Annotated in this window: 51 protein-coding genes, 1 tRNA gene and 1 riboswitch (1 of these 53 cut by a window edge); of the genes, 11 read left to right on the top strand and 41 right to left on the bottom strand. The window is 45.8% G+C overall.

What is annotated here, in order from left to right:
* Positions 1-367, top strand: the 3' end of a protein-coding gene (purH, locus tag HMPREF2909_RS04925; RefSeq protein WP_071415434.1) for a bifunctional phosphoribosylaminoimidazolecarboxamide formyltransferase/IMP cyclohydrolase. It extends 1,229 nt beyond the left edge of the window; 367 of the gene's 1,596 nt are visible here — the last part of the coding sequence; its start codon lies off the left edge, out of view; it ends in the stop codon at positions 365-367.
* 21 nt (positions 368-388) lie between these two features.
* Positions 389-658, top strand: coding sequence for a hypothetical protein (locus tag HMPREF2909_RS04920; protein ID WP_071415433.1), 270 nt, complete (start codon positions 389-391; stop codon positions 656-658).
* Between the two features lie 58 nt (positions 659-716).
* Here HMPREF2909_RS04920 and HMPREF2909_RS04915 read toward each other — a convergent pair whose 3' ends face one another.
* A complete protein-coding gene (locus HMPREF2909_RS04915) occupies positions 717-1,682 on the bottom strand; it encodes an MIP/aquaporin family protein (protein ID WP_084797261.1) in 966 nt (321 codons plus the stop codon).
* Between the two features lie 100 nt (positions 1,683-1,782).
* Here HMPREF2909_RS04915 and HMPREF2909_RS04910 point away from each other — a divergent pair, with 100 nt between their 5' ends.
* The 7 genes from HMPREF2909_RS04910 to HMPREF2909_RS04880 all read left to right on the top strand — a co-directional run bounded on the left by HMPREF2909_RS04910 (position 1,783) and on the right by HMPREF2909_RS04880 (position 11,735).
* Positions 1,783-2,556: a pseudouridine synthase gene (locus tag HMPREF2909_RS04910; protein WP_021618397.1), complete on the top strand. Its 774-nt coding sequence runs from the start codon at positions 1,783-1,785 to the stop codon at positions 2,554-2,556.
* The gene (gene der, locus HMPREF2909_RS04905; protein ID WP_071415432.1) at positions 2,553-4,736 is read left to right on the top strand and encodes a bifunctional cytidylate kinase/GTPase Der; all 2,184 of its coding nucleotides are present in this window, start codon (positions 2,553-2,555) and stop codon (positions 4,734-4,736) included. The genes HMPREF2909_RS04910 and der overlap by 4 nt, the downstream gene beginning before the upstream one ends.
* Before the next feature lie 828 nt (positions 4,737-5,564).
* Complete coding sequence (locus HMPREF2909_RS04900) at positions 5,565-7,511, top strand: helix-turn-helix transcriptional regulator (RefSeq protein WP_071415431.1); 1,947 nt, start codon at positions 5,565-5,567, stop codon at positions 7,509-7,511.
* A gap of 149 nt (positions 7,512-7,660) precedes the next feature.
* Positions 7,661-8,068 (top strand): hypothetical protein, encoded by a 408-nt coding sequence (locus HMPREF2909_RS04895; protein ID WP_071415430.1) that lies wholly within the window; start codon positions 7,661-7,663, stop codon positions 8,066-8,068.
* Positions 8,069-8,084: 16 nt separating this feature from the next.
* The gene (locus HMPREF2909_RS04890) at positions 8,085-10,610 is read left to right on the top strand and encodes a DEAD/DEAH box helicase (protein ID WP_071415429.1); all 2,526 of its coding nucleotides are present in this window, start codon (positions 8,085-8,087) and stop codon (positions 10,608-10,610) included.
* A 71-nt stretch (positions 10,611-10,681) separates the two neighbouring features.
* Complete coding sequence (locus HMPREF2909_RS04885) at positions 10,682-11,029, top strand: RNA polymerase-binding protein RbpA (RefSeq protein ID WP_021618402.1); 348 nt, start codon at positions 10,682-10,684, stop codon at positions 11,027-11,029.
* The gene (locus tag HMPREF2909_RS04880; protein ID WP_071415428.1) at positions 11,022-11,735 is read left to right on the top strand and encodes an HAD hydrolase-like protein; all 714 of its coding nucleotides are present in this window, start codon (positions 11,022-11,024) and stop codon (positions 11,733-11,735) included. Before HMPREF2909_RS04885 ends, HMPREF2909_RS04880 begins: the two co-directional genes overlap by 8 nt.
* A gap of 122 nt (positions 11,736-11,857) precedes the next feature.
* On the opposite strand, the gene HMPREF2909_RS04875 is transcribed toward HMPREF2909_RS04880, so the two are convergent.
* The 22 genes from HMPREF2909_RS04875 to HMPREF2909_RS04770 form a co-directional block, all read right to left on the bottom strand.
* Positions 11,858-12,514, bottom strand: a complete 657-nt coding sequence (locus tag HMPREF2909_RS04875) for a MerR family transcriptional regulator (RefSeq protein WP_071415427.1) — start codon at positions 12,512-12,514, stop codon at positions 11,858-11,860.
* A 65-nt stretch (positions 12,515-12,579) separates the two neighbouring features.
* A complete protein-coding gene (locus tag HMPREF2909_RS04870) occupies positions 12,580-13,017 on the bottom strand; it encodes an FHA domain-containing protein (protein WP_021618405.1) in 438 nt (145 codons plus the stop codon).
* A 5-nt stretch (positions 13,018-13,022) separates the two neighbouring features.
* Positions 13,023-13,856 (bottom strand): DUF881 domain-containing protein, encoded by an 834-nt coding sequence (locus HMPREF2909_RS04865; protein ID WP_071415426.1) that lies wholly within the window; start codon positions 13,854-13,856, stop codon positions 13,023-13,025.
* 11 nt (positions 13,857-13,867) lie between these two features.
* On the bottom strand, positions 13,868-14,200 hold the full coding sequence (locus tag HMPREF2909_RS04860) for a small basic family protein (RefSeq protein WP_021618407.1): 333 nt from the start codon (positions 14,198-14,200) through the stop codon (positions 13,868-13,870).
* 2 nt (positions 14,201-14,202) lie between these two features.
* On the bottom strand, positions 14,203-15,171 hold the full coding sequence (locus HMPREF2909_RS04855) for a DUF881 domain-containing protein (RefSeq protein ID WP_071415425.1): 969 nt from the start codon (positions 15,169-15,171) through the stop codon (positions 14,203-14,205).
* Positions 15,161-15,769: a CDP-alcohol phosphatidyltransferase family protein gene (locus HMPREF2909_RS04850; protein WP_021618409.1), complete on the bottom strand. Its 609-nt coding sequence runs from the start codon at positions 15,767-15,769 to the stop codon at positions 15,161-15,163. The genes HMPREF2909_RS04855 and HMPREF2909_RS04850 overlap by 11 nt, the downstream gene beginning before the upstream one ends.
* A 42-nt stretch (positions 15,770-15,811) precedes the next feature.
* Positions 15,812-16,663, bottom strand: coding sequence for an ATP phosphoribosyltransferase (gene hisG, locus HMPREF2909_RS04845; RefSeq protein WP_022856450.1), 852 nt, complete (start codon positions 16,661-16,663; stop codon positions 15,812-15,814).
* A 27-nt stretch (positions 16,664-16,690) separates the two neighbouring features.
* Positions 16,691-16,954, bottom strand: a complete 264-nt coding sequence (locus HMPREF2909_RS04840) for a phosphoribosyl-ATP diphosphatase (RefSeq protein WP_021618411.1) — start codon at positions 16,952-16,954, stop codon at positions 16,691-16,693.
* A complete protein-coding gene (gene rpe, locus HMPREF2909_RS04835; protein ID WP_021618412.1) occupies positions 16,951-17,616 on the bottom strand; it encodes a ribulose-phosphate 3-epimerase in 666 nt (221 codons plus the stop codon). Before rpe ends, HMPREF2909_RS04840 begins: the two co-directional genes overlap by 4 nt.
* 40 nt (positions 17,617-17,656) lie before the next feature.
* Positions 17,657-18,796: a prolipoprotein diacylglyceryl transferase gene (gene lgt, locus HMPREF2909_RS04830; protein ID WP_071415424.1), complete on the bottom strand. Its 1,140-nt coding sequence runs from the start codon at positions 18,794-18,796 to the stop codon at positions 17,657-17,659.
* 40 nt (positions 18,797-18,836) lie between these two features.
* Positions 18,837-19,199 carry a phosphoribosyl-AMP cyclohydrolase gene (gene hisI / locus HMPREF2909_RS04825; protein ID WP_049227203.1) on the bottom strand — a complete coding sequence of 121 codons (363 nt, stop codon included), beginning with the start codon at positions 19,197-19,199 and terminating at the stop codon, positions 18,837-18,839.
* Positions 19,196-19,978 (bottom strand): imidazole glycerol phosphate synthase subunit HisF, encoded by a 783-nt coding sequence (gene hisF / locus HMPREF2909_RS04820; protein ID WP_071415423.1) that lies wholly within the window; start codon positions 19,976-19,978, stop codon positions 19,196-19,198. The genes hisI and hisF overlap by 4 nt, the downstream gene beginning before the upstream one ends.
* Before the next feature lie 27 nt (positions 19,979-20,005).
* Positions 20,006-21,199, bottom strand: a complete 1,194-nt coding sequence (gene rlmN, locus HMPREF2909_RS04815; protein WP_021618416.1) for a dual-specificity RNA methyltransferase RlmN — start codon at positions 21,197-21,199, stop codon at positions 20,006-20,008.
* 17 nt (positions 21,200-21,216) lie between these two features.
* The gene (locus tag HMPREF2909_RS04810; RefSeq protein ID WP_049187084.1) at positions 21,217-22,176 is read right to left on the bottom strand and encodes a phosphatidate cytidylyltransferase; all 960 of its coding nucleotides are present in this window, start codon (positions 22,174-22,176) and stop codon (positions 21,217-21,219) included.
* Positions 22,177-22,749: 573 nt separating this feature from the next.
* On the bottom strand, positions 22,750-23,304 hold the full coding sequence (gene frr / locus HMPREF2909_RS04805) for a ribosome recycling factor (protein ID WP_021618418.1): 555 nt from the start codon (positions 23,302-23,304) through the stop codon (positions 22,750-22,752).
* Positions 23,305-23,361: 57 nt separating this feature from the next.
* Positions 23,362-24,078, bottom strand: coding sequence for a UMP kinase (gene pyrH, locus HMPREF2909_RS04800; protein ID WP_022856448.1), 717 nt, complete (start codon positions 24,076-24,078; stop codon positions 23,362-23,364).
* 551 nt (positions 24,079-24,629) lie between these two features.
* Complete coding sequence (tsf, locus tag HMPREF2909_RS04795) at positions 24,630-25,484, bottom strand: translation elongation factor Ts (RefSeq protein WP_049187081.1); 855 nt, start codon at positions 25,482-25,484, stop codon at positions 24,630-24,632.
* Between the two features lie 33 nt (positions 25,485-25,517).
* On the bottom strand, positions 25,518-26,336 hold the full coding sequence (rpsB, locus tag HMPREF2909_RS04790) for a 30S ribosomal protein S2 (RefSeq protein ID WP_049187079.1): 819 nt from the start codon (positions 26,334-26,336) through the stop codon (positions 25,518-25,520).
* A gap of 254 nt (positions 26,337-26,590) precedes the next feature.
* The gene (gene def, locus HMPREF2909_RS04785; protein ID WP_021618423.1) at positions 26,591-27,076 is read right to left on the bottom strand and encodes a peptide deformylase; all 486 of its coding nucleotides are present in this window, start codon (positions 27,074-27,076) and stop codon (positions 26,591-26,593) included.
* 3 nt (positions 27,077-27,079) lie between these two features.
* On the bottom strand, positions 27,080-29,125 hold the full coding sequence (locus tag HMPREF2909_RS04780; protein ID WP_071415422.1) for an AMP-dependent synthetase/ligase: 2,046 nt from the start codon (positions 29,123-29,125) through the stop codon (positions 27,080-27,082).
* A gap of 177 nt (positions 29,126-29,302) precedes the next feature.
* A complete protein-coding gene (locus tag HMPREF2909_RS04775; RefSeq protein ID WP_071415421.1) occupies positions 29,303-29,776 on the bottom strand; it encodes a hypothetical protein in 474 nt (157 codons plus the stop codon).
* A gap of 188 nt (positions 29,777-29,964) precedes the next feature.
* The gene (locus HMPREF2909_RS04770) at positions 29,965-31,089 is read right to left on the bottom strand and encodes a GuaB3 family IMP dehydrogenase-related protein (protein ID WP_071415420.1); all 1,125 of its coding nucleotides are present in this window, start codon (positions 31,087-31,089) and stop codon (positions 29,965-29,967) included.
* A 130-nt stretch (positions 31,090-31,219) separates the two neighbouring features.
* On the opposite strand from HMPREF2909_RS04770, the gene HMPREF2909_RS04765 reads away from it, so the two are divergent.
* Entirely contained in the window at positions 31,220-32,683 is a 1,464-nt protein-coding gene (locus tag HMPREF2909_RS04765) for a substrate-binding domain-containing protein (RefSeq protein WP_071415419.1), read from the top strand.
* Here the strand turns inward: HMPREF2909_RS04765 and HMPREF2909_RS04760 are convergent.
* From HMPREF2909_RS04760 to hisS, 18 genes are all read right to left on the bottom strand, one after another.
* Complete coding sequence (locus tag HMPREF2909_RS04760; protein ID WP_071415985.1) at positions 32,658-33,065, bottom strand: M23 family metallopeptidase; 408 nt, start codon at positions 33,063-33,065, stop codon at positions 32,658-32,660. The two genes, HMPREF2909_RS04765 and HMPREF2909_RS04760, sit on opposite strands and share 26 nt — an antisense overlap.
* A 721-nt stretch (positions 33,066-33,786) precedes the next feature.
* Positions 33,787-33,859: transfer RNA gene (locus HMPREF2909_RS04755), tRNA-Asn, on the bottom strand.
* Positions 33,860-34,007: 148 nt separating this feature from the next.
* Positions 34,008-34,655 carry a nitroreductase gene (locus HMPREF2909_RS04750; protein ID WP_071415418.1) on the bottom strand — a complete coding sequence of 216 codons (648 nt, stop codon included), beginning with the start codon at positions 34,653-34,655 and terminating at the stop codon, positions 34,008-34,010.
* Between the two features lie 10 nt (positions 34,656-34,665).
* Positions 34,666-35,949 (bottom strand): ATP-dependent Clp protease ATP-binding subunit ClpX, encoded by a 1,284-nt coding sequence (gene clpX / locus HMPREF2909_RS04745; RefSeq protein WP_049187069.1) that lies wholly within the window; start codon positions 35,947-35,949, stop codon positions 34,666-34,668.
* Positions 35,950-36,049: 100 nt separating this feature from the next.
* Positions 36,050-36,697 carry an ATP-dependent Clp protease proteolytic subunit gene (locus tag HMPREF2909_RS04740; RefSeq protein ID WP_071415417.1) on the bottom strand — a complete coding sequence of 216 codons (648 nt, stop codon included), beginning with the start codon at positions 36,695-36,697 and terminating at the stop codon, positions 36,050-36,052.
* A 12-nt stretch (positions 36,698-36,709) separates the two neighbouring features.
* Positions 36,710-37,312, bottom strand: a complete 603-nt coding sequence (locus HMPREF2909_RS04735) for an ATP-dependent Clp protease proteolytic subunit (RefSeq protein ID WP_021618433.1) — start codon at positions 37,310-37,312, stop codon at positions 36,710-36,712.
* Between the two features lie 25 nt (positions 37,313-37,337).
* Positions 37,338-38,639, bottom strand: coding sequence for a chloride channel protein (locus HMPREF2909_RS04730; protein ID WP_071415416.1), 1,302 nt, complete (start codon positions 38,637-38,639; stop codon positions 37,338-37,340).
* A 94-nt stretch (positions 38,640-38,733) separates the two neighbouring features.
* Positions 38,734-39,408 carry a TenA family protein gene (locus HMPREF2909_RS04725; protein ID WP_071415415.1) on the bottom strand — a complete coding sequence of 225 codons (675 nt, stop codon included), beginning with the start codon at positions 39,406-39,408 and terminating at the stop codon, positions 38,734-38,736.
* Positions 39,397-39,483, bottom strand: a riboswitch (TPP riboswitch). It overlaps the preceding gene by 12 nt.
* Positions 39,484-39,545: 62 nt before the next feature.
* The gene (tig, locus tag HMPREF2909_RS04720) at positions 39,546-40,910 is read right to left on the bottom strand and encodes a trigger factor (protein ID WP_071415414.1); all 1,365 of its coding nucleotides are present in this window, start codon (positions 40,908-40,910) and stop codon (positions 39,546-39,548) included.
* 64 nt (positions 40,911-40,974) lie between these two features.
* Positions 40,975-42,276 carry an HRDC domain-containing protein gene (locus HMPREF2909_RS04715; protein ID WP_373604536.1) on the bottom strand — a complete coding sequence of 434 codons (1,302 nt, stop codon included), beginning with the start codon at positions 42,274-42,276 and terminating at the stop codon, positions 40,975-40,977.
* Positions 42,277-42,321: 45 nt separating this feature from the next.
* Positions 42,322-43,194, bottom strand: coding sequence for a pyruvate formate-lyase-activating protein (gene pflA / locus HMPREF2909_RS04710; protein WP_071415413.1), 873 nt, complete (start codon positions 43,192-43,194; stop codon positions 42,322-42,324).
* 110 nt (positions 43,195-43,304) lie between these two features.
* Entirely contained in the window at positions 43,305-45,662 is a 2,358-nt protein-coding gene (pflB, locus tag HMPREF2909_RS04705) for a formate C-acetyltransferase (RefSeq protein WP_071415412.1), read from the bottom strand.
* 170 nt (positions 45,663-45,832) lie between these two features.
* Positions 45,833-47,584 (bottom strand): NAD+ synthase, encoded by a 1,752-nt coding sequence (locus HMPREF2909_RS04700; RefSeq protein ID WP_071415411.1) that lies wholly within the window; start codon positions 47,582-47,584, stop codon positions 45,833-45,835.
* A 244-nt stretch (positions 47,585-47,828) separates the two neighbouring features.
* Positions 47,829-49,319 carry a replication-associated recombination protein A gene (locus HMPREF2909_RS04695; RefSeq protein WP_084797260.1) on the bottom strand — a complete coding sequence of 497 codons (1,491 nt, stop codon included), beginning with the start codon at positions 49,317-49,319 and terminating at the stop codon, positions 47,829-47,831.
* 1 nt (position 49,320) lies between these two features.
* Positions 49,321-51,939, bottom strand: coding sequence for a DEAD/DEAH box helicase (locus HMPREF2909_RS04690; protein ID WP_071415410.1), 2,619 nt, complete (start codon positions 51,937-51,939; stop codon positions 49,321-49,323).
* A 178-nt stretch (positions 51,940-52,117) separates the two neighbouring features.
* Complete coding sequence (locus HMPREF2909_RS04685; protein WP_071415409.1) at positions 52,118-52,396, bottom strand: hypothetical protein; 279 nt, start codon at positions 52,394-52,396, stop codon at positions 52,118-52,120.
* A 150-nt stretch (positions 52,397-52,546) separates the two neighbouring features.
* Positions 52,547-54,343, bottom strand: a complete 1,797-nt coding sequence (gene aspS, locus HMPREF2909_RS04680) for an aspartate--tRNA ligase (RefSeq protein ID WP_071415408.1) — start codon at positions 54,341-54,343, stop codon at positions 52,547-52,549.
* Between the two features lie 223 nt (positions 54,344-54,566).
* Positions 54,567-55,970 (bottom strand): histidine--tRNA ligase, encoded by a 1,404-nt coding sequence (hisS, locus tag HMPREF2909_RS04675; protein WP_071415407.1) that lies wholly within the window; start codon positions 55,968-55,970, stop codon positions 54,567-54,569.
* Between the two features lie 69 nt (positions 55,971-56,039).
* Between hisS and HMPREF2909_RS04670 the strand changes: the two genes are divergently transcribed.
* The gene (locus tag HMPREF2909_RS04670; protein ID WP_071415406.1) at positions 56,040-57,413 is read left to right on the top strand and encodes a DUF349 domain-containing protein; all 1,374 of its coding nucleotides are present in this window, start codon (positions 56,040-56,042) and stop codon (positions 57,411-57,413) included.
* The last annotated feature ends 258 nt before the right edge of the window (positions 57,414-57,671 follow it).

Raw genomic sequence — 57,671 nt, 5'->3', positions numbered from 1 at the left:
GCAAACCCTTGCTGATTTGCAGTTCGCATGGCGTGCTGTACGTTCGGTAAAGTCAAACGCTATTTTGATTGCGCATGACGGTGCAACTGTAGGTATTGGTATGGGTCAGGTGAACCGTGTAGATTCTTCTCGCTTGGCTGTTGACCGTGCTAATACTTTGGCTGACGGTGCAAACCGTACTCAAGGTGCTGTTGCCGCTTCCGATGCATTCTTCCCATTTGCTGATGGTATGAAGATTCTCACCGATGCTGGCGTTAAAGCAGTTGTTCATCCTGGTGGTTCTATTCGTGATGAGGAAGTATTCCAGGCTGCACAAGAAGCCGGCATTACCATGTACGTTACTGGCACTCGTCACTTCTTCCACTAAAAAGCACACAGGAGATTGCCCATGAAACGCACACCGAATCATATTGAACCGTTATGGCCAAGTGCTATAACCCTGAGCGTTATTGTGCTCGCAGTGATCTTCGCATGGTTCGATCATGTTGACTGGGCAACCTACCTGTTTGCAGCTTTTGCATTTCTCATGGGACTGTGGCGTGTTCTTGCCCGTGACAAAGCCCCATGGAAAATACGTTCCGTAGCTTTCGATGCTTTTATTAGTTTCGGTTTATCCATAGGATTAGTAGGAACGTATATAAGCATTATGGCTCTCTAATATAATTGTGCCCTATCGCTTGAAAGCGATAGGGCACAATTATATTAGAGAAAGATTGTTATTCTTTCTCAGCGTTTGGCTCTTCAGTTTCAACAATGACCTCAGGTAAGGATTCTTCTGCATCCTCATCTGTTGCCTCATCATCACCGTCATCAGCAGCTGCAACAGCTTCCTGTTCTAAACGTAAAGCAGCAACAGCAGCCTCAGTTTCAGCGCGCTGAGCCTGAACAGAATCACGAATAATCAAACCAAAAGCAACCACAGCAGCAGCAACCAAAGGAACAATCCAAAATACCCATAACTGCTGTAATGGGTTCGTAGTCAAACCATCAAAAGAACCTACCACAGCAATACCTGTAGAACGAGCAGGATTTAATCCCACACCGTCGACCAAATACAAAGCCATAGCACTCACGCCATAAGCAGCAGCAAGAGCAAAAGCATGATTCTTGTATGCAGAACCGTTAGGGCGAACAGTGGTGTAGAAGGCAGTAATCACAACAATCGTAAACACAAGTTCCATAACAACGGCTGCGGTAATATCAAAGCTCAAGCCTGAGCTGGAACCGAGCAAAGTAGCAGACGTAGAGTTCGTGCCGAAACCATTAACAACAATGCTCATCCACATCTTACGAGGTGCATTCTGAGACACAGGAGTGAGCAGATGCCATACACCTGCAGCTGCTAAAGCACCCAAAACTTGAGCGACGATATAGAGCAGACCTTGCAGCCATGTAACAACACCAGTCAACATACCAGCAAAACTCACAGCTGGATTAAAATGACCGCCACTTGCACGACCGAAGGTTAAGCCTGCGGCAGCATAAGCTAAACCAGTACCCACGCCAACCATAATCAGGCTCGAATTGGAATTAATCATAGTTCCCCAAGAGCTGATTACATAAATAGCAAAAGCAATAACAGCAGTTCCCACGAATTCTGCTGCTACACGAACTAAAAGATTATTGCTCAAGCGGTGAGATGGTTTCTCCGTTTGAGTTGTATACACTAAATTATCTGTCATAAAAAACCTCACTTGTAGTGAACGTAGCTATCCTATCAACCCCTCCACCTATAATATATATGTTTGTTATTAAAATCTTCTAGGCCACGTTGGGAGAACGATGCCACATCCATATTCCCGTGCTAAAAAAGCACACGAAGAATCCGAATCCGGAATCCGTCTTCAAAAAGTATTAGCTCAAGCAGGTTTTGGCTCTCGCCGTAAATGCGAAATTATGATTACTGACGGTCGCGTTGAAGTTGACGGTCAGCTCATTACCGAGTTAGGTACGCGCGTAGATCCAAAAAAGCAAGAGATTCGTGTTGACGGTTCCCGCATTCGTTTATCAAATAAGCACATTACCTTAGCTCTGAACAAGCCTAAGAAAGTGCTTTCTGCTATGGAAGATAAGAAAGGTCGCTGGACCTTACGCGATATTATTGGCGATGGCTATGAGCGCGTCTTCCATATGGGACGTTTGGATTATGATTCCGAAGGCCTTATTCTTATGACAGATGACGGTGAGCTTGCTCAGCATGTTATGCATCCAAAATATGAAATTCCTAAAACCTATATTGTTACGGTAGAAGGTCATATTGGTGGAAATATTGCTCGTCGTTTAGTACGTACCGGCGTTCAGTTAGATGATGGTTGGATTAAGTTCGACCAGTGCACAGTTCTCGATCAAACACGTGAGTATTCTATGTTGCGTGTTGTTCTGCACTCTGGACGTAACCGTATTGTGCGCCGAATTTTCGGTTCTATTGGTTTCCCCGTTGTACGTTTGGTGCGCACACAGATTGGACCAATCAAACTGGGCGAAATCAAAGCAGGTTCATACCGTATTTTGTCTAAAACTGAAGTAGATTCTCTCGCAAAGGCGGTTGGTCTATGATTACTGTAGCTATTGATGGTCCATCAGGCGTGGGAAAGTCCAGCACATCTCGTGCTGTGGCTAAGCATTTTGGATACGCTTATTTAGATACTGGTGCCATGTATCGTGCTGCCGCATGGTGGTGCCTCAGCCAGGGGGAGAGTCTTGATTTTGATTCTGCAAGCCCTGAGCAGGAGAAGCGTTTAACTGAATTAGTAGCACGCTTCTTTACTGAAGATCATTTTGATATTTCACTCGATCCCGACGTGCCCGGCGTTACCAGTGATGGTCAAGATATTAGTGACGAAATTCGCTCAACACAGGTTGCTTCACATGTATCAGCAATTTCCTCGATTATCCCTATCCGTCACGTACTGATTGCTGCTCAACGCGCCTACATTGCGGGGGAAGAAAATCCTCAAGGTTTCTCGAATGGTGCAGGCATTGTTGTTGAAGGACGAGACATTACAACCGTTGTAGCTCCTGATGCTGATGTGCGTGTGCTTCTGACCGCACGCGAAGATGTTCGCCAGGCACGCCGTAATGCTCAAAATGCTCAGAAAGCACAGAATACAACGCATTCATCTGATCTCGCTTTCGATAATGTCGCTTCTGATAATGTTGCTGCTCGTGATGCTAAGGATGCACAAGTAACATCATTCCAAGAAGCTGCAGAAGGCGTTACTTTAGTTGATAACTCAGATATGAGTTTTGACCAAACCGTGCAAGTTCTTGTTGATATGGTTGATGCTGCTATAGATGAGCAGTTGTTTAGCAACTATGTTGATCAGATGAATGAGTACGAACTTGAAGAAGGCGATGAAGCATACCTGTCTGACGATGCTTTTATCGACGCTTCTCAAGACGATGAGGAAGACGACACGGTTGGCGTTTTAGCTATTGTAGGTCGCCCAAATGTGGGTAAATCTACTTTAGTCAACCGTATTTTAGGTCGTCGAGCCGCCATTGTAGAAGACACCCCTGGCGTTACACGTGACCGCGTTACCTATGAAGCAGAATGGGCAGGAACTCGCTTCCAACTCGTGGATACAGGCGGTTGGGAAGCAGATGTAGAAGGTATTGATTCTGCTATTGCATCTCAAGCCCAAATTGCTGTGCAATTAGCAGATGCAGTAGTTCTTGTTGTTGATGGTGCTGTAGGTTTAACTGCTAGCGATGAACGTATTGTGTCTATGTTGCGCGCTTCTGGTAAGCCAGTTACTGTAGCCGCTAATAAGCTTGATACGCAGATATCTGAATATCAGGCTGCTGAGTTCTGGAACCTTGGACTTGGAGAGCCGTATCCTATTTCGGCTATGCATGGTCGCGGCGTGGGTGATTTGCTCGATGTTGCTCTCGCTAAGTTGGCTCAAGCAGAGAAAACCTCTGGTCTGCTAACTCCATCCCATTTGCGACGCATTGCTTTGGTAGGTCGTCCAAATGTAGGTAAGTCGTCCTTACTTAACCAACTGTCTGGCGAAAACCGCGCTGTTGTTTCTGATATTGCCGGAACTACGCGCGATCCTGTCGATGAAGTTGTGAATGTTGGTGGACAAGATTGGCTGTTCATCGATACTGCAGGCATTAAGCGCCGTCTGCACAAACAATCGGGAGCAGATTACTATTCCAGCTTGCGTACGCAAGCTGCCATTGAGCGTTCCGAACTGGCTCTGGTTCTTTTTGATGTATCTGAACCAATTTCTGATCAAGACCTGAAAGTTATGAGCCAGGCAGTAGATGCAGGACGCGCTATTGTGCTCGTGTTCAATAAGTGGGACAAGTTGGATGATTTTGGTCGTCAACGCATCGAGCGCTTATGGAAGACTGAGTTTAATCGTGTGACCTGGGCTCAGCGTGTGAATTTGTCTGCTTTAACCGGTTGGCATACGAACCGTTTGAAATTGGCGATGGATACAGCTCTCGAAAACTGGGATAAGCGCGTATCTACTGGACGTTTGAACTCTTTCCTTGGCCAGGTTCAGGCAGCTCATCCGCATCCTTTGCGAGGTGGTAAGCAGCCACGTATTTTGTTCGCTACACAGGCATCCAACCGTCCGCCACGCTTCGTGATTTTCACTACTGGCTTCTTAGATCACAGCTATCGCCGCTTTATTGAGCATTCCTTACGTGACGAATTTGGTTTCGAAGGAACACCAATACAGATTTCTGTGAATGTGCGTGAAAAGAAAAAGCGCAAGTAGGTGTGGATGAGTGAGCTGTCTCCCTTTTTGTACTGATAAATAAAGTTCAAGCGGCAGGAGGCAGTTCACTCAGACTTCTTTTGTTGCTGGTTTCCGTGCATGTTTTGCAGACTGTGATTGGCGGATTAGTGTGCGGTCTAGTGTGCGGGCGTGCGTTTCTGCTGTATCGTTCATAGCTGAGCGCAGCAGTGAATGGTAAAGCTTTTACCAGTACTGATTTGAGTGGTGAAACTGCTTTAACGAGTAGTGCTATGGATAGTTATGAAAGATAAAACACACGAATCAGAATATACCGTTCTACATAATTCGTGGCGGAACTACCTTTCAGCGTTTGACGAGCACTTTGGTATAAGGATTTCTCGGATTACGCGTGTAACAAAATTCAACGCCTTACCAAGACCTAGTGTACAAAATCTAACAAGATTACTGTGCGAACAAATCAGCCTGCGTCTGTTGTCTTTTCCCGCTCGAATCCGAACGGACAATCGATATCACAACTCAACGTCTACAACTTTCATGCTTGCAATATAGCGTTAACATTCATAAGAAGTCAGTCATCATACACATCTCAAGTTGCGATACCTAAAGATAAAAATAGTTTCGGTATATACGCGCGGCATACTCCATACGCACACGCAGGAAAACCGCTATAATCAAGTATTTTCAGCAGTATCGCTGTTTCATTACTGAACGAAAATACCTAAAAAATCAGCTGAACTAAGCGCGAATTTTTCGCAATTCGCCAAAATGTCCAGTAAAGGTGCATTTTCAAGAAAAGTACTCTATAATAGACGGAGTTATAAACAACTTAAATTAACGCGAGGGCTGATGGCTGAAGGATCTTCTCACGGTAGGCGACGATTTTCTGATAAGTGGGGCAAGCACGAACTTGACGTATTAGCAGTTTTATCTTCTGCATTCCCGCAATGGCTAACTTCCCGTCAAATAGCGCAACGTGTGAAAGCGTATGCTGATTCGTACGGTGAATTAGCTGATCAAGCAGCGAAGGCAGCTTTTGCCAAGCAATTCCAACGTGACCGCGCAAAGCTGACCGCAATGGGCATTGCTATCGAATCTCGTCAACCTGAATATTCCTCCAAGTCAGAGGGACAGGATTTTGCATTCTACCGTCTGCAGTTGGGTGACGAACCTCGAACTCGCATGCACTTTGAAGCTGAAGAGCTACCTATTTTAGCTGCAGCAAATTATTTGGCACGTTCTTTGGCTATGTCTGCAAAGTCGGACGAAAAAAAGGCTGAAGATAGGCGTAATCACAAGGCTTCGCGTACTCAGCCTCATGTTGCGCAAACTCCAACCCCTGGTTTAGGTTTAGACTCGATAGCTCCTGGTTTAGGCACACAAACTATTCCTGAAAATCTCATGCGCGTTGTAGATTCTCGCCGTTTTACAGCTACCGTTATGGTGGACGGAGAGAATATTAACGTTGCGTATACAGATTCTGATGATTTGGCTTCGTACGTCTTAGAACATCCTGGTGCAACTATCGTCAGCCCTCAGGAAGCAGTTGATGCTTTCGTTCGTCGTTTGAATGCGGCAGTAGCGTTTGAAGAGATAACCGTTCCTGCTGAGTCTGAGAACTTGATTGCTGTCAGCGAGTTGCGCAAGAAGCTTGAAGAACAGAACGAGGATGAGGATGGCGATTCTAAGTCGGAACGTAAGGGGTCTTCCTTCCAAACAGGTTCGGAAGTAGACCGCCGTTTGCGTCTTATGTTGTTCTTATCTGCTCATTTAGGCGAAGAATATTTGCTCAGCGAATTGGCTGAACGTTTTATTGCTGTTCCGCATACTCCAGAAGAGGAGAAGAAGAACGTTCAGATTATCCGCAAAGATATTGGCACTTTAACTACCGTTTCGGATGATGGTGAGTTAGCAGGAAGTCAGTTCTTTGATATTGACTGGTCTTTGCTGGAGTCAGAAGGTATTGTTGCCGCTACTAATTCCTTAGGATTAGAACGTTTGGCAGGCGTTTCTGCTCAGTATATGAGCTTGCTGACAGCATCGGTTAGCTATTTAGCTCATTCACCGCTGATGTCGGAAAGCTACCGTAAGAGTGCTGAGGTTTTGTTTGAGCGTTTGCAAGAAGAAAACGATAACGCTGCACAGAACTCTACTGCTTGGTTGAGTTTGACCGGTTATGAACTTGAACCAGCTAGCTATCAGGTAGTACATGATGCAATTGAGCGTGGAAAACTGCTCGATATGGATTACACTGATGGAGCCGGACGCACACGCCATAAGCTTGTTGCACCTGCACAGATTTACGTTGATGAGGGCGTGTATTACGCAGCTGTATGGACTGGCGTAAGCGACGAAGATCGTAAAGAACCAAGCACTCGTTCATATGATGCTGATTCACCACGCCACACACCAATTCGTAACGAAGCTTCCGCTCAATGGCAAACATTACGTTTAGCTCGTATTGGTCGCGTGGAAAGTGTGGAGCCAAGCCATGACATTGATATTCCTGATGTTCCATTAGCAGAACTGAGGGAGTGGAGTTTCGAAAATGGTACTCCAGCAGTCTTTGTGACCGCGCAGAAGAATTTGCCATTTATTTTGAATCTTCCAGACGCTAAGGTTGAGGATTCCGGTGAAGGACAGAAAGTGCACCTGACTGTTTCCTCCGACTCATGGTTTGTTGCTTTCTGCATTGCCCACGCACGCCACATTACTGCGGTGGGTCCTGCAACCTTGCAGTCCATGTGCATTGCTCGTGCGGAGCATGAGCTTAGCATGAATACGCAAGCTGAGTGAGTTGGTAGGATTTGTGTTGATTGGGTTGCTTAGTGAGTTGTAGCGTCTGTTCAATGGCTGACTTGCGATAGTGGCTTTCCAGTTGCTACTTATACTGTCTGTCTGGTTGAGAATTATTTGCGCTTTAGTGAAGAATAAGGAGAATTAATATGGTTCCGTTCTGGGTATGGATTCTACTGTGGATTTTCCTTTTCGCTAACTTTGCGTATGGAGTGTATTACGTTGTACGCCACGGGTTGGATGCACTTGCGAAAGTTGGTAGCACTGCCGACGAAGTGGGGCAGATTATGGGGCGCATGAGTCCACAGGAGCGCGATGCTGCTCTGGACGACTCTGTGCCATTCTTCACTAGGCCGCTGACTGATGCGGCGGATAGGTATGCCAGGACGCGCGAAGCAGTAGAGAAGAAGCATATAGCACGTTCATTACGTCATGAAAAAGCTTTTAACCGCTGGACGAGCTACTCTCAGAAAGATCTCGAACAGATGAGCGAGCAGTTGGAGCAAGCAGCGCAGATTAGCGATGAACGTGCTCGACTTAATACTAATCTAGACTAATACAGATTAAGGGTCTATGTCCGAAGAACAACTAAGTCCTGCACAGCGTTATGCTGCTTTCCAGGCATCCCAAAAACAGCGTAAAAGCCTAACAGGGCTTTTTTCTCAGTCTTTAAGTTTCGATATCGATGATTTTCAACGTGATGCATGCCAAGCACTCGAAAATAATCAGAATGTTTTAGTAGCAGCGCCTACAGGAGCGGGCAAAACTGTTGTAGCAGACTTCGCTATTTTCTTGGCGCAGCAACGTAATGTGAAGGCATTCTATACGACGCCAATTAAAGCTTTAAGTAATCAGAAGTTCCATGAGCTGGCTGCCGCATATGGTGAAGATAGGGTAGGGCTGCTCACCGGCGATGTCTCTATTAATTCCGAAGCAGATATTGTCGTTATGACTACTGAAGTGTTGCGCAATATGCTCTATGAAAAATCAAGCACACTCAACGCTTTAAGATACGTGGTTCTTGATGAAATTCATTACCTTGCTGACCGTATGCGCGGCCAAGTATGGGAAGAAGTTATTATTCATTTACCAGATACTGTTAAAATTATTGGCTTATCTGCAACAGTGTCGAATATTGAGGATTTTACTGCGTGGATTCGCTCTGTGCGAGGAGATACTGCGCTGATTATGTCAGAAACACGACCTGTTCCGCTGTTACAGCATGTTCTGCTTCAAGAATCTGCACGTAAAGAACCGCAGGTTTTTGACCTGTATCAAAGCCCTCAATCCACTAAAATTAACCGTTCGCTTGTTCAAGCTTTAGCGAATTTAGATGATCAAGCACGTCGTGAAGCAGCAAGTCGAAACCGTAAATCTTTCGGACTGGACAATCATGGCAGAAAACGTTCGCGCGCTCTTCCGGCACCTATACGCCATTACACGCCGAAAAGGTGGGCGGTTGTAGACGAACTTGACTTTCTTGGTATGCTACCGGGAATTTATTTTATTTTCTCTCGAACAGGCTGTGATAAAGCTGTTCAGCAGTGCTTGCAAGCAGGTTTAGAGCTGACAACGCCGCAAGAAGTTCATCGTATCCGCTCGGTTGTTAACGAGATGATTGATGGTCAACTGAGCGCTGATGAGAAGAAAGCTCTGCATTTCCATCACTTCTTAGCAGCTCTAGAGTTGGGATTTGCGGCACATCACGCGGGCATGATTACACTTTTCCGTCATATCGTTGAAGCTCTTTTTGAGCAAGGTCTTATTAAAGTTGTTTTCGCTACAGAAACTTTGGCTTTAGGTATTAATATGCCAGCACGTAGCGTTATTGTAGAAAAACTCGTGAAATTTAATGGGGTAGGACATGTGAATCTGACTCCTGGCGAGTTCACGCAGCTTACTGGACGTGCAGGTCGTCGTGGTATTGATATTATTGGGCATGCTGTAGTCGTAGATCACCAAGATTTTGTGCCGGCAGCTGCAGCTAATTTAGCTTCGAAGCGTGTATATCCTTTACACTCAAGTTTTACGCCTACTTTTAACATGGCTGTAAACCTTTTGCATACGCATACTTTAGAACAGTCACGAGCTACTTTAGATCATTCTTTCGCTCAATGGGAAGCAAATGCTTCTGCAGACAGTTTGGTCGCCACCTTAGAAGAAACACGCAGCATCGTGGGCTCGTATAGTGAAGCAATGCACTGCGATATGGGCGATTTCGAAGACTTTATGCGTATTCGTATGAAAATTTCCGATATCGAAAAGCATGACCGTCGTATTCTTAAATCTACGGTTTTCCGCTCTGAATCGCAGCGCAAAAAGGCTTTTGCCCAGTTAGATAAGAAACTTGCTGTTCTGAAAAATAAGGAAAAAACCCATTCGTGCAAAAATTGTCCTGATTTTTCTGATCATGTGCGTTGGGGTCATCGCTGGGCTCGTCAAACACGAGAATTGGAGCATTTAGAAAACCGAGTAGCTTCTCGTACGCAATCCGTATCTCGTCATTTTGACCGTATTTGTTCAGTACTAACTCACTTGGATTATCTTCGCGAAGGTTCTAGGGGAGAGCTAGAACTCACACAACGCGGAGATTTACTGCGTCACGTGTATAGCGAAAATGATTTATTACTCGCTCAGTGCATTGACGAGGGAATTTTTAACAATCTCGATGCCCAAGAATGTGCTGCACTGATGGCAGCTTTTGTCTATGAATCTCGATATGGATCAACTCGTGAACCTTCACATTATCCAGGTGGAGCGAGGGGAGTGCTAGCTACTACAGTTAACCGCATTAAAGTCATAGATAAGGAATTGCAGTTCATGTGTGAATCCTTTGATTTGGATACGAACGCAGATATTGATTTTGGTCTTGTAGAAGTCATGTTTGATTGGGTTAGTGAGAAGCCTCTTACTGATGTCTTACGCAACGCACCAGATTTAACAGCAGGAGATTTCGTGCGTAGCTGTAATCGTACATGTGATGTACTCACACAGTTAGCTCATATCGGCATCATTCTCGGCAACGATGATCTCTCGCGAGTAGCTAATGAAGCTTATGATGTGATTAATCACGGTATTGTAGCATTAAATCCGATTTAACAGCTACAGGAATAATACTTCAGTCTGCTGTGTTTTGTACGGTAGATAGGGAATAACTAAGGAGAAAATGTATGGCAGAGCGTAGCCTTCGTGGTATGAGCATTGGTGCAAAATCTCTCGAATCTGACGATAACGTCGAGTTCGCAGACCGCACCGATGTGAGTTATGTATGTCCACACGGACATAAAACAATTTTGCCTTTATCTTCTGAAGCAGAACCACCATTAGAGTGGGAATGCCGTTGCGGTCAAACCGCAAAGCTGGAAAATGCAGAAGACGAAGAGCCAAATGAAATTACCAAGCCAACACGAACTCACTGGGATATGTTACTAGAAAGGCGTACACCAGAAGAGCTCAAGACTTTACTTGAAAAGCGTTTACAAATGAAGCGTGAAGGATGGTTCCCAGATTATGAGTAATCGACGCATTGTTTTACTTGACCTTGACGGTACAACAGTTGAATCCCATCCAGGTATTTTGGCATCTGTGCGCTTGACTTTCGAGCATTTCAATAAGCCGCTACCTACAGATGACGAGTTAAATACTTTTATTGGCCCGCCATTGCTTGATTCCTTTAGCACACACGGCTTTGAAGACAATGCTCAGGAAGCTGTTGATTTCTTCCGTGAGTCTTATACCAAGCCATATTTCGACGACCCTCAAAGCCCTGGGCAGCTTATTCCTGGACTGTATTTGAGCCGCATGTATTTCGGATACTTAGGTCAGCTCCAAAAATTGCGCGAGATGGGCTATATGCTCGTGGTATGTACAGCAAAACCTCAGCGTGAAGCAATTTTGCTGTGTGAACATATTGGTTTGGAATATCTCGTAACAGGAATATTTGGAGCTACAGGCGGCTCAGATACCAGCCGTTTACACAAGAATGAAATTATCCGCTACGTATTCGAGAAAATCCATTACAGCGACGATGACGGCGACCGTGCAGTTATGGTTGGCGATCGTTGGACAGATATTGATGGCGCTCACGAAAACGGTATTCCAGCTATCGGCGCTGGATGGGGTTATGCGGCTGAAGGTGAGTTCGAAGAACATAACTGTGATGTTGTTGCTCCAACAGTAGATGATCTTGTTGAGGCTGTAGAAAAAGCTTTCAATAATAATTAAGATTATCCCGATAATGTACGTTATGTCAGATTTGATATGATGTGATTACTGAATACGTTTAGATAAACAAAACCGCTGATCCTTCTCTCAAGAGTTTCAGCGGTTTTGTTTATAAAAATTACTTAACCAACTTGTGCTTGATGTAATGCACGCTGCTGTAATTCCAATTTGCGACGCATACGATGCTGCGCTAACTCATCAATAGTTTGTACTGAATTATTGCGTACTCGTGGCGCAGCATTCTCTGGCTGAGAAGATTCTTCATTGCGTAACGCTTCAGTAATTTCGGTATACAAAACACCCACGGAAATGCCAAATACAGCATGACCCGCACGCAATAATTCAAGCATTTCAGCTTCGCTTGTGCATTCAAAAATATGCATACCATCAGACACAATAATGGCTGTTTCAAGCTTATCCATGCTGCTGGTACTCAAATAGCTCAAAGCTGTGGTCACATTATTGAGGTTCACACCCGTATCGAGCAATTTCTTCGCTACAGCTAAAATAATAATATCTTTAAAAGAATATAGCCTACGTGAACCAGAGCCTGTCGATGGGGTAATGCTCGGTTCCACAATATGTTTGCGTGCCCAATAATCGAGCTGGCGATAGGTGATACCGGCAACTTTAGAGGCTACTACTCCCCTGTACCCCACCTCTTCACGATTACCATCAAGAGTAAAAAGTGTACCCTGAATGGCATTATAATTACTCAAATCCTGACGTTCAGATAACCGCACATGCAAACTTAACTGTGGACGTTCTGTTTCTTCCATAACCCCAACTTTCACATTTTTTCTAGTACATATTGTAGAGCGAGAAATGTGTTGATTGTGTTGACTTACTGCACAACAGCTGGAGACTTTGTGAAGAAAGCAAAGCGGAAACGCCCGATAATAATCTCATCTCCGCTGTTCAGGCGTGCAGAATCAACGCGTTCACGGTTCACATAAGTACCGTTTAAGCTTCCTGCATCTTCAACAGTAAAAACACTTCCTGAGCGCTTAAAAATCGTATGCTCACGCGATACAGTGTTATCGTCGAGCACAATATCGCTGGCCGCATCACGTCCTGCAGTAATAACGTCTGCATCCAAAAGATAACGTGCTCCATCTGCTCCGCGTGTTGCAATCAGTAAAGCGGATGTATCAGAAAGCTGAGCAATCGTGTTCATATCTTCCTGCGTTAATGGGCGCTCCCCCGTAGCTGTAACAGGAACTGTTATAGCTGGTAAACCAATACTTGTTGTCTCTCCGGCTGTCGGAATTGAAATAACCATAACTCTTATTCTACTGTTTGGGCGTACTTATATTCAAAACTGTTAGCCAGCGCAGTAATATTTACCTCGTTAGCTTGCTTGACCACAACTCTCGCTCCGTAATTCACGCGCAGTGATGAATCTATTCCACCATTAATATCCACAGCATTTTGGAGGTTGGAGGGGTCTCCTATTGCTTTAATCGTGTACGGCGCACTCAGATATTGGCCGTCACTCATTAATCCTGATTCGGTATCAACAATATATGTGGAGGTGACCACACGAACATTGCCAATTTGAATAACCTCTGCTCCGGCATTGCGTAGTTCTTCAATCAACGTATATAAAGCTGCGGCAGAAATTTTTTTCTTAGTTCCCTGCGTTACTGTAATAGTAATACCTTCACCTCGAGCTGCTACACGTCCACTCAAAATATCGTTGGCATCTTTATTTTCCTGCACAACGCGTTCAATTTCTTTTTGTTTATCTGCTGCTGATTGAATGGACTGCAACTGCTGACTGAGCTGAGAACGTTGACTTTCAAGTCGCGAGATTTGATTATCTGTTTCACTTAAAAGAGTAACAAGTTCTGACTCGCTCAGTGATGTATACGACGTATCGGTAATGCGTTGCTGAACCATAAATGCAAAACCTACCGATGCTCCCAAACATAGCAAAATAAGGGAACTAATAGCCCCTCGCGCATGACGATTCGTACGGATAGCATGAGCAAACTCGCTCCATGAGGAAATTACACGGGTATTGCTTCCTCGAGGTGAACGTTTTTCAACTGCGGGAAAAACGCCTGTCTGAATTTCGTCTGCTTCAGGCTTTGAGTCGCGCTGAGTATCTCCTACCATATCTACCCTGCCTAGGATCTAAAGATAAAGCGTCGAATAGCCGACACATTCGAGAAGATACGAATACCAAGAACCACAATAACTGCAGTAGTTAACTGCGAGCTTACTCCTAGCAACGTTCCAATATAAACCAACAGCACTGCAGTACCAACGTTAGAAATAAAGGAAATAACAAAAACTCGGTCAGAAAAATTACGTTCAAAGAAAGAGCGTGCAGCTCCAAGTAATGCGTCTAAAGCAGCTACGACCATAATTGGCAAATATGGTTGAAGCCATACAGGAACATCTGTTCGAACAAAAATGCCAGCAACAACGCCAACAATAATACCCAATACTGCTGCCATAGTTACTCCTTTCGTGCTCGTTCAATACTCACAGCATTTGCCGCAGGAAGGTCGAGAACTTTGCTGTGAGTAACTGTCATAGAAACTCCAATCGGGGTGAACAGTATAGAAGCTATACGTGAGGAATCCACAGCATTCTGCATAATCTGTGCATTACCAATAGCGCGAATTGCGTAAGGGCTTTGCACTGCCGTAATACCCACCAGTATAGTGCCTCCAGCTGAACGTACAGCAGTTTGAGGTCCTATACGCACATCATTAATACTGATAGCTTCAGCACCTGCTTGCCAGAGCAAAGATAAAATATATTGCAATTGCGCATCGCTTACTAATGCGTTTGACTGACCATCTGTAACACGTCCTTTGGTCGCTGAATCATCCGTGCTCGGATTAGTCAGCGTCATCGTTATACCCGAACCTCGCGCTGCTGACTGTGCGGTAAGAATATAGGAATCACGTATTTTACTGATAGTATTAGCTTCGTTTTTCGTTTGTCGCGTAAGATTGAGCAGTTCTTTTTGCTGTTTTTTAACAGTATTTTCGAGGTCTTGTGCATTTTTTGTAGTAGCAACAAGTTGCGCTGCTAATTGTGCACGCACTTTTTCTCGAGATTGACCCCGTAAGATCCGTACTGCTTGAGAGCTGCCAAAACCTACAACCACGCACAGAATAAAAGAAATAATATGCGTAATAATGCGCTGTGTACGCGATATTGTATGCGCTGTTAAAGTAGCGTCCTCAAAAAGAGGATCGAGCGGATGGCGCATTAAGTCCTCTAATAATTGAGAGGACTTGGGAGTTCTGCGCGACTGCGAACGCGCTGACTGTGAGTTTTGTGATGAGCGCGTTTCGATGCGTCTTTTACTGAGTTTTCCGGCATCACTGGAAAAAGTAACACGTGAACGCTGCTGCGCTTCTTCGCTTAACTGCGGCGGAATAACACTAGGAACGGGTGAAGGCTTATTCTCCATCACGTTTCTCCTCGTGAGCCTGGCGAATAAGCCTCATCCCCTGCTTAATATAAATAACACCAGCAACCCAGTAAAGTGCTACTCCCCAGATCGCAAGAGCTACTCCAAAATTCTCTAATGCGTTAAAAATCCAAGATTGCCCCATACCTGAGATCATTAGAACAGGAATATCCGTCATAATCATTGCTGTGGCTGTTTTTCCCACAAAATGCACAGGAAGCGGACCGTAATCATACTGTGCCAGAACAATAATCTGCACACCCAAAATAAAATCGCGTAATCCCACCACAATAATGAACCACCATGGCAGGAAACCTGCAAATCCCAAAGCTAAGATAGAGCTGACAATAAGAAGACGGTCGGCAATCGGGTCAAGAATCTGACCGAGCTTCGTAATCTGATTTAATCGTCGTGCTAAAAATCCATCTATGCCATCGGTTAAAGCGGATATAGCCAAAACGATTAAGCCGATAAAAAGATGACCTTGAGTAATCTGAATCGCAATCAACGGAATAGTCAAAAGACGAATGAGGCTCACAAAATTTGGCCATGTAATAATCCTATTACTTGGCTTTAATAGTAAAGTCTCATCTGTCATTGTATCCGTATCGTGTGTTTTCTCTGCAGCCAATCCGATCCTCTACATGCGTGAAGCTTGAATTCCTGTAATAATAATAGCGCGAGCACCTACTTCATAGAGCTGATCCATCAGTATATTCACTTCGGAACGTGGAACCATAGCGCGCACAGCTACCCACTGTGAATCATGCAGAGGAGACACTGTAGGCGATTCAAATCCAGGCGTAATCGCTACTGCTGTCCCCACTTTCGATACAGGAATATCGTAATCCATGAGCACGTAATTATGTGCAGTTAAAACGCCCTTGAGGCGGCGCTGGAAAACAACAAGTTCAGGATTATTTTCAGCAATGCGTGGAGAGCGCACCACAATGGCTTCCGACGTCACTATTGGATCACCAAAAATACGCAAACCTGCATTGCGTAAAGTAGTTCCCGTAGACACAACATCGGCAATTGCATCTGCCACACCAAGCTGAACTGAGGATTCTACTGCCCCATCAAGATGGACAATACGTGCCTTCAAGCCGAGGTTTTCCATATAATCGGCAACAACTTTGTCGAAGGAGGTGGCAATGCGTTTACCATCCAAATCCTCGACAGTCATAATATTGCTCTCATTTGGAGCTGCAAAACGGAAAGTTGAGTCTCCAAAGCCCAAAGGCATCTGCTCAATCGCATCTGTTTCGGAATTCAGCAGCATATCGCGACCAGTAATACCTAAATCAATAATGCCGCTTCCAACATAAACTGCGATGTCGAGAGGACGCAAGTAAAAAAGTTGAATACCGTTATTAGGGTCTTCTACTACCAGTTGGCGTGCATTAGTACGCAGACGGTAGCCTGCTTCTTTAAGCAAATCCCACGCTGGTTCAGACAGCATACCCTTATTCGGTACAGCAATTTTTAACATGCGTCTTCCCTATCTTTTGTTCACAATTTAGAGGTACTTGTAGAGGTCCTCTAAAGAAATACCTTTTTTAATCATCATGACTTGCACATGATAAATGAGCTGACTCATTTCTTCAGCAGTGCGTGCAGCACCTTCATATTCGGCTGCTGTCCAGGTCTCGCCTGCTTCTTCCAAGATTTTCTTGCCAATAAAATGAGTGCCTTTATTCAGCTCGTCCACGGTTAAAGAGCCTTCAGTGCCTTCAGCCGCTTTTGCGCTTAATTCAGTAAAGAGTTCTTCAAATGTTTTCATGCGCGGAATGCTTCCTCTGCTTTTTGACGGATCGCTGCAATAGCTTCAGCCGGATTATCTGCACCGTAGACTGCCGAACCTGCAACCAGCACGTCTGCGCCTGCTTCTGCTACGATAGCTGCTGTAGATGGGCTTACACCACCATCTACCTGAATCTTGGTGCTTAAACCGCGGCGTGTAATTTCGTCTCGTAAACGGCGAACCTTATTCATCTGATTGTCTAAGAATTTCTGACCGCCGAAACCAGGTTCCACCGTCATAATCAAAATCATGTCGAATTCTTCGAGAATATCGAAAATTGGCTCTACCGGTTCTGCTGGACGAACTGCGAAGCATGCCTTAGCTCCCATATCATGAAGCTGTCGAGCCAAACGTACAGGAGCATGAGCGGCACCCATATGGAAGGTTACAGAATCTGCGCCAGCCTTAGCAAATTCTGGTGCCCAACGATCAGGATCTTCAATCATCAAATGAGCATCTACAGGAATAGGGCTTACTTCACAAATACGCTTAACGATTGGCTCACCCAAAGTCAAGTTAGGAACAAAATGGTGATCCATAACATCGACGTGAACTAAATCAGCGGTAGCGATTGCGTTAAGTTCGCTCTCGAGGTTGACGAAATCAGCAGATAAAATACTTGGTGCAATTTGAATAGTCATAGTTCCTCATTTTATGGTGAAAGACAGACGGAGATGTCTTTCAGTTTTGCGTTTTCTTAGATTCTGAAGATTCTTCGGATTCTTGGGATTCGCTGCTATGTTTTGCATTTTTATGATTGCTAGCAACCAAAGCCTTAGCTTGTTCATACAAAGATTTCTCGGCTTCAGCATGAATCTTTTTCTGATCGAGATCTTCAGCTTGCTTTTGCTTGAGTTCACGCTTTTCTTCCAGAGATTCCTCGTCAAGCTGAGCGCGCAACTGGCGGCTCGTTAAATCTCCAGAAGCTACTTTATTTTCTAACTCAGTAACGTGAGCTAGGCGAGTCTGAAGATTGCTCGTTTGAGGATTACACTTTTGAATCACAACAAATGCGATAACGCCAGTAATGAAAGTCAATAAAGCAACCCACACGTTCAATCGTAATCCGAGGAATTCATGGGAGCGATCAATGCGAAGCATTTCAATCCACGTGCGTCCTGCTGTGTACCACATAACGTACAGAGCAAACTGAGTGCCAGCTTTAAAGCGTGCAGTAATCTTAGATCCAAGCCATAAGAGCAAGCCGGCACCTAAGAAATTCCATAACATCTCATACAAGAAGGTTGGATGGTAAAGATTGTCGTACAGGCTCGGGCAAGACGTGCCATCATAGCAAGCTTGAGCTGAACCTATAGCCGATGCGTGGGAATTGAGCTTCAACCCCCATGGTAGCGTGGTTGGTGCACCGTATAGTTCTTGATTGAACCAGTTTCCTAAACGTCCTATACCCTGGGCAATCAGCAGACCTGGGGCGACTGCATCCATTAATAATGCCATAGAGTATTTCTTGTAACGGCACCATGCCCATACAGCAAGAGATCCGAGCACAACTGCTCCCCAAATGCCTAGACCACCATTCCAAATGCGCAGAATATCGCCTAGATTGCCACTTTTACCAAAATACAGCTCAGGGGTGGTAAAAACATGATATAAACGTGCGCCAATAATTCCCGATGGAACAGTTACGAGGGTAACGTCAATAATCTGGTCGAAAGATCCTCCCAACTTTTTCCAACGCACAGTAGTCAGCCACACTGCTACGCATAGACCAATGAGAATAGCCAAAGCATAGAAGCGAATGGTCACCGGACCAATATTAAAACTGGATATTGATGGTGAAGGAATGAATGCTAAGTTCATGAAAGTGTCCTCACAATACTGTGTTCTTCTAATGTCGAGACTACTCAGCTGTACCTACATAAGCTTCTAACTGACCACCAGTGTCGAAACACGAGTATTCTCCTGTGTGACAAGCAGCTCCTACTTGGTCTACTTGAATGAGAAGAGCATCACCGTCACAGTCAATCTCGATCTTTTTCACGTACTGCGCATGACCAGAAGTATCGCCCTTACGCCAGTATTCCTGCCGTGAGCGAGACCAGAACGTAACTCTGCCTTGCGTCAAGGTACGATGTAATGCCTCGTCATTCATATACCCCACCATCAGCACACGACCAGAATCATACTGCTGAATAACTGTAGCAACTAAGCCTTTGTCATCGTGTTTGAGGCGCTGTGCGATTTCTTCTACACTTAACGTCATAACCGTACCTCATGTCCGTTATTGCGCAATTCCTCTTTTACTTGTGCAATAGTTAACTGTCCGAAGTGGAAAACAGATGCCGCGAGCACAGCATCTGCTCCTGCTTCAATAGCTGGAGGGAAATCTTCTACTCGTCCTGCGCCACCGCTGGCAATGATCGGTACCGACACCACAGACCGAACATCGCGAATCATTTCAATATCGAAGCCATCTTGAGTGCCATCTGCGTCCATAGAATTGAGCAGAATCTCGCCGGCTCCTAATTCAGCCGCTTTTTGTGCCCATTCTACGGCATCAATACCTGTTCGATGTTTTCCTCCCATTGTGGTTACTTCATACCCAGATTGTGTGTGCCTAGAGCCGTCAGGGTTATTTTCACGACGAGCATCAATAGACAGAACTAAAACCTGAGCGCCAAAACGATCTGCTACCTGACTAATTAAATCAGAATCATTAATAGCAGCAGTATTCACTCCTACTTTATCGGCTCCGCAACGCAAAAGCTTATCTACATCTTCTACTGTGCGCACGCCACCGCCAACAGTCAACGGTATAAACAGTTCTTCAGCTGTACGGCGTACCATATCGCACGTTGTTTCGCGTCCTTTACTTGACGCAGTAACGTCGAGAAAGGTCAGTTCATCAGCACCCTGTCGATAATATTCACGTGCTAATTCAACAGGGTCTCCGGCATCGCGCAGGTTCTGAAAATTCACACCCTTAACCACGCGACCTGCATCCACGTCTAAGCACGGAATAACGCGCACTGCAATAGACATACTTCTCCTTGAGCTATTCAAGCACGTTTAAGAACGGCTTACTAAATTATTCGCTAATTCTTTAGCTGCTAACTGACCGCAGGCTCCATCAATATCGCTTCCTCGAGTATCGCGTAAAGTAGCAGAAATACCCGCGCTGCGAAGAATTTCTATGAAGCGTTGCTCATCTTCTGGCTTAGAAGCCGTCCACTTGGATCCTTCAATAGGATTAAGAGGGATAGGATTAACATGCACCCAATCGTCACCATAATGATTCAAACGCTTAGCTAATAGCTTGGCATGTTCAGCTTGATCGTTAATACCGCGCATTAACGCATACTCAATACTGACGCGACGTTTTGAGCTCAGATAGTAATCATGCGCTGCATCCAAAACCTGGGTAGTATTAAAACGCTTATTCATAGGTACGAGTTCGTTGCGTAATTCATCGCTTGGCGCGTGTAAAGAAACAGCTAAGCGTACAGGAATATGCTCATTAATAAGCTTACGTATACCCGGAACAACACCAACGGTAGACAGCGTTATATTACGTGCAGAAATACCTAAACCTTCAGGAGGTAAAGCACTAATTTGACGAATAGCCGTCATCATTGCCTTATAGTTACCTAAAGCTTCGCCCATGCCCATAAAAACAATATTGCTTAAACGTGTTGAACCGCCTGGCAACCGGCCGTGCGCACATTGGTATGCAGCAATGCGCACTTGCTCCACGATTTCTCCAGCGGACATATTGCGCGTCAGCCCCAATCGCCCCGTCGCGCAAAATGGACAATCCATACCACACCCCACTTGGCTGGAAATACACAGCGTAGTGCGCGTCGGATACTTCATCAACACCGATTCAATGCGCGAATCGTCGAAAAGACGCCACAAAGTTTTAATCGTCTCGCCATTATCGGCTTCTTGTTCAGCCACCGGTTCAATCAGTGTAGGGAAAAATGCTTCTTTCGCAACGTCAGCAAAGCGAGCAGGGAAATCAGAATAATTATGAACGTCTGTATCTCCATGCGCAAAATAATGCTGGGCCAACTGTTTCACGCGAAAAGCGGGCATGCCTAATTGAGCCGCTACCTCTTTGCGCTGTTCATCAGTCATATCCACTAAATGTAAGGGAGCCTTACCACGTCGGGAATGATTTTTTGCTAAAACATCACGAAAAGCACCCTGAGTGCCGCCCTCAGTAATGCCACTTCCTAAATCGTGTTCGCGCTGAATTGCCATACTATCCTTCACACGTCCTACAAGCCAAAAGCCATTACTAGCATACAAATAACTGGTGCGCACATCAAAATCGAGTCTGCACGATCTAAAACGCCACCGTGTCCAGCCAAGATATGTCCCATATCTTTCAGTCCCATATCTCGCTTGAGCATAGAAGCACATAAATCACCAAAAAGGCCTACAATTGCGACGCACACACCCAAAATAACCAATGCAGGAAGATGCATCACAAAATCAGATCTGGAATAGGTAAAGAAACCTATAGCTAAGGATCCAACGACGGCAAACAGAATAGAACCAAGCAAGCCTTCTACGCTCTTCTTAGGCGAAATTCGAGGAGATAACTTATGCGTGCCAAAAGCTGCGCCGAAAATAAGCCCACCAATATCACCCAGTGAAGGCAAGAAAATAATCATAAATTCAAAAGCTACAGGATGGTCTCTTGTCAGCGGCAGAACAATAAAGCTGGCAAGAACCGTAACATAGAAAACGGCAAGCAAAGACGCTCCTACATGCGTCATAGTTTTCGGTTCACGCGCAGATACTTGCGAATGAGGGTGCACTCGTTTTTTAGCCACCGCTTTGTCTACTCCCTGATGATTGCTACGCACAATCGTTGAGATAAGAGCCACAACAGCAGCTGTAAGTAAACAACCGATTGCAGCCACAACGGTATGAGAAACCCCGGGAAGATAGAATGTGGCGAGCATAGTGGCTGTGCTCATAATCCACAATGCCACAATAGGAATGCGTATGCCAATGACTGCAAAGTCAACACGCAACTCCCACAGAGCAATAGCAACGAAAACAATAACCAGAGCTAAGAAAATCTGTTTTTCAAAAACCAAACTTCCCACAACCATGGCAACGAGCAGAGCACCTGTTGCCACAGCCTGCACCATATTACGCCCCGTGCGTTTATTTATAGCATCAAGCGCGTTTTCTTGTGGTTGATTCGTTGGTGAAGTATGTGTCATCGTGTTCTCCTCGTCAATACTGCTTGCCTCAGTTCATCTGCTTGATTCCAGCATAACTAAGGCAAGAGCACTGAGACCTCCGCATTTTCAGGATAAACGTATAAGTCCTAACGTATGAAATCCTACTGATACTTCTGCAATATATCGCAACAGTAATATTCTCGCTTAACCTACTGAAATTCTATCTCGGTACGAGCTTTAGCATGATGCCCATATTCGTGACGAGCGCCAGAACAAGCTCACACATGAGAGCTACTGTATAGAGTCATACTCATTTAATCGCAGCTCACCCCTCCGCACCTGAGACAAGAGCCTTACCACACAAGTTAGATTCAGCATCAACTTACTCATTCAAGCTCAATATCGCTTCGTAGCACAAGTCTGCGTCATTCGTTTCATCTGGGTAGTCCTGAGCAATACTATTCATCGTAATTTAACCCAAAAAATCCAGCAATCCGTACCTGAAACAGACGATGCTCGTTATCTTTTAGTCTTTTCTAGTCTTCCAAGTACGAATTGCCATTTAAGCATGAACTTATATAAGCCAAGCATGCATCCGACAGATAGAATTTCTTAGACGGACAGAATTTCTTTTTCCTTGCTTGCTAACATGGTATCGATTTCATCAGTAATCTTCTTTGTAGCGTCTTCCAAATCCTTAAGCAAACGCTTACCTTCGTCTTCTCCGAAATCGCCATCTTTAATAGCAGCGTCAATATTTTCTTTTGTCTTACGACGAATATTGCGCACAGCAATCTTGCCGTCTTCTGCCTTCGTACGAGCAATCTTTACGTATTCCTTGCGACGCTCTTCAGTCAGCTCTGGCATGGTTACGTGAATAACATTGCCGTCACGACGAGGGTTAACTCCCAAATCAGAATCGCGAATAGCCTTCTCCACAACATTAGCTTGGGAAGCGTCGAATGGAGTTACAGCCAAGGTGCGTGCGTCAGGAACACCGATGGTAGCTAGAGCTTTCAACGGTGTTGGAGCACCATAATAATCAACCATAATTGGGTTCAAAAATGCTGGGTTTGCACGACCAGTACGAATACCAGCAAAATTCTCTTGAGTAGATTCAACGGTCTTTTTCATCTGTTCACGAGCTTGATCAACGATTGTTGCCATCTTATCCTCTTTCTTTGGGTATATAGAATTCTTGATTTCTCAGAATACCTGTATTCTTTATTCTTCGTTCGATACTATCGTACCGATATTTTCACCAGTTAATGCAGCAGTGACGTTTCCTGGTGTTTCCAAACCAAATACGCGAATATGCATATTGTTATCGCGAGCCATAGATAATGCAGAAGCGTCCATAACAGCTAAATTATCAACTAAAGCTCGGTTAAAACTCACATGACGAAGCAAAGTTGCTGATGGGTCTTTACGAGGATCAGCAGTATACACACCATCTACCCCATTCTTTCCCATAAGAACTTCTTCGCAACCAATTTCAAGAGCGCGCTGAATAGAAACAGTATCTGTGGAGAAGTATGGCATACCCGCACCTGAACCGAAAATAACCACACGTCCCTTTTCCATATGACGAATAGCTTTAAGCGGAATGTAAGGCTCTGCTACCTGCCCCATAGTAATAGCAGTTTGCACCCGTGTTGGCTGTCCCTCCTGCTCGAGGAAGTCTTGCAAAGCCAAGCAGTTCATAACTGTTCCAAGCATACCCATGTAGTCAGCACGGCTACGTTCCAAACCTGCTTGACTGAGTTCTGCACCACGGAAGAAATTACCGCCGCCAACAACAATTCCTACTTGCACACCTTTATTTACTGCAGTGTGGATTTCCTGAGCAATACGGCTAATAATCTGTGTGTCAATTCCCACAGAACCTCCGCCAAAAGCTTCACCGGAAAGCTTCAGTAAAACGCGACGCTGTGCACTCACTATGACGTTCCTTTCGTCAGCATACAAAATTGTTTTAAGTCTACCTTTTCGCCCCTACAAGGGTGTTGCGTGCACTATAGAGAAAAAGCTACGAAAGCGCTCGTGTATAGAGGGGTGTCAGGGCTCGTGTGATTGGTAGGTCTTACCGACGTGTGTCTTGATATGGCGGTACTGACACAGCTGGTTACACTAACTGTTTTCCGCGCGTGCTATGGAGGCGAAGATGAGCGCGTTTTCTGTTGCAACTTACACAGCAGACGTTAGCTGTACATGGTAAAGCTTTTACCAGCACTGGTTTAGAGGCTCTGATAGCTGTAACGAGTAAAGCTATTGATAGCTATGTACGATACAGCACTCGGATAAAAAACACTCGATCAATTCGTTGCGAGCTTACATATGACCTGCCACGTTAGGCATTTTATGATCAACACGTGCGGGTATCAACAACTTAAACCCCGAGACTCAGCATAAAAAACAACAAAGAGGGCAGACACCCGAAAGTGTCTGCCCCCAAAGTGCTTCATGTTGAGTGTTGAGTAAAGTTTTAACGCTTACTCAGCGTCTTCACCCTTACCAACTTCTACGCGAGCAAAGGCAACAGCCTGGCCACCAACCTGCTTGAACAGGTCACCGATGGTCTTGGATGGATCCTTCACATATGCCTGCTCGAGCAGAACAACTTCCTTGTAGAAAGCGTTCATGCGACCTTCAACAATCTTTGGAACGATTGCTTCTGGCTTGCCTTCTGCCAAAGACTTTTCGGTAGCTACGCGTTTTTCGGATTCCACAACATCAGCTGGAACATCTTCGCGGGTAAGCCACTGTGGAGCCATAGCAGAAATCTGCAAAGCAACTTCGTGAGCAACTTCAGCACCAGCTTCATCAGTTGCCACCATAGCAACGATAGATGGTGGAAGTTCCACAGACTTGCGGTGAGCATAAACTTCTACGTGTGGACCGCTTACGGATGCAACCTGACCGAGCTTTACGTGCTCGTGGAAGAGTGCACCTGCTTCGTCAATGGTGTCCTTCACAGTGCCAGCATCGGTGGATGCTGCCAAAACTGCTTCTTCATTGCGAGCATCTGCTGCCTGAGCAGCTGCTACAACGGTATCACCGAGCTCTACGAAAGCATCAGTCTTTGCTACGAAGTCAGTCTCAGAGTTAAGCTCAACCGCGTAACCAGTCTGACCTTCTGCTGTGTTAGCTACGGAAGAAGCAATAAGACCTTCCTGAGCCTTACGACCTTCACGTGCACCAGCAGCCTTAATACCGCTTGCACGGATGATTTCCTTTGCGCGTGCAATGTCGCCTTCAGCTTCAGTCAAAGCCTTCTTAACGTCCATCATGCCTGCGCCTGTAGCGTCACGCACTTCCTTAATAAGAGCAGCAGTAATCTGTGCCATTTTTATCTCCTCAAAACCTGAAAAATTTCTTTTTTACTCAGCCTGAGCTGCTTCAGCTTCTGCTTGAGCTGGAGCAGCTTCGTTAGCTGCATCAGACTTCAAGAGTTCAGTTTCCCACTCAGCAAGTGGCTGCTGTGCAGCTGCTGCATTAGCACCCTTGCCACCACGAGCAAGAAGACCTTCTGCTACTGCGTCTGCCATCAAAGCTGTGAGAAGTTCGATAGCGCGGATTGCGTCATCGTTTGCTGGGATTGGGTAATCCACAGAGTCTGGATCGGTGTTGGTATCTACAAGAGCTACTACAGGAATGCCGAGCTTGTGAGCTTCTTCAACTGCAAGAGCTTCCTTGTTGATGTCTACAACGAACATTGCGGAAGGAGTGCGATCCATGTTACGGATACCGCCAAGCTGCTTAACGAGCTTGTCCTTTTCACGCTCAAGAAGAAGGAGTTCCTTCTTGGTCAAACCGCTGGAACGTACGTCATCGAAGTCCATCTCTTCGAGTTCCTTCATACGTACAACACGCTTAGACACAGTCTGGAAGTTGGTGAGCATACCACCCAACCAACGCTCAGACACGTATGGCATGTTCACGCGAGCAGCCTCAGCAGATACTGCCTGTGCAGCCTGCTTCTTGGTACCTACGAACAGAACAGTGCCGTTGTGTGCTACGGTCTGCTTAATGAAGTCATAAGCCTGATCGATCAAATCGAGAGACTTGAACAAGTTGATGATGTGAATGCCGTTGCGCTCAGCCAAGATGAACTGCTTCATCTTAGGGTTCCAACGACGAGTCTGATGACCAAAATGAACGCCAGCCTTGAGCATCTGGCTCATGGTAATTTCTGCCATGATATACCTTTCTGTCGGTTCTTGCCTAGCTATGCAGATTCGCATACAGCTGTATAAACAGCCGACCGACACGAATCGTCGCACACATAGCGCGTTTTCACATATCTATAGACAATAAAAGTTTTTTACGAGTATTTGTGCGAATATACCCCTAAAATGGCGATATGCAAGCTTTATAGTACTAGAACCTGCATACTAAGTTCGCGCAACACGCCTGAAAAGTTATCGCTTCAGACAGCGCTACCTCTCACCTATTAAGCGTGATGAGCACGCATGTAGCGCAAAGCCTCTCGCCTTTCTTCTTTTTCTAAACGATCTAGATACACGTGACCGTCAAGATGATCGCATTCATGTTGAAGCATACGCCCCATAAGCCCTGAGCCTTCTAGAACGATTTTTTCTCCTTCGAGATTAATGCCTTCTACCTTGGCATAATCGCTTCTGCGGGTTTTATACCATAGTCCAGGCACAGACAGGCAACCTTCATCACCGTATTGCTCGCCAGATTTTTCTACCAGCACAGGGTTTAAGATGTAGCCCACTTTACCTTCAATATTGTATGAGAAGGCACGCAAACTCACTCCAATTTGGTTAGCCGATAAGCCTGCACGTCCTGGATCATCAACGGTATCGAGCAAATCCTGCACGAGGTTGCGTACTGCTGGCGTAATATTGGTAATTTCATCGCATGGCGTGCGCAATACTGGATCAGGAACAACGCGAATATCGCGAATGGCCATAAATTATTTCTCCTCGTTCTCAGTTTCTGCGTCATCGTGTGTAGCCGTTGAGCGCAAACGTTCGCTAAGCTGTTCAGAGAACTCAGCTACGTTATCTTTAACATTTTCCATAGCCTTGTTATACATCGGTTCAATCATGTCGCGTGCAGCTTTAACTGTTGGCTGTACCTGCTTGTTGAACTGTTCTGCTGCTGCCATGATTTTAGCTGTTGCTGCATCTGTCATAGCTGATGGCTTTGGAGCATACAGAATTTCGTCAATAACCTGACCATATTGTTTAATAACACGTGGACGGACGATTTTCAAGCTTGGAGTCAATGTTCCAGCTTCTTGGCTGAATTCTGATGGCAATACTACGAATTTACGTACGGATTCAGCTCGAGACACATTAGCATTTGCATGGTCAATATATTCTTGAATAAATGCGCGCACTGCCTCGTTCTTTGCAGCTTCCAAAGGAGTCATATTTGCATCTAATCCATGACCTTCTAGCCACTGACACAACATGTCTGGTTCCAAAGTAATTAAGGCTGCAATAAACGGTTTATTATCTCCTACTACCACAACATGAGACACAATTGGGCAGGTGGCAATAATATCTTCTAACGGTGCAGGAGATACATTCTTACCACCAGCAGTAATAATCAAATCTTTCTTGCGACCGGTAATATACACATAGCCGTCATCATCGATGCTGGCTAAATCACCTGTGCGCAACCACTCACCATTCATTACGTCAGCAGTTTGTTCAGGAGCGTTAATATATCCCAAGAAAACACTTGGCCCCTTAATTTCCAGTTCATCTTCATCTGTTAAACGAGCAGAGAAACCAGGACCTACTCGGCCAACGGAGCCGACGTGATTCTTTGCCTCAAAGTTCACCATGCATGGAGCAGAGGTTTCTGTTAAACCATAGCCTTGAATAAAGGTTAGATCGTCAATACCGTTGAAGAAGTGAGCTAAATCAACATTCATTGGAGCTCCACCACAAGCCATAAAGCGCATTCCATTGCCCATTGCCGAGTGGATAGAAGAACCTACCACACTCATAAAGAACTTATGATGCAACTTTTGGCGCCACGTATGAGCTTTGCCTTCTTGCTCATCTTTACTCCACTGCACAAAATGCTTATATGCAGCTAAGAACACATGACCTTTCAAGCCATTTCCGGCCTTCTGAGATGCTGCGTTATATACCTTTTCGTATACGCGAGGAACAGCCAACATATATGTTGGACGGAAGCCGCGCAAATCTGCCAGCAAATGCTTTGTATCCGATAAGTAGCCAACAACACCGTGAGCACCAATCGCAGTGTACTGAATATAGCGAGCAAAGGCATGAGCCAAAGGCAGGAATAAGAGCAGTCGTGTTGGATCTGCCATAAGCATTGTTGGCAATACAGCCCAACCACTTTTAACAGTGTGCACAAAATTACGGTGTGAAATAAGAGCGCCCTTTGGCTTACCTGTAGATCCAGAAGTAAAGATAATGGTGAGTGGGTCATCTGCATGAATGTGTGCAATAGCCTCATCTAAGGTCTCATCGCTCACCTTTTTACCCCAGTCCGTCACAGCTTGTAAACCGTTGGACTGCATATTGAAACTATAACGCACAGAATTATCAGGTGACTGACGCATCGCTTCAAGCGTTAACGAACGTTCGTCTCCACCAGCAAACGCAACTTGTGGAGAGGTTTCCGAAACGATTTGAGCAACCTGCTTTGGTGAATCCGTATCGTACACAGGCACAGAAATAGCGCCGATAGATGCACATGCAAAATCTACTACTCCCCACTCATAACATGTTGGAGAGTAAATCAGAACGGAATCTCCCTTGCTAATGCCCATTGCAAGCAAGCCTTTAGCAACTTTGCGTACATCGTCTAGCATCTGGCTTGCAGTAATATCTACCCATTGACGACGTGGACCGCACAAAGCCTGAGCAACGACGCTATCTGGTTCACTGGCAGCTCGATCGGTGAGAAGTTTGAAAATAGTATCATCATCAGTGGTTGTATACACTGGTTCTGTGGTATATTCACGTAACATACTTCCCCAGTATAGAGGCACGCCTTAACACACAACGATGTTGGGCGCTGTTATCTTGGCGTTACACAATAGTTTTTGATTAGTTTTTGATTGGATTGCGTTTTGAGCTTTGCATATGCCTATGTTTGGCTAGAAACTGCAGACTAGCCAAACATAAGCATAGATCAGATGAAGCGTTTACCAGAAATCACAGTGTGTGCATGACCATTTGTGTCCGCAAGCACGCATCACAACATTAGCCCAGCATGGCTGTCCACCTAATGTCAAACCAATATTAGATTCGAAATATACAGGAGACACTGCAAAGCCGTTCATAGTCCGTAAAATAACGGGCATATGTTTACGCGAAGCATCAGCCCATGGAACTTGTTGCGCAGACGGCTCTTCTTTCAAGAGACGCGCCAAATTTTCAATTTGATTAATCACGCGAGGTTGCGCTAAATTTCGCAACATATTTGACCCAAGACGTCCGCGTGCAATATCAATTGCTAAGCATGCAATATTGCAGGAGTTATAGGCAAGCTTTACACATGTCCTCTTATCTATGTCTCCATCGACGCATTGCGAGATATGAAATTTTATAACTACTTTTCTGTTCTGTCCGATACGGTAATATGTATCGAATGCTAATGAACCAGCCTTATCATCCATAGATAGTGCTCTTCCACTATCACCCTCGAATAATTGAACGATTGGGGGCGTTCACTGCACGTCAAAAGCCTGCAGCACTCTTATTGTACTGCAGGCTTTTATCGTATTCACGTTTATGAATCACATAGTGACCGTTTTTGTGATCACTGTGCACATTGTTCTACAATGCCTAGGATTTCACAGACTTCTTAACGGTGATCGTATGGCGTAGCTACCACTGGGCAATTCTGGAATGGGCGCAATTGAGTGTATCCTGTTGAGGACATTGCACGCTTGAGAGCACCAATATAATTCATAGAACCATCTGCGCGTGTGCTTGGTCCCATCAGAATCTCTTCCATAGTTCCTACAGTATCCAAAGATACGCGACGACCACGAGGCAAATTCTTATGTGTTGCTTCACGTCCCCAGTGCATTCCGTGTCCAGGAGCTTCAGTTGCTCGTGCAAGAGCGCTACCCATCATCACCGCATCAGCACCCATAGCGAAGGCTTTAACGAAGTTGCCGGATGTTCCCAAGCCGCCATCTGCAATCACTTGCACATAACGACCATCAGATTCTTCCATATAATCCTTACGTGCAGCAGCAATATCGGCAATAGCGGTGGCCATAGGAACATGCATACCTAAAATAGTTCTAGACGAGGAAACAGCTGAGCCACCTGAACCAACTAACACACCCGCAGCACCTGTGCGCATAAGATGCATAGCAGCACGGTATGTGCCAGCACCACCAACGATAACTGGAACATCGAGCTCATAAATGAATTTCTTCAGATTCAATGGTTCGTGTGTTTGGGAAATATGTTCAGCAGAAACCGCGGTACCACGAATAACGAATAAATCTACTCCAGCAGCAACAACAGTTGAATAGAATTCCTGGGTACGCTGAGGTGTTAAGGCTGCTGCAACTGTTACACCTGCATCGCGAATTTGCTGAATGCGAGCGGTAATCAGTTCTGGCTTAATTGGTTCGGAATATACTTGCTGAAGTACGCGTGTTGCTTCTTCATCGCTAGCATGCGTAATTTTTTCCAACTGTGGCAGTGGATTCTCGTAACGTGTCCATACACCTTCCAAATCCAAAACACCCAGACCACCAAGTTTTCCTAAGGTAATAATGGTGTCCGGACTCATAGAAGAATCCATAGGAGCACCCAAAATAGGGATGTCAAATTCATAAGCATCGACTTGCCATGAGGTATTCACATCTTGTGGATCTCGTGTGCGACGGCTTGGAACTATTGCTACGTCATCGAGCGCATAGCACATGCGTCCGGATTTACCCATACCGATTTCAATTTCCTGTGTCATGCTTTATAGATTAGACTGCGCGCGTGACGTTATCATTTCATAATGTTCAGCTCTCATAAGCTTGTCAAAGGTCATTAGACATGTTGCGCTAAACTGTATGGCAGATGACTCGCTCTAAGGAGAAACATATATGATGGCGTGGAAAGTCTACAGGCGGCGTGTATGGATGGTTTTCAGTGCACTCATAGTTATTGTCATGATTGTATTATGCAGTGCTTGCCAGAAGAAAACAACGCCTTCAGTAACGCATCCTACTTCTCTTACTCAGTCACATGTCGATATTCTCACGCCCGAAAGCAGTAATGATATCGATCCAAATGCTCCATTAAACACATGGGCTAACGTCACGCATAGCATCGTTGATCAGATGCAATCTCAAGGTTTTTCTAAAAATAATATTTCTCGTTCAATGTCTTCTAATCTGTCTGAGCAAGTCAAACAACTTAAAAAAATAGTCAGTAATGTTTCTACTTCTACCGAAAAAAACAGTCATATTCTGCTTTTTTCCCCAGCATTAGATGAAGATTCTCCTCGATCAGCAGCTATCCGTCATCGCTATGGAGATTTAGTAACAAGTACTGCAACTATTGCTGATAATTCGGACGATGATAATACAGATATACCCGATACATTAGTCGAGCAGCTACGCAAAGCACAGAAAGCAGGAATTACTGTTGTGCTTATGGGCCAAAAAATACCTAATTTTGCGGAGAACTATTATGTATCTTTTTCCACTGCTCAATCTGTTGCGCGCATTCAAACAGAAAATTTAGTCAAGAAGTTGCAACTGAATAAGGCAACAGCACAGAATCCTCAAGCTATTGAAATGCTTCTGCCTATGAATGTAGGAAAGGAGTTCAACGAACAGGCGTTTGCAGCAAGTTGGAAAATTCTTAAGCCATACTTTGTAACAGGTGTTGCTTATAGCCCTTCTGGTCTTTTGGATGCTCATACAACCGCTCAAGATTGGAGGAACGTTGCTGTGTCTGACGATTCGGAATCTAGTATTTCCGACGCTCTTCAGGCACGTCTTTCGTCTTCTCAGAATACCAATGCCCATATTGACGGCATTATTGCGTTTAATGACTACGCTGCTCACCATGTTATTCGTGCTCTCAAAAATATGGGATATACGGGATCGAGTGCAACGATTAACCCAGATATTACCTTGGAAAGTATTGTAAAAACTTTAGCTGGTGATGCTGATGTCAATAAGCAACGTGTTCCTATGCCAACGTCTCCTGAAGATGAGGAGACTGATACTACAGGCAGCGATAAGTCTTCCGCAACGAAAAAGACGTCTTTAACATGGCCAATTATTACGAGTTTCGGCGTATACATTAATGACATTCCTCATATTATTACCGGAAAACTCTGGACATCGAGTATGGAAGATCGCGCTGATATAAGCGAATCGGTAGCTCTTTTATGCGCTCAGATTGCTCAGGGAAGAACTGGCGCACGGCTAGAACGCAGCATACCAAACGTGAGATCTACTACCCTAACGACTGCATTATTTGCTGTATCTGCAGATAATCTCAAGAAAACTTTGATAGATACAAGCTATATCACTCCCGCGGATGCAGGATTATAATCGGCCTTGCCTCAATCATTCGTTGAGGATTGAGATAGCGCTGTTTTGATATTTTTACGCCCCAATGTATGCAGGTGTCTTCACAGTGATCACTTTCTCCAGACGATCGCAGGGCAAAGACTTCGCCTCTCTTGAGCGCTTGACCTTGACGTGCTACTGCTTGCGCAGGTTCGAAGGTGCTGCGAAAACCTTGTGGATGAGTAATAACCACCACATCTTTTCCTGCAACTTTACCAGCGAATGATATATACCCGGCAGCAGGAGCTATGAGTTCATCTCCTTCATGGCTTGCTAAATCAACTCCTCTATGTCCAGCTAGCCAGGGTTTGTCTGGAGCGTCGAAATCTTGAAGCACTTCAGGATGGCGAACAGGCCAATCCATCAGCTTCACACACTGAGTCTGCGTATGTACGCTACGTGTATTCCGTGAGACCGCTTGTTCTCGTGTGTATGCATCTGCATGAGCACTAATACTGAAAGTGGTGCATATTGCAAGGCATAGTAGTGTGCTTAGCATGCGTCTAATGTACAGTAAATAAATATTCCTCATATGTCTACTGTGACAGAAAAAGTCTGTTTTATTGGTATTGCTATGAATATGTGAACCAATGTGGATAACACGCCAAGAAAGGTTCTATTGCGACTGACTTACAGCTATGGCTCTGCGATGTCGTATCGTTTACACGTGTTTCAAACTATAGGGATTCTTGTGGCTTAGCGGGGTTTGGGGACAGATGTTGCTCAGTAGGTTCTAGTTGATTCCTCTGGCTGGTATGCGTCAAGGCATCGCTGCGGTATGAAGGTGCTTTTACTTTATGCGTGAAGTCGATACGCGCAACCGATATGCCAGTTTTGAAGCCATTTTTGTGCATCAAAACTGGCATAACAGGTGTGTTAATCGGTTAAGCAGAATGCGTGCGAGTAAGAAATCGTTGGGTGCAACGCGGTTTGAAGTCTAATTGTGTGGAACAAGCTGCTAGTCACGCACATACAATCTCGAAAAACCCGATCAAAGCCCTCGCAACAGCTTGATCTCCGCTCCACATCAAACGCAACACAAAGCGTCGAAAAGCAAAAAGCCGAGACGAATCCCGGCTTGGAAGCTCCCCGTGCTGGACTTGAACCAGCGACATTCTGATTAACAGTCAGACGCTCTGCCAACTGAGCTAACGGGGAATGTCAGCTATTCAGCTGTGTGCTGTGCACAAGACATATATACTAACGACATTCATGTCATTTAGCAAATCCATCAACGTACATGGCGTGTTGCGTTGAAATTCTGCCGTTTTCAGTTGCACTATTTGCGCGTAGAATCCAACCATATTTAGGAAATAAAACGCACTATATTTTCAGTGCTCACACGACTAGGCACAAAAGTGTTTATTGCATCATCGCTGGCATATCCTAGTGCAATACCTATCACAAGTATTTCATCGTCTGGAATTCCCACAATGCCCCGCACCTCCTCAGGGTAAATAACTGTAGAGTATGCAGCAATCGAATCCACTCCCCGACTCTTGGCAGCGAGCATAAGCGTATTTGCAAAGGCACCAGCATCGAAAAGTGCCCAATCGAAGATTCCTGATGGAACGGTAAGATACGCGAAAGCCGGAGCGTTATACAACACTTTTTGAGCATGATTAAAATGTACTTGACCAGGAGCAAATTGCTTCTTAAACTCAACAGTCCATTGTCCCATCACTTCTTGGTTCCATTGTGGCCATTGGCTTCGTGACATCGCCGCTATATCACTGTGTGATTCCTCATGTGATTCAACGCGCTGTGCATGTTCAGCACGTAAACGCACAGCAGCATCACCTGAAACTATATACACACGCACAGGTTGAGAATTTGCCCACGTTGGCGTTCTCTGCGTCATGCGCACAATATCTTCAAGCACCTCATGCGGCACATGTTCATCGCGAAAATCACGCACAGAATGACGAGCATGAACAACTGTTTCGAACTCCATTGTTCCTCCTTTAGTCTTTCATTTCCAATCCAGCGGACTGTTTTCCCAGTACCACGTCTTCATCAATGATTACACGGCGAATATCGTTACGATCAGGAATAACATACATCGCTTCTTCTAATATTTTTTCCATAATTGAACGCAATCCACGCGCTCCCGTACCGCGCTCTAATGCCAGAGCAGCTACCTGCGTGAGAGCCTCTGAAGTAAAGCTCAGTTCTACTTCTTCTGCTGCAAAAAGTTTCTGGTACTGCTTCACCAATGCATTATGAGGTTCAGTTAAGATTTTCACTAAATCATCTTCATGTAATGCACGTAAGGAGGTAATAATCGGCATTCTGCCAACAAATTCAGGCAGTAATCCGAACTCTGCTAAATCTTCAGGAGTTACGTGTTCAAGCACATCTTCAGCGCTCATTTCGCTCACGCTCCAATCGGCTCCAAAACCAGAGGCGCGTGTTCCTAAGCGTTTGCGAATAATATCATCTAATCCTACAAAGGCTCCACCGCACATAAATAGAATTCCTTCTGTATTTATGCGCACCATTTCTTGTTCTTCGTGCTTGCGGGTACCTTTAAGTGGCACGGTAGCGGTCGTCCCCTCAATGAGCTTCAAAAGTGCCTGTTGCACTCCTTCACCGCTCACATCACGAGTTATGGACGTGTTTTCACCTGTTTTTCGGGCAATCTTATCTATCTCATCAATGTAAATAATGCCACGCTCAGCACGCTCTATAGAGCCGTCAGCAGCGTTAAGAAGAGATTGCAAAACTGTTTCTACGTCATCGCCAACATAACCCGCTTCTGTGAGCGTGGTGGCGTCAACAATTGTAAAAGGCACATTCATCATGCGTGCCAAACTTTGAGCTAAATACGTTTTACCCGTGCCTGAGGGTCCGAGAAGAAGCACATTCGATTTAGAAATTTCCACCTGAGATAGAGAAGAATCCTCAGCCATTATGGAATGAGCGAGTTTATTAGCTTCATCGATTAGCTGCAGATTAACACGCTTATAGTGGTTATAAACAGCTACGGATAAAGTACGTTTTGCGTTATCTTGCCCCACTACAAAGCGATTCAAAAAGGCAGTCATACGGCTCGGAGATATAAGTTTTACCGAATCATGATCTGCTTGATTTAAGCGTTCTTCAGAAATAATCTCGACGCAAAGTTCAATGCATTCATCGCAGATAGCAGCATTATTTCCGGTAACGAGCTTATGAACTTGATCTTCAGTTTTATTGCAAAAACTGCAGCGTGGCACATCCTCGTAATAGCTAATGACTTCGCCCATAGCTCTCCTTATACATAAACGCACCTCTAGTTTATCAAACTGCTGTTTAACACAAGAGGTGCGTTTTTATTGTGCTGCGCAGGCGCGCAGAATACTTTTATTACTGACGCTTGCCGAGAACAGCGTCCACCATACCGTATTCCAAAGCTTGAGGCGCAGTCAAAATAGTATCAGTTTCAATATCTTTATGAATGCGCTCGATACTCTGACCTGTATGAGCAGCCAAAGTTTCTTCTAACCATGTGCGCATACGTTCAAGTTCACGAGCCTGAATTTCAATTTCAGTAGCCTTACCAAAATCCTGACCCATTGCTGGCTGATGAATCAAAACACGCGCATTAGGAAGCATCAAACGCTTACCGCGTGTTCCCGCTGCTAACAAAATAGCTGCTGCAGAAGCTGCCTGACCCAAGCATACGGTTTGCACATCTGGCTTAATGTATTGCATAGTGTCATAAACCGCAGTCATAGCAGTCATAGATCCACCTGGAGAATTAATGTACATCATGACGTCACGGTTTGGATCTTGGCTTTCCAAAACCAAAAGCTGAGCCATAATATCATCTGCAGAAGCGTCGTCTACCTGCACACCCATAAAAATAATACGGTCTTCAAACAGCTTGCTGTATGGATCAGAACGCTTAAATCCGTACGCTGTTTTCTCCTCAAATTGAGGCATAACATAGCGGGCTTGAGGTCCAGCAAGACGCTGAGCGCGAGAAATAAATTGTGCTTCTTGAGATGCCATGCTGTTCCTTCCTTAGTTCATGCTTTCTGGGGTGTCTACGATTTTATCGATAAATCCGTAGTCCAACGCCTGCTGCGCGGTAAACCAGTGATCGTACTCATTATCACGGTAAATTTCTTCTACGGTATGACCTGTTTGCTGTGCCGTCAGCTCAGCTAAGGTCTTCTTCATATCCATAATGAGTTCGGCATTAATACGCACTTCGCTTGCAGTACCGCCTACACCGCCAGATGGCTGATGCATAAGTACGCGCGCATGCTTCGTAATATAGCGCTTTCCTGGGGTTCCGCTAGACAGCAAGAACTGCCCCATAGAAGCAGCCATACCCACAGCTACGGTCGCCACATCTGGCTTAATAAGCTGCATGGTGTCGTAGATTGCCATACCTGCAGTAATAGAACCGCCTGGAGAGTTGATATACAGCCAAATATCTTTATCTGGATCTTCTGCAGCAAGCATGAGCATTTGTGCGCAGATAATATTGGCGTTGGAATCTTTAACTTCCTCACCTAACCAGATAATACGATCTTTAAGCAGACGAGAGAAAATTGGGTCTCCCGCCATGGCTGCTTCGCCATCATTCATGACTGGCATTTCAGTCGTGGATAGTGCCATAGTGTCTCCTTACATTTCTTGATACCTAAGAGATTACCGCGTTTGTTTGACCGCGCTCACCTGTTGCGCAGTTAGCGCAAATTTCGCTGACTGAAAAAGCTGTGAGCGTATGCGAGACCAGTACCGAAAGCGCTACAGCAGTTCCAACTGCAACGAGAGCATGAACGGAACTGTGCGATAGCTCTATCATTAAACAGCTTGCCATAAGAGGCGCTTTTTGACTGGTGGCAAGGAAAGCTGCTGATGCGATGAGCGCTACAACACTGATAGATAGACCGGGCAGAAATGGTGTTGCACAGATTGCAATAACTGCTCCGATAGCACCACCTGCAGCGATTGCTGGGGTAAGCACACCACCTGATGCTCCTGATTTCACGGTTGCGATTGTAATAACTGTTTTAAGAACTGCCAATACGAGCAAAAGTATGATTACTGTATGGTTCTTCGCATTATAGGCGGTTTGTGCTAAGCCGCGACCATTGCCCATAATCTGAGGCAGATAAAATGCTATAGCAGCTGTTATTGTTCCCACTAAAGGCAGCTGCCACAGAATATGTATTGAGCGTGTTTGGTGCTGCGAAGCCCATGATGTTCCCCTGCGAAAGAAATAGCCGAACACTCCCATAATTGGGCCAATAATCATACACATAGCTATTAATCGTGGGCTTACTACAATCGGATCAATATGGTAAAACGCGGCATTACCCCTGATCAAACTTGCCGAAAATGCAGCTATAACAGATGTTCCTAGCGCCACACCTACTGTGCGTATACTCACATCAACAAGAAGCATCTCTACAGCAAAGAACATGCCTGCCAGTGGAGCATCATATACTCCTGCAAAACCAGCGCCAGCACAACATGCAGTAATCAACGCCATATCCTGCGTACTCACGCGCAGCAAGCCCGACAATTTCTGTCCAATAAGCGCACCCAGCTCGCGTGGAGCAGTTTCTCGTCCAATAGATAAGCCGGAGCCAACAATAAAAATCTGGGCAATAATATGCACTAGTGAAGCGAGAACAGGCATGCTCTTACCGTGTACCGCTTGCCCTACAGATGGAATTGTGTGACGACGACGAATAAGCCACCAAATAACAGCCGCAACGAAACTAGCTACAAGAATGCTAACAACTCTCCGTATAGGAAGACTAACGCCTTCGGGATGAGCCACACTTTCTACCCCTCCCAGCATGACGTGTTGAGTCATTTCTAAGAGTAACGACAAGCTCGCTGCAGCAACTCCGATAAGAGGACCAGCCACCACAATGACCAGCAGTAAAACACCTATGGCGCGCATACTGTTCTCTTGACGAGTCTGCTCCATACTCACCTCACATCCAACTTGTGTACATAAGTATTGTAATGAAAAAGCTCTACACTACGCCTCGTAGTGTAGAGCTGGCTGAGTTTTCAAGGACTTAAGCGAGGAAGTCTCGTTGCGAATCATACGCATTATCGAAGAAAGCGCGTTCAAGAGCAACAGCACGTACGAAAGTATCAGTAATCTTCGTATCTGTTATATCTGCTACTCGATTGAATTCGCTTATGAGAAATGCGCACCAATCATCGAAGTAGTCTCCCCTATGTACGTCAATCCAACCGCGGTATTCTTCTTGATCTGGTAAATCGCGTCCGTAATTCGTGTTCTCTTCTGCCCAATCACGGTAAATCGTTTCGGCGACCACCAGCACAGCCAAACCCTGCGCATACGAGCGCGATAGTACAGCATCGGCATAAAGCTGTCTAAAGCCGCGATTTGCAGAAGTTAAAACTGGGTTTTCAATATCTTCATCGGATACGCCGTACTGCTTAAAACGGTCGAGGAAGTATGTGTTCTCGTCGTTGCCGATAAAACCGAGCTGTTGGGCTAAACGAACTTTTGCGTTCATGGTATCCGCGCTCGCTAAAACTTGGCCAAGCAGGCTCAGGAAGTCTTGAGCGAACTGATAGTCCTGGATAAGATAGTCGCGCAGAACTGCATGATCGAGCGTTTGTGCGCACAGTTCTTGAGCAAAACGATGATGTACTGTTTTCTCCCAGTTATTGCGCGCTAACTGTTTACAGTATTCGTATGGTGTGAGATTTTCTGACATATATATCCCTTCGTCAGCATTATCTGAACAGGTTCAATGGGTATGATCTCAGCCGTAGCACCCCATAGGTGTAGCCTAGCAAAAGGGCTCCACATCTTATCGATGCGGAGCCCTCGTTAGGTTATTAAGCAAAAAGCTTAGTTAGCTGCGTTTGCTACTTCGTCTGCAACTTCAGCTGCTGCAGATGCTGCTGCTACGCTGGCATCTTCTTCGCTCTCGTCTGCACCCAAGAAGCGGGACAGGTCGAGCTCAGCGCCTTCGGAATCCTTAAAGGTTACTGCGCGCATAGCTGCGAGCATACCCTTAGAGCGTGCTACTTCCTGTACAGCCGATGGCAACTGGCCACCCTGAACGATGGAGTTGATGAAGTTGTTTGGATCCATGCCATACTGCTGAGCAACGGATGCCAAGAAGTTCATGACATCAGCCTGACCGACCTTCACATCCATGGTTTCTGCCAAGGTATCGAGAAGAATCTGGTCGCGCAGTTCCTTCTCTGCAGATTCAGAAGCATCCTTCTTCTGTTCTGCAGCAGCCTTGTCTTCAGTTACACCCATGTTGCGCAAATGTTCTGCTACGTGGTTAGCAAGCAAGCCCTTTGGTACTGGGATTTCGAGACCTTCAGCAACCTGTGCGAGGAAAGCATCGCGTGCTGCGTTAGCTTGACGACCTTCGAGATCCAGCTCTGCCTGCTTCTTAATGTCTTCCTTCAATTCGTCCAAAGTGTCGAATTCAGAAGCATCCTGAGCAAAGTCATCATCCAATGCTGGAAGTTCCATGGTCTTTACAGAGTTCAGGATAACCTTAACTTCTGCTTCTTCGCCTTCATGTTCACCTGCTGCGAGAGCCGACTTGAAAGTGGTCTTTTCTCCAGCAGACAAGCCAATCAAAGCTTCGTCAATGCCGTCGAGCATGTTGCCTGCGCCAATCTGATAGCTTACGCCATCCTGGGAGTCAACAGTTTCATCGTTAATCACAGCTTCAAGGCTAATGTTTGCGTAGTCACCCTTATCTGCTGGGCGGTCAACGCCTACGAGAGTACCGAAGCGCTGCTGCAAAGCTTCAAGGCGAGCATTAATATCCTCATCGGATACAGTCTGCTTCTCTACTTCTACAGTCATGCCATCCAATGTTGGAAGTTCGAACTGTGGACGTACTTCTACTTCTGCAGTGAACTTAAGCTTAACGCCGTCGTTCTTCTCCTGTGGAACATCCTTAAGATCGAGCTTTGGCTGATCCATTGGACGCAGGTTCTTCTGCTCGATTGCATCGTTGTAGAACTCTGGAACAGCTTCGTTTACTGCTTCACCAACAACAGCTGCATAGCCTACGCGCTGGTCTACAATCTTGCCTGGAACATGACCCTTACGGAAACCAGGTACGTTAATCTGGTCTGCGATAGCCTTACGAGCCGTGTTCAAGTGTGGCTCAAGTTCTTCCTGGTCTACAGTGATGGTGAGCCTTACCTTAGTTGGCTCGAGGTTCCTCACGCTAATCTTCACGTGGCACTCCCATTCATAATCGTCAAATCTAGCCTATCTCTGACGCAGTGAGACTAGGCAACCTTTATATAATAACCTTACTCAGGGACGGAGCTAGCAGTTCTACCTGCCAATTTCGTGCTCCCTGTAAGGTTAAAAACTCTGCAATATCGTTCGGCGTATACGCAATATCGTCGCGCCAGCATAAATTACGCACATATTGTGGTTTCATTAGCACTTCTACAGGCGTACGCGTATCTTGACTAACCTGACCGATCAGTTCCTTCACGCGATGCAATCTCGCATAGCGTTCCGGGTGATGTTCACGCCAATATTTCATAGACCGAGGCGCTGAATTTCCTGGTTTTTCAACAGGCTGGGTTAGTTCACGAATCTCAGCATATTTCGTTTCAAGTGCACGCCCAATAGCTTCTTTCCATACTTGTGGTTTTATTTGGCGCTGCACTGATGCATAACGCTCGAACATTTTTTCGCGTTCATCGCCCGTGCGAATACGCACACGTTCATTGAGCAAACGAATTGCTTTGAACTGTTTAGAATTGCGCGGTTTCCGTTGAGCAGCAACAATAATAGCCTCATCGCTGAGCAAGAGATTAGGAGCGATATCGAGCTGTTGTGCATAGTGTTCGCGAGTCATCCATAGTTCGCGTACAACTGCCAGCGAGCGAACGTCACCTCGCAGGTCGGTTATATGCGAAACGCGACGCCACGGTTGCGGATGCACAGCTTTCTCCTCTAAACCATGCTGACGCAAATGCTCAAAGTCTTCTAAAGCCCACTGCCACTTACCGGTCTTTTTTAGCTCCGCAGTCAAAGCATTATCTAGCTCAATAAGCACTTCTACATCTAAAGCAGCATAATTGCGTAAATCACGGTTCAGTGGTCGGTAAGACCAATCTGCAGCCGAATGTTCTTTCGCTAAAGTTAGACCTAAATAATGTTCTGTAATTGCTGACAAACCGAAACGTTTTCGTCCTAATAATCGTGCTGCATGTTCCGTATCGAAAACAGCGTCTATCTGCAAACCATTGGCTACAAAAGCAGGAATATCTTGCTCGCAGTCGTGAATAATCCACGCAGCACCTTGTACTGCTCGATTAAAAGCATTCCAATCCACACGCTGTTCATCCAAAGCTATAGGATCGAGCAACGCAATGGGCGCACCAGAACGCTTAAATTGAATAAGATAATTGCCTTTAAAATAACGGAAACTCGAGGCACGTTCCGCGTCTGCAGCTAAAGGACCAGACGCTGCGGTATAGGCGTGCACAAAAGTATCAAATTGCTGCCGGGTGTTAATAACCTCAGGAACTCCCCCAGCTGGTTCGGCAAGTAATTGAATATCTGTGCTACTTAAGCTCATAATAGGCATGAGTTTAGCACTGTACGAGTAAAACGTGCAGACATGTGATTAGTACACTTTAAAACCATGATTTTCAAACTGCTCTTTAACACGTGTGCGCAAAGCTACTGAAGGACCTTTTGCATCTTCTAGTGGATAAGGAATACGCATTTCATGCCATTTTGGGCGACCAAGCTGATGGAATCCTAACACATCAATATGTTCAACAGCATCGCCAAATTCTTCACATATACGAGCAACCTGTTCCACGTTTTCGTAATCATCGGTTAAGCCGGGAACGAGCACGAAACGTACCCAGATTTTCTTACCATGATCTGCTAAACGTTTACCGAACTCAATAGTTGGCGTGAGAGTTCCACCTGTTACCTTTTTATAGGTTTCTTCGTTTCCTGATTTCACATCGAGCAAACATAAATCAATGTCGTCAATCTGTTCGTCTGAATAGTTACGGCCTAAAAAGCCTGACGTATCTAAACAGGTGTGCACACCCATTTCTCTCGCTGCGCGGAAAACACGCGAAACGAAAGCCGGCTGCATCATAGATTCTCCACCAGAGAAGGTTATGCCTCCTCCTGTAGCTTTGAAAAGATCCTTGTAGCGGTCAACTTTTTTAATCATATCGTCTAAATACACTGGCTGACCGTCACGCATTTTCCACGTATCAGGATTCTGGCAGTACTGGCAACGTAAAGGACATCCGCTCATAAAAACGGTCATGCGTGTGCCTGGCCCATCAACAGAAGTATTGATATCCCAAGAATGTACGAAACCAATATCACCGCTTTTTAATGCTTGCAGACGATCGCGGCGATCTAAACCTACTGGAGATTCAAAACCAGAAAGACCGCCCATCAGTGTTTGGCGAGCATACTCCTTCGATTCACGAAGCATATGTGCTGTTGTGCTACGAAAGGCTGCCATGCTAGTCTCCTTTGACTATATTGTGCTCAAAGCTATTACTCAAAGTTACCGTGTTGATTATATAAAAGGGCGAGGTAGAAACACCCCGCCCTTGCATATTTTCTTATTTTTTAGTCAGACACGGCGCCTGCGTGGAAGGTACGAGAAATAACATCGAGCTGCTGTTCCTTAGTGAGCTTCACGAAGTTTACAGCATAACCAGATACACGCACAGTCAAATGTGGGTACTTATCTGGATTCTCTACTGCATCTTCGAGCTGTTCCTTACGCAGAACATTGATGTTTGCATGATACAAACCATGACCATTACCTGCGTCGAGAATGCCTACAAGGTTGCCGATACGCTCGTCCTCATCACGACCCAAACCATCAGGAGTGATGGTATTGGTCAGAGAGATACCATCAAGAGCATCATCGTAGTCAATCTTTCCAACAGAGAACATGGAAGGCAACATACCATGGGAATCCATACCATTCTCTGGGTTTGCACCTGGGGAGAATGGGGTGCCCTTCTTATGACCAGATGGGAAGGAACCAGTGTTCTTACCATATTCCACATTAGAGGTGATGGTCAGAATGGACTGGGTTGGAACTGCACCACGGTATACAGGTAGGCGACGAACCTGACCCATAACAGTGGATACAACCCACTTTGCCAAGTCATCTGCACGATCATCATCGTTACCGTATACTGGGAATTCACCTTCAGTACGGAAGTTCACGATAAGATCGTCTGGAGCGCCTTCTACATATTCTGGAGTGCCCTGAGCATCCTTGTTGTAGATTGGGAAGACCTTTGCGTACTTCACTGCTGCCAAGGAGTCGGCTGCAATAGACAAACCGGACATACCGCAGCCGAGGGTACGGTACACCTCCTTGTCGTGCAGAGCCATTTCGATGGACTCGTATGCATACTTATCGTGCATGTAGTGAATGATGTTCAAAGCTTCAACATAAGTTTCAGACAACCATTCGAGAGCCTTCTCGTAGTTTGCACGAACGGACTCGAAGTTGAGGGAACCATCTTCATTGAACTTGACTGGCTCGATAACACCGGAGTCGATAACGCGCATACCGGTCATCTCGTCGCGACCATCGTTCAAAGCATAAAGGAATGCCTTTGCAGTATTTACGCGAGCTGCGAAGAACTGCATCTGCTTACCTACACGCATTGGGGATACGCAGCATGCGATTGCTGCATCGTCGCCCCAGTGAGAACGAATATCCTTATCGGATTCGTACTGGATTGCGGAGGTGTCGATGGAGATACGAGCACAGAAACGCTTGTAGCCTTCTGGAAGCTTTGGATCCCAGAAAATAGTGATGTTTGGTTCTGGACCAGGTCCGAGGTGCTCCAAAGTCAAAGTATTGAGCAGACGGAAAGAGGTCTTGGTTACCAAAGTACGACCATCATCGCCGAAACCTGCATCTGACCATGTTGCCCAGTACGGATCGCCGGAGAAGATATTGTCGTAATCCTTAGTACGCAAGAAGCGTACGATACGAAGCTTCATAACGATGTTATCGATGATTTCCTGAGCTTCGGTTTCGGTAAGGATACCGCGCTTGAAATCACGCTCGAAGTATGCATCGAAGAAGCCGGACAAACGACCGATGGACATTGCTGCACCATCCTGACTCTTAATAGATGCCAAGTAGCCCATGTAGGTCCACTGTACTGCTTCCTTAGCGTTCATAGCTGGACGACCCAAGTCCAAACCATATTCGTTACCAAGAACAATGAGCTTCTTCAAAGCCTTAATTTGCTCATCGTGCTCTTCGCGGAAGCGAATCCAGTGCTCAATTTCGGTTTCAGTGAAGTCGTTGCGGTAAGGAACCGAATCCTTGTCACGCTTCTTGAACTCAATCAAAGTGTTTACACCGTACAATGCTACACGACGGTAGTCACCGATAATACGACCGCGACCGTATGCATCTGGCAAACCTGTGAGAATCTTTGCGTGACGTGCGCGCTTAATACGAGGTGTGTATACGCCGAATACGCCATCGTTGTGTGTCTTGCGGTACTTAGTGAAGATCTTCTTGATTTCTGGATCTGGTTCCTTACCAGCTTCCTTAATAGCCTGCTCAACCATGCGCCAACCGCCGTTAGGCATCATGGCACGCTTACATGGAACGTCTGTCTGAAGACCAACAACAACATCGTCTTGATCATCGATGTATCCTGCTGGGAATGCGTCGATATCTGCTGGCGTGTGAGTGTCTACATCGTATACACGCTGCTTACGTTCTACTGCGAGGTACTCGTCGTCGAGCTTCTTCCACAAATGCTTAGTCTTATCAGTTGCATCTGCAAGGAAGGATTCGTCACCTTCATATGGGGTATAGTTCTTCTGAATGAAGTCGCGTACATCGATGTCGGACTTCCAATTACCGTCTACAAAGCCTTCCCAAGCTTGTGCCTGGAGTTCTTCAACGGAAATAGCATTAGCTTCTACAGCTGCCATTATTTCTCCTTGTGGTCGCATCTACGGCGATGTATATGTTCAACGCCGAACACTATCCATTTTAGACTGCGTAATCAGAAAAAAATACCATTTTCGCGTGATCTTGCTCACATTTGCATAGTCACGCGAAAGAAAATATAGTAACGGTACTAACAGCGAATATACGTATTTTATTCGCGGAAAGCGCTGGTAACAGGCAGACGACGGTCGCGACCGAAAGCTAAAGCCGTAACTTTTGGACCGAGAGGATATTGACGTCGTTTCCATTCTGCACGGTCTACCAAACGCATGACTGTATCAACAGTTTTTTCATCAAAACCATCGGCAAGTAAGTCTGCACGACCATGAGCTTTCTCGATATAGGCTTCGAGCACGGCATCAAGAAGCTCATATTCTGGTAGCGAATCTGAATCTTTCTGACCTGGGCGTAGCTCCGCACTTGGAGGCTTAATAATAGAATTTTCTGGAATTGGTGGCACTTCACCATGCTGCAGCGCCCATGCATTACGCCAACGCGACAGCTGCCATACGCGCGTCTTCAACACATCCTTAATCGGCGCATATCCCCCCACTGCGTCACCATAAATAGTCGAATATCCACACGCGCACTCCGACTTATTTCCCGTGGCCAGTGCCAGCAGCCCATGCGCATTCGAATACGCCATCACAATAACACCACGCAGCCTAGCTTGCAGGTTCTCTTGGGCAACACCGTCCAAATGAAGTTGCTGTTGATAAGCATCGAACAATGGCTCAATCGGCTGAGTTTCATAGTGCGCACCAATATTTTCGGCTAACACCGCAGCATCATCTTTGGAACCATCCGACGAATACATACTTGGCATAGAAATACCCCATACGTTTTCGCCACCGCAAGCATCTGCCGCCATAGCAGCCACTAAGGCGGAGTCAATACCGCCCGACAAACCGAGCACTACCCCGCTAAAACCTGTTTTGCACATATAGTCACGCAAACCCAACACACAAGCACGATACATTTTCTCGTCAGAGTCCATCTGTTCTGCCATGCTATCGCAACTGCTTGAACCATCAGCGCGCAGAGTCCACACAGCAAAATCCTCATCGAATTGCTGCAGACGAGCTAAAACTTCCCCAGACTCGTTGACAACAAAACTTCCACCATCAAAAACCAAGTCATCTTGCCCACCCACTTGATTGACGTACATAACCGGTGCATGCACCTCGCGAGCGCGCTGAACACACAAGTCATAGCGTGTGTGATCTTTATTTTCTTCGAATGGTGAGCCATTAATGGTGATGAGCACATCAAGGCGAGCATCCTTTAATTGCGATGCGGGACCGTTGTCTTGCCAAATATCCTCACAGATTGCGAAGCCCGCGCGGTATCCATCGATATCGATGACGAGATTATTGTGTCCTGGTGTGAAAATACGGAATTCGTCGAAAACTCCGTAATTTGGCAGGAACTGTTTATCGTAAGAGTAGGCAATGCGCCCCTTGTGAAGAACGAGCAGGCTGTTAGTTGGGTGTTCGCCTGTTGGAGATGCGCCTGTTGGGCGCGCGATTGTCGTATGCTCACTTGTCCTAGGCTCGCCTGTCGGAGACGCGCTTGTGTCCACCAACTTGTAAGCACCTCGCTCTTCCTTGTGAACGCTTCCCACCGTTCCTATAACCACGTATAGGTCGCCATAACCGCTCTCCTCTAAACGCTTAGCGAGCGCGTTTACTGCATTGTCTGATGCTCGGCGGAATGTGGCACGTAAAGCGAGATCTTCAATAGGGTAACCAGTAATCGTCATCTCTGGGAATACAACAACACGCGCTCCCTGTTCATATGCACGCTGAGCACCGTGCATAATTTTCTCGCAGTTTGACTGTATATCGCCTACGCTTGTATTGATTTGTGCCATGGCAATAGGTAATTGTACTGTTTGTGTCATTGTTCTTCTTCCTGCCTGAGTTGGGTGGTTGTGTAGGTTTGATTTTATTACGTCGGTTTACGATTTAAGATACCACTAAGAGAGCTCTAAAAGTCCGCTAAGAGCTGTAAGAGAGCTACTTGTTTGTTTCAGCTTGATTGTTTGTACTCTTGTTATTACTCTGATTGGTCTCCGATACGGTTTTTTCGTCCACTGTAGTTTCTTTGTCCTTGTGCTCGGTTCGCGCTGACTGACTCTGACGAGACTATTTATCTACGCTCTTCACATCACTACTATTGCGCGCTTGAGTATTAGCGCTGTGTCCGTCACCATTATGCGCGTCGCTTCTCTTACTCGAAGTATTGCTACTGTTCCCATCACCACTGTGCGCATGACTGCTCTTGTTTCCGTGCAATATAGCGCGAATACGTTCCATACGGGAGCCTACTTCACGTTCATACCCGCGGTCTGTGGGATGGTAATATTCTCGTCCACGTAATTCTTCTGGTAAGTATTCTTGAGTGGCGACTGCTCCTGGCACATCATGCGCATAAATATAGCCTTTGTGATTGCCAAATTCTTCCATAAGCTTGGTTGGTGCGTTACGTAAATGTAGAGGCACTTCGCCGATGCGTCCTGCTTTCACGTCAGCGAGTGCGGCGTTGATGGCATTGTAACTAGCATTCGATTTGGGAGCTGTTGCTACAGCGAGAACTGCTTCGCCCAAAATAATTCGTGCTTCAGGCATGCCGACAAGAGCTACTGCTTGAGCGGCTGCTACGGTTACTTGCAATATTTGAGGTGCAGCCATTCCCACTTCTTCTGCGGCAGCGATCATAATGCGTCGAGCAATGAAACGTGGGTCTTCTCCAGCGGTAAGCATGCGTGCCAGATAATGCAATGCTGCATCAGGGTCGGATCCGCGCATGGATTTAATGAAAGCGCTGGCTACATCGTAGTGATTGTCTCCTGTTTTGTCGTAGCGCAATTGTGCTACATCGAGCACGGAGCTAATAACCTGCGGATCGACTACTGGGCGACGCTCTCCTTTTTCGCGTTGCCGCTCTATGGCTACTGAACCGGCTGCTGCTTCTAGGATAGTAAGAGATTTGCGCGCGTCTCCGCCTGCCAGACGTGCGATATCTGCAATAGCTTGTTCGGTTACTCGTATTTCGTTATTAAGACCATCAGGCGCTTCGATAGCACGCTGTATAACGTTTTTGATGTCGTTTTCTGTGAGCGCGTTGAGTTTGACGACTACTGACCGCGAGATGAGCGGAGAGATAATAGAAAAGCTTGGATTTTCTGTGGTTGCAGCGATGAAAGTGATGTCACGATTCTCGACGCTCGGTAAGAGAGCATCCTGCTGCGATTTAGAGAAGCGATGAACCTCGTCGATGAATAGAACGGTTTCTTGATGTGTGGTAACCAGGCGTTCATGCGCGCGCTTAAGCACTTCCCTAATATCTTTGACTCCGGAAGTGACTGCTGAGAGTTCTTCGAAAGCTCGACCTGATTGTTGCGCCACAATGTAGGCTAATGTGGTTTTGCCTACTCCGGGAGGTCCGAACAGAATAATGGAGGTGGGAGCTGTTCTCGATTGTGTGACTGGCGCTGCCACGCGGCGTAGTGGAGATCCGGCACCGAGAACATGATCTTGTCCAATAACGTCGTCGAGAATTGTGGGGCGCATGCGCACGGCGAGGGGGCGCACAAGAGTCTCATCAGCTGATGCTGCTGAAAATAAATCATCCATATTAGTCTCCCCACGCAGGTAAATCTTCAATCACATTCACATCGTAGCTTTCGAAGACCACGTCTCCTTGTTCACGTGTGGAATCAAGGTCAACAATACCGTCTATCGCCCAATCATAGTCGCCCTCGATGTCGCACAGAATCTGACGCACATGCCATCGATGATGTGTTTTTTCCTGTTTATCATCAATCATAAAGAACTTTGATGAACGTGCATCAGCAGTAGTCAGCAAGCCATCATGCTCATCATAGAAATCATCTAAAGCATCTTCCCATTCATGCACAGGCATTCCCCAAGCACTATCTAATTCCCCCAGAGCGGACGCATCATCGAGATCTATATACTGCACTCGCTTAAATAAAGCGTTACGCACAAGAGTAGTCAAGCCTTTCTTATGCGCGGCAATAACATCTATAACTGGTGGAGTCGTCTGCGTGTCTTCGTTCTTTTCTTGAGTTAATCCTGCAGCAGCTTCCCATTCATCCACCAAAGACGAATCAACACTGCGAATAACCACATCCAACCAGTCAATAATAGTATCTAACTGTTCGTCTCTTTTATCGCGCGGAACGGTACGGCTTAATGCTCGATAAGCGTCAGACAGATAGCGCAACAAAGTTCCTTCACTGCGCGCTAAGCCCATCGACGATGTGTACTCACTAAATGAGCTAGCTGTCTCTAACATATTGCGCACAACCGATTTACACTGCAAAGAATAATCAGCTGCCCACGGAACATCTGTGCAATACCGCAAGAAAGCAGGAACAAGCAGATCTTTTAATGGTTGCGGATACGTAATCTCCTGCAAACGATCCATACGCTCGTCATACTCTAAGCCTTCATCTTTCATAACTCGTATAGCCTCGTCACGTGCTCTACGTTCTTGCACACGTAACACAGCAAACGGGTTCTCCAAAGTCGCCTCTACAGCAGAGACAACGTCAAGCGCATATGAATCAGACTCAGGGTCAAGTAACTCTAAAGCAGCAATAAGGAACGGAGATAACGGCTGATCCAATGCCAAATCTTCTGGCATATCAATCGTTAACGTATAATCCATAGACCCATCATCTAACTCCCATTTCTCCACAATATGAGAGTCAAAGAGAGTGCGGAAAATCTCGGCAGCACGTTCACGCAGTTTATTCTGCTCCTCAGCTCCCACCTGAGATTTTTTAATAAGATTCACCACTCGCGCCCACGCATCTCCTCCATGAGAAATAACATTAAGCACCATGGAATGAGTAATCTGCATATGCGGTACAAGAACTTCAGGCTGCGATTCAATAAGCTTCGTAAAGGTTGCTTCCGTCCAATTCACGAAACCCTCAGGAGCCTTTTTCTTCTTGACTTTTTTAAGCTTCTTAGGATCATTACCCGCCTTAGCTAGAGCCTTCGCATTTTCAATCTCATGTTCAGGAGCAAGAGCAATAACTAATCCTTCAGAATCAAAACCGCTTCGTCCAGCTCGACCAGCAATCTGATGGAATTCACGCGTCCGCAAACGACGCTGCTTAAAACCGTCATATTTGGTCAACATAGTAAATACAACGGTATGAATAGGCACATTAATACCTACGCCCAACGTATCAGTACCGCAGATAACAGGAAGTAAACCATCTTGAGCAAGGTTTTCTACTAAACGACGGTAACGCGGTAACATGCCTGCATGATGAACACCAACACCAGTAAGCAGTAAACGCTTCAAAGTTTTCCCAAAAACAGTAGTAAAGCGCGTATCTCGTAAAGCTTCTTTGATTTTATCGCGCTGTTCACGTGTCGAAACGCCCAGATTAGCTAACTGTTGAGCGGTTTCCACAGCAGCTTCTTGAGCAAAATGCACCACATAAACCGGACCATGACCTTGCTGAATCTGTGTGCTAATCACACTGTGCACATCGTCGAGAACATATCCATACTGTAAAGGAACGGGACGCTCAACACTTGAAATAATGCTAACTTCTCGACCGCTCGTCTCCTCCAAAGACTGCGCAATCTTGTCGGTATCGCCTAAAGTGGCGCTCATAAGCACAAATTGTGTGTGAGGCAAAGTAATGAGCGGAACTTGCCACGCCCAGCCGCGGTGAGGATCAGCATAAAAATGGAATTCATCCACTGCTACGCAACTCACATCTGCACGCTCGCCCTCACGTAAAGCTTGGTTGGCGAGAATTTCAGCAGTACAACACACAACCAGAGCTTGAGAATTTATTTGAGAATCCCCAGTAATCATGCCTACATTGTGTGCGCCAAAAACAGATACGAGCTCAAAGAATTTCTCCGATACGAGGGCTTTCAAAGGAGCCGTATAGTAGGAACGCTTCTGCTGCGCTAAAGCCACAAAATGCATTCCTAACGCAATTAAAGATTTACCTGAGCCTGTGGGCGTGTTGACGATGGCATGATGACCCGACAAGATCACCAGTAAGGATTCTTCTTGATGAGACCATAAATCCACCCCACGAGCGTTGCGCGCCCATAAGACGAAAATATCGTAGAGAACAGAAGCATCAATATCGCTACCGTTGTCTATCTGCTCCTGCACTATCTGTGCCGCATAGCCTAAACTTGCGGGACGTTGCGTCCATTCAGTTGTGCTGAGCAATTCGTCTACAGTCATGAGATTTCTTTCATCCTTATGCGCTCTGCATGTGCGCAGCACGCCATCGAGTTATGTTCTCTCCCCCCCCCATGATTGTAGCGCAGCTGTTCTAGAACAAGCATATGTATGATGCATGGTGTTGTTCATATTTTATGAACGCGCCGTGCATTCCATGCTCCATAGTGAGTCTGCAGTACTATGCCATGAAGATGCGATGAATCCAAGTATTAGCCAAAGCAATAAGCAAAAGCACATTAATACCGTAGATTATTCGTGACAGCAAGAGGTAATCTTTACTGCGCAGACTGCGCGATAACCATAATCCCCACACAGATGAACATACAAGTCCAATATTAATCACGATGCGCATAACAGTATTTTTCACATCGAAAAACATCAGAGGACCGAAAAATAACGCGGCTGTTACTACTGTCCATAAAACAGTAAAAATAATCAGAGAATTAATCTTTTCCATTTTCCTCTCCTTTGAGGCTCCAGATAGACGAGATTTCCGGGCGATAGAAAATCAATTAATTCTTTAAGAGTACTCAAAACAAACATGTGTGTACATACTGCAGTGCAGTATGTACACACATAAATTCGTCTAAGAATAAGAGTTTATGTTTTATTCTTCGTCCTCATCAGGATTGTAATCTACGCCTGTTTCAGCGCGCTGTTCCTCAGAGATAGGAGCTGGAGCACCAGTTAATGGATCGGTACCGCCACCTGCCTTAGGGAAAGCAATAACGTCGCGAATAGAATCTTCGCCAGCCAAAATAGATGCGCAACGATCCCAACCGAAAGCAATACCTGCGTGTGGTGGAGCACCATACTTGAATGCTTCGAGCAGGAAGCCAAACTTGTCGTTCGCTTCTTCTTCGCTAATACCCAAAACGTTAAGCACACGGTCTTGAATATCATCGCGATGAATACGAACAGAGCCGCCACCAATTTCATTACCATTGCACACAATGTCGTAAGAATCAGACATAGCGTTACCTGGATCCTTATCGAAAGTATCCAACCAATCTGCACTTGGCATGGTAAATGGGTGATGTACCGATGTCCACTTGGAATGACCAACTGCCACATCGTCATCATCGGCATCTACTGGCTTGAACAATGGGAAGTCCACAACCCACGTAAAAGCGAACTCATCCTTCTTCAAAATACCTTCGCGTTTAGCAATCTCAACGCGAGCAGCACCGAGAAGAGTCTGAGATGCTTCACGAGCACCTGCGGCGAAGAATACAGCGTCACCGTCTTGTGCACCAGTAGCTGCCTTCAATCCTGCACGCTCTTCATCAGACAGGTTCTTTGCCACAGGACCCTTCAGTTCGCCGTCAACACCAAACTGAACATAAGCTAAGCCCTTAGCACCACGCTGACGAGCCCATTCTTGCCAGCCATCAAACTGTCGGCGAGGCAAATCAGCAGCACCGGAATATACTACTGCACCCACATAGTCTGCTTGGAATACGCGGAATGGAGTGTTCTTAAAGTAGTCAGTCAGTTCCACAATCTCATTGCCGAAACGTAAGTCTGGCTTATCGGAACCGTACTTATCCATCGCATCTTTGTAGCTAATACGGTTGAATGGAATCTGAATATCGTGACCTGCCGCAGCCCACACATCCTTTAACACACGCTCAGCCATAGCAATCACGTCTTCTTGACCAACGAAAGCCATTTCCATATCGAGCTGAGTGAATTCAGGCTGACGGTCTGCACGGAAGTCTTCATCGCGATAGCAACGAGCCAACTGGTAGTAACGCTCAATACCAGAGACCATAAGTAGCTGCTTAAGCAATTGTGGAGACTGTGGCAAAGCGTACCATGAGCCTGGATTCAAGCGCGAAGGCACGAGGAAGTCTCGAGCACCTTCTGGAGTGGACTTAATAAAGGTTGGAGTTTCCACCTCAGTAAAGCCCATCTCATCCAAAACAGCGCGAGCAGCCTTAGACATAGCAGAACGCATCAGAAGATTGTTATGCATCTGAGGACGACGTAAATCCAAATAGCGATACTTCAAACGCACTTCATCACTAGGAAGCTGCGTTTCAGACTCATTTTCCAAAGAAGTAGACACCTGGAAAGGAAGTGCTGCAGACTTAGCAAGAATATCGATAGTGTCAGCAACAATTTCTACCTTACCTGTGGATAAGTGATCGTTTTCGTTACCTTCTGGACGCAAACGCACAACACCAGTAACAGAAACAACGAATTCGCTACGCAATGGGCGTGCCATATCTTCGTCATTGATCACAACCTGCACTAAACCAGAGGCATCGCGCAAATCAATAAAAGCTACACCGCCGTGATCACGACGACGATCAACCCAACCAGAAATGGTAACGGTGGAGCCAATAAGTTCTTCAGTTACATCATGAGCATGATGTGTTCTATACGCTGTCTGAGACACTTTTTTCCTCATTTATGCTAGTAATTTTCAGGGGTAAGAATATCAAAACCGCTCTACAAGAAGCCAAATCACACAGACCATCTACGAGCTATATATAGCTTCAAACCGAGCAAAACAGCAGACGGCTATGGACTTGCAGAAGATTAAGTGCAGACACACCATATCTGTATGCCTGCACTCCCCTGTTTATATCAGTTTGTATCAGCTGTTTCGGTATGCGCTTTTAGTCAGCGTTCTTCACCTCAACATGACGCTTAGCAAACTCCTCTTGCGGCGCCCACACAGACGCATCAGCAGGAATCTGCTCACCAGTAATAATATTTTTAACTTCTTCAGCAGTATTCTCGCCATTATCGTCAAGCGTCGAAGGAATCCATACATACGGAATACCCAACTTATCGGCGTACTTAATCTGCTTACCAAGTTTTGCAGCGGTTGGAGCTACATCGGTTGCAATACCGCGAGAACGCAAAGCGCGGGCAATAGCGTTTGACTGTGCACGATGTTCTTCATCCCATACGGCTACCAAGACGGCTGCTGGAGAAATACGAGATGCACTAGCCTGAGCAGACCCCAACATGTGTGAAACTAAACGTGACAAACCAATAGACAAACCCACACCTGGATAAGTCTTCTTACCCTGCGTAGCCAAATTATCGTAACGACCACCCGAGCAGACAGAACCTAAGGAAGACACGCCCTCTAAGAAGGTTTCATATACAGAGCCAGTGTAATAATCCAAACCGCGGGCAATCTTCAAATCAGCAATAACTGCACCAGGACGGATAGCGGCTGCTTCATCAACAATCATGCCCAGAGTATTCAGACCATCGAGAGCCAAAGCGTATGCCTCTCCATCTTTATCTACACCTTGAGCTTCGCACAAAGCATCAAACTTTTCACGCAACTCGCTACCATTGGCAGCGCTCAGTTCAGCCAACTGCAAGCATGCGGCAGCTTGGTCTGCTGATGCTCCACACTCTTCTTGTAGCAGACGCGATACTTCATCGGCACCAATCTTGTCGAGCTTATCAATTTCGCGCAATACGCCTTCAATATCGGTTAAACCAACACCGCGGTAGAAGCCTTCAGACAGCTTACGATTATTCGCATGAACCGTTGCCTTTGGCAAACCATAAGCACGCAACTGTTCAAGAGCTTCCACCATAATCAGTGGAACATCCACCTCATAGTGGCTTGGCAAATCGCCATTACCCACCACGTCGATATCTGCCTGAACAAACTCACGGAAACGACCTTCTTGAGGACGTTCACCACGCCACACCTTCTGAATCTGCCAGCGCTTGAAAGGAAAAGCGATTGCTCCCGAATTTTCAACCACATATCGAGACAGAGGAACAGTTAAATCGAAATGCAAACCGAGACGTTCCTCAACAGGCTCGTCATTCTCGTTGCCGAGATCTTGCAAACGTGACAACAAGTAAATTTCCTTACTTGTTTCGCCTTTTTTCAACAAACTTGAGCCTTTTTCCACGGCACGAGTTTCAATCCCCAAGAAACCGTGAAGCTCAAATATCGAACGAAGAGTGTCCATAACCTGCTGTTCTACAACACGTTCTTGTGGAAGCCACTCTGGAAAACCTGATAATGATGCACCTTTAGCCATAACTCCTTATAATAGGTTAGGTCACGGAAAATATTAGATTTTCCCCCTGCTTACTGAAGAGGAGTGCATATGTCTCAAGACGCATCCACCACATCCGAAAACGCATCCGCAACCCCTGCAACACCAGCAGATTTCGCTGCTAAGGCTAAGCCTGTAGCTCCTGCGGCGTCCGCGACGACGCACAGCGCAACTGTGTATGGTGAAGCAGAATTAGAAAAAGCAAAGACTTTTGGTCGCGTCGCTGAGGACGGCACTGTTTTTGTTTCCGAGAACAATACTGAACGCGAAATTGGCCAGTACACCAATGCAAACAGCGATGAAGCACTCTCCCTCTATGCACGTCGCTACCTCGATCTTAAAGCAAAGATTGATCACGCTCGCGCTCGCTTTGAGTCTCACACTATTAAGACTCGTGAGATTGACGAAACTTTGAAATCTCTAGCTGAAGAGATTACTCAGCCTGCTGTTGTGGGCGATATTCCTGCTTTGTGCGCTGACGTCGAGGAATTGAAGTCTTTGGGCGAAGCAGCAAAGGAGAAGATTGCTCAAGCTCATGCTCAGGCTGTGAAAGTTTCAGTAGAAAAGCGTACCGCTATTGTTGAAGAAGCTGAAGCTCTTGCAGCTTCTCTCGGCGATTCGACCAATTGGCGCAATACAAGTGAGAAGTTCTCGGAATTATTCGCCAAGTGGCAGTATGTCCAGAAGCATTCAGCTCGAATTGAAAAGTCTGTAGCTGATGAATTGTGGGGACGTTTCTCCAAGGCACGTAGCACTTTTAACATTCAGCACCGCAAGTGGGTTGCCGCTCGTGACGCTGCTCGAAATTCTGCTCGTGAAGCCAAGCAGAACATTATTGCGCAGGCAGAAGAGCTGAAAAATTCTACTGAGTGGGGTGAAACTTCTCACAAATTCAACCAGTTAATGAATGACTGGAAGAAGGCTGGACGTGTGGGTCGCACTGAAGACGACAACTTGTGGAAGCAGTTCCGTGCTGCTGCAGATGTTTTCTTTGATGCACGTCAGGCAGATCGCGACCGTTTGAACGATTCTGAGAAAGAAAATCTGGCTGCTAAGGAAGCTTTGCTTGCCAAGGCTGAAGCTCTTGTACCAGTTGCAGACTTAAAGGCTGCGAAGGCAGCTCGTGCAGCATTAGGTAAGATTCAAGACGAATGGGATGCGATTGGTCGCGTTCCTCGCACTGATTTGGGTCGCATTGAAGCTCGTTTGGATGCTGTGGAAAAGCAGATTAAGACCGTCGAAGAGAGCGAATGGAACCGTACCGATCCTGAAGCTCATGCTCGTAAGTCATCTTTCACAGCTCAGTTGGAAGCTCAATTAGCAGATCTGGACGAGCGTATTGCTGCCGAAACTGATGATGCTAAGCGTTCTCAGTTGCAGGCTGAGCGCGATACTAAGGCTCAGTGGTTGAACGCAGTACAGTAAGCCTTAGGTCTGATTAATGAAGGTTTGGGTTTTGAATCCGAACCTTCATTTTTTTATTGGGTCTTCGGACTAAGCGGTGTTGTGCTTTGATTAGCTGGTTTCATCGGATTTTATAGCGGGGTTTTTGAGGTTGCAGGTGCGTGGCTTGTAGCTGTTATGCGCAATCAGGCTTCAAAACACGGTAAATTCGAAGTGCTCTTACTCTCACACATTCTGCTTAACCTATTAACACACCTGTTATGCCAGTTTTGATGCACA

Origin of the sequence: Alloscardovia sp. HMSC034E08 (assembly GCF_001813415.1) — a bacterium.
GTDB classification, from domain to species: domain Bacteria; phylum Actinomycetota; class Actinomycetes; order Actinomycetales; family Bifidobacteriaceae; genus Alloscardovia; species Alloscardovia omnicolens.
This window is presented reverse-complemented; position numbering and strand designations above follow the sequence as displayed.

Excerpts from the sequence above, each read along its gene's own strand:
- HMPREF2909_RS04725 (WP_071415415.1), bottom strand. The coding sequence starts at position 39,408 with ATGTCAGAAAATCTCACACCATACGAATACTGTAAACAGTTAGCGCGC.
- HMPREF2909_RS04740 (WP_071415417.1), bottom strand. The coding sequence starts at position 36,697 with ATGGCATCTCAAGAAGCACAATTTATTTCTCGCGCTCAGCGTCTTGCT.
- HMPREF2909_RS04895 (WP_071415430.1), top strand. The coding sequence starts at position 7,661 with ATGGTTCCGTTCTGGGTATGGATTCTACTGTGGATTTTCCTTTTCGCT.
- pflA (WP_071415413.1), bottom strand. The coding sequence starts at position 43,194 with ATGGCAGCCTTTCGTAGCACAACAGCACATATGCTTCGTGAATCGAAG.
- HMPREF2909_RS04700 (WP_071415411.1), bottom strand. The coding sequence starts at position 47,584 with ATGACACAAACAGTACAATTACCTATTGCCATGGCACAAATCAATACA.
- pflB (WP_071415412.1), bottom strand. The coding sequence starts at position 45,662 with ATGGCAGCTGTAGAAGCTAATGCTATTTCCGTTGAAGAACTCCAGGCA.
- HMPREF2909_RS04695 (WP_084797260.1), bottom strand. The coding sequence starts at position 49,319 with ATGGATGATTTATTTTCAGCAGCATCAGCTGATGAGACTCTTGTGCGC.
- rpsB (WP_049187079.1), bottom strand. The coding sequence starts at position 26,336 with ATGGCAGAAATTACCATGAGCCAGATGCTCAAGGCTGGCGTTCATTTT.
- tsf (WP_049187081.1), bottom strand. The coding sequence starts at position 25,484 with ATGGCACAGATTACTGCTGCTCTTATTAAGGAAGTGCGTGACGCTACA.
- HMPREF2909_RS04690 (WP_071415410.1), bottom strand. The coding sequence starts at position 51,939 with ATGACTGTAGACGAATTGCTCAGCACAACTGAATGGACGCAACGTCCC.
- clpX (WP_049187069.1), bottom strand. The coding sequence starts at position 35,949 with ATGGGCGAAGTCATTAGCTATTACGAGGATGTGCCACGCTGCAGTTTT.
- HMPREF2909_RS04865 (WP_071415426.1), bottom strand. The coding sequence starts at position 13,856 with ATGGTAGGAGATACTCAGCGCGACTCAAAGCCTGAAGCAGACGAAATT.
- HMPREF2909_RS04775 (WP_071415421.1), bottom strand. The coding sequence starts at position 29,776 with ATGGATGATAAGGCTGGTTCATTAGCATTCGATACATATTACCGTATC.
- def (WP_021618423.1), bottom strand. The coding sequence starts at position 27,076 with ATGGCCATTCGCGATATTCGCGTTGTTCCTGATCCAGTATTGCGCACG.
- der (WP_071415432.1), top strand. The coding sequence starts at position 2,553 with ATGATTACTGTAGCTATTGATGGTCCATCAGGCGTGGGAAAGTCCAGC.
- HMPREF2909_RS04735 (WP_021618433.1), bottom strand. The coding sequence starts at position 37,312 with ATGGCACTATCCACGACTGAAATGCCAGTCATGAATGATGGCGAAGCA.
- HMPREF2909_RS04670 (WP_071415406.1), top strand. The coding sequence starts at position 56,040 with ATGTCTCAAGACGCATCCACCACATCCGAAAACGCATCCGCAACCCCT.
- HMPREF2909_RS04880 (WP_071415428.1), top strand. The coding sequence starts at position 11,022 with ATGAGTAATCGACGCATTGTTTTACTTGACCTTGACGGTACAACAGTT.
- HMPREF2909_RS04750 (WP_071415418.1), bottom strand. The coding sequence starts at position 34,655 with ATGGAGTTCGAAACAGTTGTTCATGCTCGTCATTCTGTGCGTGATTTT.
- HMPREF2909_RS04885 (WP_021618402.1), top strand. The coding sequence starts at position 10,682 with ATGGCAGAGCGTAGCCTTCGTGGTATGAGCATTGGTGCAAAATCTCTC.
- HMPREF2909_RS04870 (WP_021618405.1), bottom strand. The coding sequence starts at position 13,017 with ATGGTTATTTCAATTCCGACAGCCGGAGAGACAACAAGTATTGGTTTA.
- hisI (WP_049227203.1), bottom strand. The coding sequence starts at position 19,199 with ATGACGTTAAGTGTAGAAGAAATCGCACAGCGCCTCAAACACGATGAC.
- HMPREF2909_RS04875 (WP_071415427.1), bottom strand. The coding sequence starts at position 12,514 with ATGGAAGAAACAGAACGTCCACAGTTAAGTTTGCATGTGCGGTTATCT.
- HMPREF2909_RS04730 (WP_071415416.1), bottom strand. The coding sequence starts at position 38,639 with ATGGAGCAGACTCGTCAAGAGAACAGTATGCGCGCCATAGGTGTTTTA.
- HMPREF2909_RS04760 (WP_071415985.1), bottom strand. The coding sequence starts at position 33,065 with ATGGATTGGCCTGTTCGCCATCCTGAAGTGCTTCAAGATTTCGACGCT.
- HMPREF2909_RS04765 (WP_071415419.1), top strand. The coding sequence starts at position 31,220 with ATGATGGCGTGGAAAGTCTACAGGCGGCGTGTATGGATGGTTTTCAGT.
- HMPREF2909_RS04890 (WP_071415429.1), top strand. The coding sequence starts at position 8,085 with ATGTCCGAAGAACAACTAAGTCCTGCACAGCGTTATGCTGCTTTCCAG.
- HMPREF2909_RS04860 (WP_021618407.1), bottom strand. The coding sequence starts at position 14,200 with ATGGCAGCAGTATTGGGTATTATTGTTGGCGTTGTTGCTGGCATTTTT.
- frr (WP_021618418.1), bottom strand. The coding sequence starts at position 23,304 with ATGGCAACAATCGTTGATCAAGCTCGTGAACAGATGAAAAAGACCGTT.
- hisG (WP_022856450.1), bottom strand. The coding sequence starts at position 16,663 with ATGTTAAAAATTGCTGTACCGAATAAGGGTATGCTGTCTGAACCAGCG.
- HMPREF2909_RS04780 (WP_071415422.1), bottom strand. The coding sequence starts at position 29,125 with ATGTTACGTGAATATACCACAGAACCAGTGTATACAACCACTGATGAT.
- rpe (WP_021618412.1), bottom strand. The coding sequence starts at position 17,616 with ATGACTATTCAAATTGCACCAAGTATTTTATCTGCTGATTTCGTCAAC.
- HMPREF2909_RS04810 (WP_049187084.1), bottom strand. The coding sequence starts at position 22,176 with ATGACACATACTTCACCAACGAATCAACCACAAGAAAACGCGCTTGAT.
- HMPREF2909_RS04855 (WP_071415425.1), bottom strand. The coding sequence starts at position 15,171 with ATGGAGAATAAGCCTTCACCCGTTCCTAGTGTTATTCCGCCGCAGTTA.
- hisS (WP_071415407.1), bottom strand. The coding sequence starts at position 55,970 with ATGGCTAAAGGTGCATCATTATCAGGTTTTCCAGAGTGGCTTCCACAA.
- hisF (WP_071415423.1), bottom strand. The coding sequence starts at position 19,978 with ATGTCTATTGCAGTGCGCGTTATTCCGTGCTTAGACGTGGATGCAGGT.
- HMPREF2909_RS04920 (WP_071415433.1), top strand. The coding sequence starts at position 389 with ATGAAACGCACACCGAATCATATTGAACCGTTATGGCCAAGTGCTATA.
- HMPREF2909_RS04685 (WP_071415409.1), bottom strand. The coding sequence starts at position 52,396 with ATGGAAAAGATTAATTCTCTGATTATTTTTACTGTTTTATGGACAGTA.
- HMPREF2909_RS04910 (WP_021618397.1), top strand. The coding sequence starts at position 1,783 with ATGCCACATCCATATTCCCGTGCTAAAAAAGCACACGAAGAATCCGAA.
- HMPREF2909_RS04915 (WP_084797261.1), bottom strand. The coding sequence starts at position 1,682 with ATGACAGATAATTTAGTGTATACAACTCAAACGGAGAAACCATCTCAC.
- HMPREF2909_RS04840 (WP_021618411.1), bottom strand. The coding sequence starts at position 16,954 with ATGAAAACATTTGAAGAACTCTTTACTGAATTAAGCGCAAAAGCGGCT.
- HMPREF2909_RS04770 (WP_071415420.1), bottom strand. The coding sequence starts at position 31,089 with ATGACACAGGAAATTGAAATCGGTATGGGTAAATCCGGACGCATGTGC.
- HMPREF2909_RS04900 (WP_071415431.1), top strand. The coding sequence starts at position 5,565 with ATGGCTGAAGGATCTTCTCACGGTAGGCGACGATTTTCTGATAAGTGG.
- lgt (WP_071415424.1), bottom strand. The coding sequence starts at position 18,796 with ATGAACTTAGCATTCATTCCTTCACCATCAATATCCAGTTTTAATATT.
- rlmN (WP_021618416.1), bottom strand. The coding sequence starts at position 21,199 with ATGGCAATTCAGCGCGAACACGATTTAGGAAGTGGCATTACTGAGGGC.
- HMPREF2909_RS04850 (WP_021618409.1), bottom strand. The coding sequence starts at position 15,769 with ATGACAGATGAGACTTTACTATTAAAGCCAAGTAATAGGATTATTACA.